Raw genomic sequence first — 49,480 nt, 5'->3', positions numbered from 1 at the left:
CGGTCTACCCAGACCACCCCCGCGCCAGTGCTAGCTTTGCGTACCGTCACTTATTGCACTGAAAACGAGGAGACCCCAACTGCAGGCGGGCGGCCTTGGCGAGGCCGCACAGTCCTGGGTGGGCACGGGCGCCAACCAGCCGGTGTCGGGCGATCAACTCGGCGGCGCGCTGGGCCCCGACCTCATGGGCACGCTCGGCGGCCTGCTGGGGGGCAATGGTCAGCAGGCCTCGTCGGTACTGGCGCAGGTGCTGCCGGGGCTGATCGATCAGCTCACGCCGCAGGGTCGCGTGCCGGCGGGTGGCGAGGCCAACCCCCTGGACGCGCTCGGTGGCCTGCTGGGTGGGGGTTCGGGTGGCGGCGGGCTGGGCGACCTGGGTGGCCTGCTCGGCGGTTTGATGCGCCGCTGAAGCGCTCATGAAAAGCGCTTCGGGTCTCAGACTGGCGCGGGCGCGCGCCGGTCGAGCCATTGCCGCAGCGTGTCGAACACCGCAGCGTTGTCGCGCTCGTTGAAGATCTCGTGATACAGGCCGTCGAAGCGGCGTGACACCACCATGGGCGCCGGAGCCGCGCTCGCAAAGGCCGCGCTGCCGGCCGGGTTCACCAGGCGGTCGTCGCCCGCGAACATCAGCAGCGTGGGCACCGACCAGCGCGCCGCGGCGGCGCGCACCACGGGGCCGTTGTCGTCGATGAAGCGCGCCAGCCGCGCGCTGATGCGGTCGTGCACGCGCCGGTCGCGCTGGTAGGCCTGCACCACGGCGGGGTCGTGCGAGATCTTGGTCGCGTCGAGCCCGTTGCCCAGGGTGCTGTCGGGCGACAGCCGCATCATCAGGCCGATCAACCAGCGCTTGAAACCCGACAGCCCCGCGTCCAGCGCGGGTGAGGACAGCACCAGGCCGTCCACCCGGGCCATGCCGCGCTGCACGAAGGTGGCACTGACCAGGCCGCCCATGCTGTGGCCCAGCAGGATCAGCGGGCAGGACCAGGGCTCGGCGATGTGCCGGCGGGTGTCGTCCACCATCTCGTACAGGTCGTCGAGCAGGGCGTCGTCGTCGGGCAGCACGCCGGGCGCGCCACCGGAGTCGCCGTGGCCGCGCTGGTCATACGCGCGCACGAAGAATCCCCATTCATTCAGGCGGTGCGCCACGTCGTTGTAGCGCCAGGCGTGTTCCCCCAGGCCGTGCACGATCAGCACCACGGCGCGCGGCCGCACGCGCGAAGGCAGGGGCCAGTCGTAGAGCGCGAGGTTGAGGCCGTCGCGAGCAGTGAACGGGGCTTGCGTCGTGTCGCTCATGCGCGTCCTCGGGCTCAAGGCATGCGCGCGATGACCTGGGCCACGCTGGCGGTGAGCCGGCGCGCGTAATCCAGGTGAAGGAACTCGTTGGGCCCGTGCGCGTTGCTCTTGGGGCCGAGCACGCCGCAGACCATCATCTGCGCCGTCGGGAAGCCCTGGCTCAGCAGGTTCATGAGCGGAATGGTGCCGCCCTGGCCGATGGTGCCGCAGGCCGCGCCGAAGTGCGCCTGCGAAGCGTCCTGCAGCGCGCGCTCGAACCACTCGGTGGTGGGCGGCGCGTTCCAGCCGCTGGCCCCGCCCTCGGACGAGAAGGTGACCTTGGCCTGGTAGGGCGCGTTGTCCTCCAGCAAGGCCTTGAGCTCCTGCACGGCCGAGGCCGCGTCCACCAGCGGGGGCAGGCGCAGGCTGAGCTTGAAGGCGGTGTAGGGGCGCAGCACGTTGCCCGCGTCCTTGAGCGCGGGGAAGCCCTCGGCGCCGGTCACGCTCAGCGTGGGCCGCCAGGTGCGGTTGATCAGGGCCTCGACCGGGTCGGTGGTGGTGGGCAACGCGAACAGGGTGCTGCCGCCGCAGTCGTGGTGGGCCCAGGGGAAGCGCTTGTAGATTTCGTCGCCCAGGATGGCGGCCGTGGCGCGCGCCTGCGCCAGCCGTTCGGCCGGCACCTCGCAGTGAAAGCTCGCGGGCAGCAGGCGGCCGGTGGCGCTGTCCTCCAGACGGTCCAGCACCTGGCGCAGGATGCGAAAGCTCGACGGCACCAGGCCGGAGGCGTCGCCGGAGTGGATGCCCTCGGTGAGCACCTCGACCTTGAGCACGCCTGCGGCCATGCCGCGCAGGCTGGTGGTGAGCCAGAGCTGGTCGTAGTTGCCGGCGCCACTGTCCAGGCAGATCACCAGGCCCACGTCGCCCAGGCGGGGGCGCAGCGCGTCCACGTAGGGCAGCAGGTCACCGGAGCCGCTTTCCTCGCAGGTTTCGATCAGGCCCACGATGCGCGGGTGCGCCACGCCCTGCGCCTTGAGCGCCTGGATGGCCGCGACGCTGGCGTACACCGCGTAGCCGTCGTCGGCACCGCCACGGCCATAGAGCTTGCCGTCGTCGATCTTGGGCGTCCAGGGACCCAGGTCGCTGCGCCAGCCGGTGAACTCGGGCTGCTTGTCGAGGTGGCCGTACATCAGCACGGTCTGGCCCGAGGCAGGGGCGGGCGTGCCGTCCTGGCCGGCGCTGGCGGGCAGCTCGAAGAACAGCACCGGTGTGCGCGGGCGGCCGTGCGCGTCATTCAGGCGCACGACCTCCAGCGTGAGCCCCGGCACCCGCTGCGCGGCCACCCAGTCGGCGGCGGACTGCAGCACACGCTCGAGCAGGCCGTGGGCGGCCCAGTCGGCGTCGAAGGCGGGGGATTTGGCCGGGACGGCCACGTAGTCGACCAGCGCGGGCACGATGCGATCGCGCCAGCTGGCATCGACATGGGATTGCAGGGCCGCGGCGTCGAGCAGCGGCTGGGGCAGGCGGGCGTTCATGGCGATCTCCGTCGGGATCGCCCGGTGCGGGCACTGCGCCCCTCTCAGGTGAACCCTGGGGGGAGTATAGGCAGGACCGGGTCCGCGCGACGCGGGCCGCCCGGCCGTTTCCTCAAGCGGTGGTACGGAAGCGGCCCACCACCAGGGCAAGCTGCTCGGCCTGTTCCTTCAGGCTCTGCGCGGCGGCCGCGCTCTGCTCCACCAGCGCCGCGTTCTGCTGCGTCATCTGGTCCAGCTGGCTCACCGCCACGTTCACCTGGCCGATGCCCTCGCTCTGCTCGCCCGAGGCCGCCGTGATCTCCCCGATGATGTCGCTCACCCGCTGCACCGAGCCCACGATCTCGCTCATCGTCTGCCCCGCGTCGGCCACCAGCCGCGAGCCCGCGTCCACCCGCTCCACGCTGGCACCGATCAGACCCTTGATCTCTTTGGCCGCTTCGGCGCTGCGCTGCGCCAGGTTGCGCACCTCGCCGGCCACCACCGCGAAGCCGCGGCCCTGTTCACCCGCGCGCGCCGCTTCCACCGCCGCATTCAAGGCCAGGATGTTGGTCTGGAAAGCGATGCCGTCGATGACACCGATGATGTCGTTGATCTTCCTGGAGCTATGGTTGATCTCGTCCATGGTGGTGACCACTTGCGAGACCACCGAGCCGCCGCGCGCGGCCACCTCGGCGGCGGTCGCCGCGAGCTGGTTGGCTTGCCTCGCGGAGTCCGCGCTCTGGCGCACCGTGCCGGTGAGCTGTTCCATGCTGGCCGCCGTCTGCTGCAGGTTGCTCGCGGTCTGTTCCGTGCGCGCGCTCAGGTCCTGGTTGCCCTTGGCGATCTCGGTGCTCGCCACCTCGATGCCCTGACTGGACTGGTGCACCTGGCCCACCAGCGTGCGCATGGCGTTCTGCATCGCCGTCAGCGCGCCCACGAGGCTCTGTGCGTAAGCGCTGTCGGGCATGGTGCCCGTCAGGTCGCCCTCGGCGATGCGACGCACCGCCTGGCGCGCCACCGCCGGGTCGCCGCCCAGTTCCTGGCGCAGGGTGCGCACGACCATGAATCCCAGGCCAAGGGCCGCGCCCATGGCCAACAGCGCCAGCCCCAGGGCAACCCAGCGCGCGCGAGGCCTTGCCCAGTTCCAGCAACGCCCCACGCAGCTTGCGCCACGCGGGCGTTTCCTGGGCGTTGAGCGCCTGCACGGCCTCGACGCCGCTGCCGCTCTTCACCAGTTCCAGCACCTTGTCCTGCGCCTTGGCCTGGTCGGCGCGCAGGCCGGCCAGCGGCGCCAGGGCGGCTTCGCTCGCCGTACCGCGCGCCACCTCCAGCGTGCCCGTATGCGCTGCGTCGAAGGCTTCGCGCGCCCCGTCCAGGTTCTTGTAGGCCTGCGGGTTGTTGGGGTCGAGCACGATATTGCGCAGCGCCTGGCCCATTTGCAGGCCTTGCGCGTACATCTCCTGCACGCCGCTGGCGATGGCCTGCTCGGTGTTGATGTACTGGTCGAAACGCGACTGCGTTTGCATGAGCGACCAGATGCTGCCGGCCAGGCCGGCCACGAACAGCACGGCGGGCGCCACGAAGGCCAGGATGAGGCGTTGGTTGAAATTCATTCTTCTTCCCTCCACTGGATTCACGGCACGGGATCAGCCCACCCGAAATACCTGCACTGCGGTGGCCAGGCGGCCGGCCTGCTCACGCAGGCTCTCGGCGGCGGCCGCGCTCTGCTCCACCAGCGCGGCGTTCTGCTGCGTCATCTGGTCGAGCTGGCCCACGGCGGTGTTCACCTGGCCGATGCCATCGCTCTGCTCCTGCGCGGCGGTGGTGATGTCGGTGACGAAGGCCGAGATCTTCTGCGCGTTGTCGACGATCTCGCCGATGGTGCTGCCGGCCTGGGCCACGAGCTGCGTGCCGGTCTGCACCTTGTCCACGCTGTCGCCGATCAGGCCCTTGATTTCCTTGGCTGCCTCGGCGCTGCGCTGCGCGAGGCTGCGCACCTCGGCCGCCACCACGGCGAAGCCACGGCCCTGTTCACCGGCGCGCGCGGCTTCCACCGCCGCGTTCAGGGCCAGGATGTTGGTCTGGAAGGCGATGCCGTCGATGACGCCGATGATGTCGCCGATCTTCTGGCTGCTGTGTTGGATTTCCTGCATGGTGGTGACCACCTGGCCCACCACCTCGCCACCACGCGCGGCCACTTCGGCGTTGGCCGCGGCCATGGCGCTGGCCTGGCGCGCGGCGTCGGCGCTCTGGCGCACCGTGCTGCTGAGCTGTTCCATGCTGGCCGCCGTCTGCTGCAGGTTGCTCGCGGTCTGCTCCGTGCGCGAGCTCAGGTCCTGGTTGCCCGTCGCGATTTCCTGCGACGCGGTCCCGATGCTGTCGGAGCTGTTGCGCACATCGCCCACGATGCGCGAGAGCGAGGCCTGCATGCGGCCCAGCGCGCGCAGGAGGTCGGCGATCTCGTCGCGGCCCGTGGCCTGCACCGTGCGCGTGAGATCGCCTTCGGCGATGGCGTCGGCCAGCTGGCGCGCGCGGTCCACCGGCGCGCAGATGCTGTGCATGTTGGCCAGCGTGGTGGGCACCACGATGAGCGCGGCCAGGGCCAGCGCGATACCGAAGACCCACAGGGTCTGCTGGCTGGCGCTGTCGCTGCGCGCGCTCAGCGCGCTCACGTCCTCGCCCAGCGAAGCTTCCACCTGATCGAGCAACTCCGTCAGGCCTTTGTGCTGCTCGTGCGCGCGCCCGAGCATGCGGTTGGCGATGGTGGCCGTTTCGTAGCCACCGCTCTCGAGCTGGTGCGATACCGGCTCGAGCGCGGCCATGTAGGCCTTCAGGCGCTCCTGCATCTGGGTCACCAGCGCGTCGCGCGATTCGTCTCGGCCGGCCAGCAGCGTGCCCATGGTGGCGGCGGTCTTGTCGGCTTCGGTCTTCCAGCGTGCCTTGGCCGCGACCACCAGGTCCGGCTTCTCGTAGGCGATGATCATGTCCTTCTCATGGCGAGTCATGGCACCCATGGAGGCCTTGAGCTGGGAAAGCGTCACCGTTTCCTGGTAGGCGCGCTCGGTGAACTCGTTGGCCACGTTCGACAGGCGCCACATGCCCCACAAGCCGGCGCCCCCCACGAGGCCCAACAGGGCCAGTACCACGGCGATGGCGCCGACCATGCGCTGGCGCACGGTGAATTGCCTCATGAATGCTTGCATCTTGTTCTCTCCTGATTGAATGTCTTGGCCGTTGACCCGGCCTCAGTGCGCGAGACGGAACACCTGCACCACGTCCGTCAGTCGGCTGGCCTGGTCGCGCAGGCTCTGCGCGGCGGCCGCGCTCTGCTCCACCAGCGCCGCGTTCTGCTGCGTCATCTGGTCCAGCTGGCTCACCGCCACGTTCACCTGGCCGATGCCCTCGCTCTGCTCGCCCGAGGCCGCCGTGATCTCGCCAATGATGTCGCTCACCCGCTGCACCGAGCCCACGATCTCGCTCATCGTCTGCCCCGCGTCGGCCACCAGACGCGAGCCCGCGTCCACCCGCTCCACGCTGGCACCGATCAGGCCCTTGATCTCTTTGGCCGCTTCGGCGCTGCGCTGCGCAAGGTTGCGCACCTCGCCCGCCACCACCGCGAAGCCGCGGCCCTGTTCACCCGCGCGCGCCGCTTCCACCGCCGCATTCAAGGCCAGGATGTTGGTCTGGAAAGCGATGCCGTCGATGACGCCGATGATGTCGTTGATCTTCCTGGAGCTCTGGTTGATCTCGTCCATGGTGGTGACCACCTGCGAGACCACCGAGCCGCCGCGCGCGGCCACCTCGGCGGCGGTCGCCGCGAGCTGGTTGGCTTGCCTCGCGGAGTCCGCGCTCTGGCGCACCGTGCCGGTGAGTTGCTCCATGCTGGCCGCCGTCTGCTGCAGGTTGCTCGCGGTCTGTTCCGTGCGCGCGCTCAGGTCCTGGTTGCCGGTTGCGATCTCCTGCGAGGCGGTGTTGATGCTGTCGGTGGCGCTGCGCACCTGGCTCACGGTGCGCGTGAGCGAGGCCTTCATGTCGCCGAGAGCGCGCAGCAGATCGCCCAGCTCGTCGGTGAGCGGCGTGCTCACGTCGCGCGTCAGATCGCCCTGCGCCACGTCGCGGGTCACGCCCACGGCCTGGGTCAGTGGGACGGTCACCGAGCGCGTGATGCGCCAGGCCAGCACCAGGGCCAGGCCCATGGCGGCCAGCGCCATGATCAACAGCACGCCCACCTGGCGGTTGCTCGTGGCCTCGGACGCCGCCACCGCATCGGCCACCAGCTGGCGTTGCAGGTCGAGCAGCTCCTGCTGCTTGTCACCATAGGCCTGCGCGGCCGGCATCAGGGCATTGCCCAGCAGCTGCTGGGCGCCGGCGGCGTCGCCGTTCTTGAGCGCGTCGAAATAGGTCTTGCGCACGCCCATGTAGGCGCTGCGACGCTCGCCGATCTCCTCGAGCAGCGCCTTGCCTCGCTCGCTCTGGATGCCGGAGACCAGCTCCTTCTGCACCTCGCTGATGCGGGCCGACACCTGCGCGATCAAGGGTTTGAAGTGGCTGTCGACCGCAGGGTCGTTGCGCGAGGTGGCCAGGGCCATCACGCGGTTGATGTTGATCTGCGTGCTCATCAGCCATTCCTGGGTGAGGCCCGCGAGCCGGTCCATCTCGACCACGCGTGCCGTGGCGGCCTGCGAGGCCCTCAGGCTGTACCAGGCGGTGCCCGTGAGGCCCGCCAGCAGCATAAGCACCAGCGCGAAGCCCAGGTACAGGCGGGGCCCGATCCTGAATCGGTTGATCACGTTCATTTCTTTGCTCTCCAACGACCGGCAAGGCAAGGGGCGGTGCGTGCCGCCCCGGTATTCAGAAGCTCTCCCACTCACCTTCCGCCGTGCTCGGCGCAGGGGTCGTGGAAGCGGGCGCCGCGCGCGGCGCGGGTGTTGCCTGGGCCACGGGTGCGGCCTTGGTGCGGGTCGGCGCGGGCGTTGCCGCCTGCTTGGCCGGGGCGGCTGCCGAGGCCTTGGTGCTCACGACCGCGGAGGAGGAGGCGGCCTTCGGCAGGGCCACCGGCACCGGCGTGGCGCGCAGCACCGGTTCCGTGGCCGTTTCCTGGCCGATGCGGAACACCTGCACGACCTGGGCCAGGCGGTCCGCCTGTTCCTTCAGGCTCTGCGCGGCGGCCGCGCTCTGCTCCACCAGCGCTGCGTTCTGCTGCGTCATCTGGTCCAGCTGGCTCACCGCCACGTTCACCTGGCCGATGCCCTCGCTCTGCTCGCCCGAGGCCGCCGTGATCTCGCCAATGATGTCACTCACCCGTTGCACGGAGCCCACGATCTCGCTCATCGTCTGCCCCGCGTCGGCCACCAGACGCGAGCCCGCGTCCACCCGCTCCACGCTGGCACCGATCAGACCCTTGATCTCTTTGGCCGCCTCGGCGCTGCGCTGCGCCAGATTGCGCACCTCGCCGGCCACCACCGCGAAGCCGCGGCCCTGTTCACCCGCGCGCGCCGCCTCCACCGCCGCGTTGAGCGCCAGGATGTTGGTCTGAAAGGCGATGCCGTCGATGACGCCGATGATGTCGTTGATCTTGCGCGAGCTCGAATTGATCTCGTCCATGGTGGTGACCACTTGCGAGACCACCGAGCCGCCGCGCGCGGCCACCTCGGCGGCGGTCGCCGCGAGCTGATTGGCCTGGCGCGCGGAGTCCGCGCTCTGGCGCACCGTGCCGGTGAGTTGTTCCATGCTGGCCGCCGTCTGCTGCAGGTTGCTCGCGGTCTGTTCCGTGCGGCTGCTCAGGTCCTGGTTGCCGGTGGCGATTTCCTGCGAAGCGGTGTTGATGCTGTCGGCCGCCGAACGCAGCTGGCGCATCATGTCCAGGAAGCGCTGGCGCATGGCCTCCACTTCCACCACCAGCGTGCCGAGTTCGTCGCGCCGGGTGGTGTGGAAGGCCTGCGTGAGGTCGCCCTGCGACACCGTGGTCACCGCATTGGTGAGCTCGCGCAGCGGTGCGCTCACGTTGCGGCGGATCAGCACGAACAGGCCGACGCCAAGCAAGGCGGTCGTGAAGATCAACAGGCCCCAGAACATGTACATCATGCGCCAGTGCGAGGCCATGGCCTCGTCGTCCGAGACCTCGGCGATCACCCACCAGCCGCTGGCGTTGGTGTAGCGCTTGACCGCCCAGGGCTTGCTGATCTGCGGGTTGAGCAGGGCCACGGACTCGCGCACGAAGACGTCGTCACCGGCGCGCATCTCGTCCAGCATGGGGCCGGCCGCGGGGTTGACTTCGAGCACCTTCTTGCCGGCCAGTGCCGGCGGCGAAATGAACAGCGCATCGGCGTTGGCCGTGCGCGGATCGATGATCACCGTGCCGCCCGATTGGAAGTAGGTCGCATCGCTCACCAGCTTGTCCAGAGAGGCCTGGAAGTCGCGGATGTCGAAGCCGATGAACAGGATGCCGACCACCTGGCCGGCCGCGTCCTTCACGGGCTCGTAATGCGTCATGTAAGCCTGGCCGAACAGCACGGCACGTCCGGTGTAGGCCTTGCCCTGCAGCATCAGGGGATAGGCCGCGTGGTTGCGCGCCAGCGTGGTGCCGACGGCACGCTCGCCGTTTTCCTTCTTCAGGGACGTGCTGACGCGCTCGAAATCGTCGCCCTTACGCATGAAGATGGTGGCCACGCCGCCGTTGGCGAGGTGGAAGGAGTCGGCCTCGCTGTTGTCGCCGTTGAGCAGCATGCCCCAGCTCTTGAGCATGCCGTTGGCCACGTCGAGCTCGAAGTGCTCGGCGAACTTCTTGCGGAAGGGCTGGTAGGCGCGCTCGGTCATCATGCGCGCGGTGGCGTCGAAGGCGTCGACCGAGTCGGCCAGGGCCGCGGCCTTGTCGCCCGCGGCATTGGCCAGTCGCGTGCGCGAATTGCCTTCGACCACGAGGGCCATGCTGATGCTGATGATGGCCAGCGTGCCGGCCAGCAGCGCCACGGCTTGCAGGGAGAGGCGGCGTGCCACGGAGGCGCCGCTCTTCTTGTCCGTAAGGGGATTCGATCGGAACATGTCAGGTGTCTCCTTCCACGAGCGGCGGCGGCAGTGGCAGCCTTATTGCAGCGCCTGGGCGCTTTCGATGAGGCCCATGTCGGCGCTCGACATGAGCGCCTCGATGTCCATGAGGATCAGCATGCGTTCGCCCACGCTGGCGATGCCGGTGATGAAGCTGGTGTCGATCGAGGCGCTCATCTCGGGCGCGGGCTTGATCAGGTCGCCGGCGAGTTCCAGCACGTCGGACACCGAATCCACCACGGCACCGACCACGCGGCCGCGCACGTTGAGCACGATCACCACGGTGAAGCCGTTGTATTCGACCTTTTCGCAGCCGAGCTTGATGCGCAGGTCCACGACGGGCACGATCACGCCGCGCAGGTTGACCACACCCTTGATGAAGCTGGGCGCGTTGGCAATGCGCGTGGGCTCTTCGTAAGAACGGATCTCTTGCACGCGCAGGATGTCGATGCCGTATTCCTCGGCGCCCAGGCGGAAGGTCAGGAATTCCGCGCTGGCGGCGGCTTGCGCGGCGGCGCGCGCGCCGTCCTGGCGGGCGATGTGGGTGGCTTCGTTGCGCATGTCCATGGCTGTCTGTCCTCTTGCAGGAAAGGAAATGGGAATGGGGGTGAGGGGACTATCGGCCAGGCCCGCGCGGTCTGAAGTCGGAAAAAGGACGACAAACCCGGGGCTATAAGGCACCGGGGCGGTGCCTGGGGCGCCCCTTGAATACCAAAGCATTCGCCACTTCACCCCTGACGCGCCCGGGGTGCCTGGCCTCTGCTAACTTCAGGTGATGTCTCCCCACCTCTCCCCCACCGCCGCCATCGACAGCGACCACCCCACGATCCGTGCGTTTGCGCACGAACACGCGCGGGGTGACTCGGTGCGCGAGCGCGCGGTCTCGCTCTACCTGGCCGTGCGCGACCAGGTCCGCTACGACCCCTACCGCATCGACCTATCGCCCACGGGCATGCGTGCAAGCACCACGCTGCGGCAGGGCCATGGCTGGTGCGTGCCCAAAGCGGTGCTGATGGCCGCCGTGGCGCGTGCCGTCGGCATCCCGGCGCGGCTGGGCTTCGCCGACGTGAAGAACCACATGAGCACGGAGAAGCTGCGCCAGACCATGGGCAGCGACCTGTTCGTCTGGCACGGCTACACCGAGCTCTGGATCGACGGCGCCTGGCGCAAGGCCACGCCGGCCTTCAACCTGTCCCTGTGCGAGAAGTTCGGTCTGCTGCCGCTGGAGTTCGATGGCGTGCACGACTCGCTGTACCACCCCTACGACCGTGCCGGCCGGCGCCACATGGAGTACGTGAACGAGCGCGGCAGCTTTGACGACCTGCCGCTGGAGCGCATCACCGCCGACTTCGCGGTGATCTACCCGGGCTTCGGCCAGGCCACCGCCGAGGGGGACTTCGCCGAGGACGCGGCGCGCGAGAACGCCACGCCCTGAACGGGCGCGTTCAACTCACTTGGAGAAGCGGAACACCGCCGTGCTGGCCATGAGATTGGGCAGCATGCGCACCTCACGGCCTTCGTGCAGGCCGAATCCGTCCTCCACTGTGAGGCCGTTGCGCCGCGCCAGCACCTCGAAGTCGGCGTAGGTGCCGACGCGGATGTTGGGTGTGTCGTACCACTGGTAGGGCAACCGCTTGGTCACCGGCATGCGCCCCTGCAGCACGGCCAGTCGGTTGGGCCAGTGCGCGAAGTTGGGGAAAGCCACCACGCCGATGCGGCCCACGCGCGCGGTCTCGCGCAACATGGTCTCGGCGTTGCGCAAGTGCTGAAGGGTGTCGATCTGCAGGACCACGTCGAAGGCGTTGTCGCCGAACATGGTCAGACCTTCCTCGAGGTTGAGTTGCAGCACGTTCACGCCGCGCTGCAGACAGGCCTGCACCTCGGCGTCGTCGATCTCGACGCCGTAGCCGGTGCAGCCGCGCGTGGCCTGCAGGTGGGCGAGCATGGCGCCGTCGCCACAGCCCAGGTCGAGCACGCGCGAGCCCGGAGGCACCAGGCGGGCGATGGAGTCGAGCAGGTGGCGTTCGCTCATTGCGGCGCCCCCACGGTGTGTTGGAAGAAACTGCGCACGGCCGCGTGGTAGCGCGCGTCGTCGAGCAGGAAGGCGTCGTGCCCGTGCGGCGCGTCGATCTCGCAGTAGCTCACCTCACGGCGGTTGTCGAGCAGGGCCTTGACGATCTCGCGGCTGCGCGCGGGGGAGAAGCGCCAGTCGGTGCTGAAGCTCACGAGCAGGAACTTGGCCTGTGCGCGCGCCAGCGCAGCGCCCAGGCTGCCGCCGTGCTCACGCGCGGGGTCGAAGTAATCGAGCGCGCGCGTGATCAGCAGGTAGGTGTTGGCATCGAAGTACTCGCTGAACTTGTCGCCCTGGTAACGCAGGTAGCTCTCGATCTGGAACTCGACATCCTGGGTCGTGTAGCGGTAGGCCAGCTCGGCCACGGCCGCCGGGTCTTCGCCATCGACCGTGCGCAGCGCACGCCCGAACTTCTCGTTCATCACGTCGTCGCTGAGGTAGGTGATGTGCCCGATCATTCGCGCGATGCGCAGGCCGCGGCGCGGCAGGGTGCCGTGTTGCAGGTAGTGGCCGCCGTGGAAGTCGGGGTCGGTCACGATGGCGCGGCGCGCCACCTCATTGAAGGCAATGTTCTCGGCCGTGAGGTTGGGCGCGCTGGCCACCACCACCGCATGGCGCACGCGCTCGGGGTACTGCAGCGTCCAGGCCAGGGCCTGCATGCCGCCCAGGCTGCCGCCCATCACGGCGGCCAGGGTCTGGATGCCCATGGCGTCCAGCAGGCGGGCCTGGGCCTCGACCCAGTCCTCCACCGTCACCACGGGGAAGTCCGCGCCCCAGGCTTGGCCGGTGGCCGGGTTGTTGTGTGTGGGGCCGGTTGAGCCGAAACAGGAGCCGAGGTTGTTGACACCGATGACGAAGAAACGGTCGGTGTCTACGGGTTTACCCGGGCCGATCATGTTGTTCCACCAGCCCTCGGAGCGGGCCAGGGGCTGGTCGCTGGCGTCCGCGTGCCATCCGGCCACGTGGTGCGAGGCGTTGAGCGCGTGGCACACCAGAACGGCGTTGGACTTGTCGGCGTTGAGGGTGCCGTAGGTCTCGACCACCAGCTCGTAGGCCGGCAGCACCGCGCCGCCCCGCAGGGAGAGCGGCTGGTCGAATCGGTAGGTGACGGGGGTGACGATCACGCTCGTTCCCTGCTGGCGCAGGGCCTGAAAACAGAAAACCCGGTGAGCCAAAAGGCAGACCGGGCATCTCCGAGCTCCCCTTTAGCGGCATTTGTTGAGCGCCCGCAATCCGGACAAATCGGCGCTGGGCGGCAGTATAAGCGTCCGGCATGTTGTAACCACGCATCGGCCGGGGGTTTGACTTGCATCGTCCGGAAATTTGTCACCGACTTTCCGACGATCGGCGCATAATGCCCCGGCGTGCCGCCAGGGCGGCCGCGTGTCAAGTGATCGGTTGGTTTCGCGCGCTGCACCTGTGCCGGACGACGGGGCTCCTCCATCGCTTCTTATCTTGTGTTTTAGGAGTCCCTCGAATGGGCAACAAACTTTATGTCGGCAACCTGCCGTACACGGTGCGCGACGAAGACCTGCAACAGGCCTTCTCGGCTTTCGGTGCAGTCAACAGCGCCAAGGTCATGATGGAGCGCGAAACCGGCCGCTCCAAGGGCTTCGGCTTTGTGGAGATGGGCAGCGACTCTGAAGCGCAGTCCGCCATTCAGGGCATGAACGGCCAGTCGCTCGGCGGCCGCAGCCTGGTGGTCAACGAAGCGCGTCCGATGGAGCCGCGTCCCCCGCGCAGCGGTGGCGGTGGCTTCGGCGGTGGTCGTCGCGAAGGTGGCTTCGGTGGTGGCGGCCAAGACGGCGGCTTCCGCAGCCCCTACGGCGGTGGCGGTCGTCGCGATGGTGGCGGCGGCGGCGGCCGCGGCGGCTACTGATCCCCGGCGGACGCACTGTCCCCCAGCAAACCCCGCGATGACCTCGCGGGGTTTTTGTTTTTCAGCGCCCTTCGCCCGCGCGGTGCTTGCGGGGGCGTCCCTGCAGCAGCCGGTCGAACAGGGCGTTGGGCAGCAGGCGCAGCAACTTGGCGACCACGCCCATCTGCCAGGGAATGACTCGGTAGCTGGCGCGCCCTGCGATGGCGTCGAAGGCGCGGTCCGCAAAGGCCTCGGGCGTCATCAGGAAAGGCATGGGGTAGCGGTTTTCGCGCGTGAGGGGGGTGTCGACGTAGCCGGGCACCAGAGTCACCACCGACACACCGCTGCCGCGCAGCTCACCGCGCAGGCTTTCGCAGTAGCTCACCACGGCGGCCTTGCTGCCACAGTAGGCGCCGTGACCGGGAAGGCCGCGAATGGCCGCCACGCTGGCGATGCCCACCAGCGCGCCCGCGCCGCGCGCCTGCATGGCCCGCACGAAGGGGTGAAAGGTGGCCGCCATGCCGACGTTGTTGGTGGCGAAGGTGCGACTCAGGACCTCCAGGTCGTCGCGCTCGCCGGTGTCCATGCCGACGCTGATGCCAGCGTTGGCGATCACGACCTCGGGCAGACCCTGCTCGGCCAGGCAAGCCTGGCCGGCGGCCACGATGCTCTCCACCTGCGCCACATCGGCGCCATATACGCGGCAGTGCTCGGAGCCCAGTCCCTGGGCTTCGGCCCAGGCCTGCAGCTCGGCGGTACGGCGCGCCACCAGCGCGAGCCGGTAGCCAGCCCGCGCGAAGCGCGCTGCCAGTGCTTGGCCGATGCCACTGGAGGCACCGGTGATGAAGACCAGGGGAGCAGCAGACGGGTTCATGGGGCGGCCCGGGGGTTGAGCTGCACGCGCACGCGCCCGCGGAAATCGGCGACCTGCTCGTCTCCGCGGTAGTCCAGCGTCTGCGCGTTGATGCGATCGCCGTTGCGCAGCAATTCGACCGGCTGGTCGGAGGTCACGCGCTCGACGGGTTCAAGTTCCACGCGCAGGAACTCGCCGCGAAACTCCAGGCGCGGCAGGGGTTCGCCCGCGTCGGTGCGACCGCCTTCCCGCACCACTACGGCGTCGCCTTCGAGCACGAAGATGGTGTTGTCGGCGTTGGTGGTGACGCGCTGCGCGGTGGCGCGCATCACGGCGCCGGACTCGGCCAGGTTGCGGATGCGCGCGTTGTCGATCTCGACCCGGTCGTCGTCGGGGTGGTGGCGCGCCTCATCGCCAATGACCTCGGCCTTGAGCTGGCCGGCGGCGTCGAAGGACTTCACCGAGAAGCGGCGCATGAAGTAGTCGGGTTCGCTGGTCACCGGCCGCTCGGGCTGAGGCTCCGGTGCGGGCGGCGTGGCGCGCAGCAGCCAATACGAAGCCAGCGCCAGCAGGCCCATGAGCATGATAGGCAGGTAGATGGACAGGCGATCCCACCATGGGGCCGGGCGCCGGCGCGGCTCGGGCGGCGCGCTGCGGTCCAGACCCGGGATGAGGTCGAAGTCGTCCTCGGCGTTCACCGCGCGGCGGCCTCGAGCTCGGCTGCGTAGGCGCCGCGCGCCATCAGCAGCAGGTCGCAAAACTCGCGCGCCGCACCTTCGCCGGCGGCTCGCCGCGTCACGTGATGGGCGATGGCGCGCACCTCGTCGTGCGCGGCCGGCGGCGCAACGGCCAGGGCGGCACGGTGCAGCAAAGGCAGGTCGGGCCAGTCGTCGCCCATGGCGGCGGCGGCCTCCCAGCCGAGGCCGAGCTCGTCGAGGATGGACTGGGCCGCGGGCGCCTTGTCTTCGGTGCCCAGGCGCAGATGGGTGACGCCCAGCGCGGACAGGCGCTGGCGCAGAGGTTTGCCGTCGCGCCCGCTGACCACGGCGGGCGTGATGCCGTGGCGCTGCAACAGCTTCAGGCCGTGGCCGTCGAGCGAGCTGAAGCGCTTGAGCGTTTCGCCCGCTTCGCTGAAGTACAGACCACCGTCCGTGAGCACGCCGTCGACGTCGAAGAAGGCCACGCGCACGGGCTGGGCGCGCAGCAGCAGTTCGGCAGGAAAGCTCAGCACGGGGGCCATCAGATCACCTTCGCGCGCATGAGGTCGTTGCTGTTGAGCGCCCCCACCAGCCGGCCCGCCTCATCCACCACCAGCAGACTGGTGATGCTGTGGGCCTCCATCAGTTCGGCGGCTTCCACCGCGAGCGCGTTCTCGCGCACGGTGCGGGGTGCGTGGTGCATCACCTCGCGCGCGCTCAGCGCGCGCAGGTCAGTGCCGTTGCCGGTGCGCTCGATCAGGCGGCGCAGGTCGCCATCGGTGAAGACGCCAACCGCGCGCCCATCGGCCACGACGGCGCTCATGCCCAGGCCCTTGGCGCTGATCTCACGCATCAGGTCCATCAGCCCGGTGTCAGGCGCCACACAGGGCACGGCCTCGTCGCGGCGCATCACGTCGCTCACGTGCGTGAGCAGCTTGCGGCCCAGCGAACCACCGGGGTGCGATCGCGCGAAATCGTCGGCCAGGAAGCCGCGCGCGTCCAGCAGGACCACCGCCAGGGCGTCGCCCATGGCGAGTTGGGCCGTGGTGCTGGCCGTGGGCGCGAGGTTGTGCGGACAGGCCTCCTTGGCCACGGACGTGTCGAGCACCACGTCGGCGTGGCGCCCCAGCGTCGAGTCGGCCCGCCCGGTGAGCGCGATCAGCGGCACACCCATGCGCTTGATGAAGGGCAGGATGGCGCTGAGCTCCTCGCTCTCGCCGGAGTTGCTGAGCGCCAGCACGGCGTCCTGACGGGTGATCATGCCCAGGTCGCCATGGCTGGCTTCGGCCGGATGCACGAACATGGCGGGCGTACCGGTCGAGGCCAGGGTGGCGGCGAGCTTGCGACCGATGTGTCCGCTCTTGCCCATGCCCATGACCACCACGCGGCCACGGCAGTCCAGAAGGCGCTGGGCAGCCTGCGCAAAGGCTTCATCGACGCGCCGGGCGAGCGCACTCACGGCGTCGGCTTCGATCTGCAGGGTCTCGATGGCCAACTGGCGGGCCCGCGACGGGTCGATCGGGGAGAGGACGGACATGCGCCGGATTATCGCTGCGGCCCCGCGAATCCCCGGCCCGCGGGGGGCCAAGCCGCCCTTACGATGCGGGCCATGACCTCGCTCGACCTCGCGCTGCTGTACCTGCTGGCCGCCGTGCTGGCCGTGGTGGCCTGCCGCAGCTACAAACTGCCGCCCATGGTGGGGTACCTCGCGGTGGGCGTGCTGATCGGGCCGCACGCGCTGGCGCTGTCGCAGAACTCCGGCGGGCTGCGCTACCTCGCCGAGTTCGGCGTGGTCTTCCTGATGTTCGTGATTGGCCTGGAGTTCAGCCTGACCAAGCTGCGCGCCATGCGCCGCCACGTCTTCGGCCTGGGCCTGTCACAAGTGGTCTGCACGATGGTGCTGGCCGCGCTGGCCTCCTTCGCTCTGGGGCTGGCACTGCCGCGCTCCTGGGGCCTGTCGTGGCAGGCGGCGCTGACCATGGGCGGCATCATGGCCATGAGCAGCACGGCCATCGTCGTCAAGCTCATGGCCGAGCGCCTGGAGCTCGAATCGGAGCACGGCAAACGCGTGATGGGCGTGCTGCTGTTCCAGGACCTGGCCGTGGTGCCGCTGTTGGTGCTCATCCCGGCGCTGTCGGCGCCACCGGAAGCACTGGCCACGGCGCTGGGCCTGGCCGTACTGAAGGCGGGGGTGCTGCTCGCGGTGCTGCTCACCGGTGGCCAACGCGCCGTGCGCTGGTGGCTCACGCTGGTGGCGCGGCGCAAGAGCGACGAGCTGTTCATGCTCAACCTGTTGCTGGTTACCCTGGGGCTGGCCTGGATCACCGAACACGCTGGCCTCTCGCTGGCCCTGGGCGCCTTCGTGGCCGGCATGCTCATCGCAGAAACGGAATACAAGCACCAGGTCGAGACCGACATCCGTCCGTTCCACGACGTGCTGCTGGGCCTGTTCTTCATCACCATCGGCATGACGCTGGACTGGCGTCTGGTGCTGCAGCACTGGCCGCTGGTGCTGTTCATGCTCGTGGCATCGATGGCCTTCAAGCTGGTGTTGATCACCGCGCTGGCCCGGGCCTTCGGGGCACCCATGGGTACCGCGCTGCGCACCGGGCTCTACCTGGCGCAAGGTGGCGAGTTCGGCCTGGTGCTGCTCACGCTGGCGGGCCAGCACAACCTCGTGCCACCCGAGCTGTTCAACCCCGTGCTGGCCAGCATGGTGGTGTCCATGATGCTCACGCCCTTCGCCATCCTGTACAGCAACCGGATCGTCACCCGCCTGGTGGGCAGCGACTGGCTGATGCAATCGGTGCAGATGACCGCCATCGCGCGCAAGGCGATCAACGCCGACAAGCACGTGATCATCTGCGGCTACGGCCGCTGTGGGCAGAACCTCGCGCGGCTGCTGGAGGCCGAGGGCATCCCCTACATGGCCCTGGACCTCGACCCCGACCGCGTGCGCCAGGCCGCCGCGGCCGGCGACTCGGTGGTGTTCGGCGACGCTGCGCGCCTGCAGGCCCTCATGGCCGCCGGCCTGCACCGTGCCAGCGCGGCGGTGGTGACCTTCAACGACACGCCCGTGGCGCTCAAGGTGCTGCGCCACGCCTCGGAACACGCGCCCCACGTGCCGGTGGTGGTGCGCACCATGGACGACGCCGACCTGGAGCGGCTGCGCGCGGCCGGCGCGGCCGAGGTGGTGCCCGAGGCCATAGAGGCCAGCCTGATGCTGGCCAGCCACGCGCTGGCGCTGGTGGGCGTGCCGATGCGCCGGGTGCTGCGCGCGGTGCAGGCGCAGCGCGATGCGCGCTACGAGCTGTTGCGCGGCTACTTCCGCGGTGCCGACGACGACACCGCCGACGAGTTGCAGCAGGAACGCCTGACCACCGTGACGCTGCCACGGGCCGGGCGCATGGTCGGCCATTCGCTGGGCAGCCTGGCCCTACCGGCCATTGGCGTGCGTGTGGTCAGTCTGCGCCACGCCAACGGTCGCCCAGGGGTGCCCGGCGACGACGCGGTGCTTGCCGGTGGCGACACGCTGGTGCTCAGCGGACAGTCGGCCGCGCTGGCGCTGGCCGAGGAGAAGCTGCTGGTGGGTTGACGCGTGCGCTGCGGGGCCGTCTTCCATAATCGCCGCCATGGACACCGCCGACTACCTGCGCTCCCACATCCGCACCGTGCCCGACTGGCCCGCCCCGGGTGTGATGTTCCGCGATATCACCCCGCTGCTGCAGGACCCGAAGGTCTTTCGCGTGCTCATCGACACCTTCGTGCACCGCTACATGGACCCGACCCTTCGCCCCACCGTCGTGGCGGGTCTGGACGCACGCGGATTCATCATCGGCTCGGTGCTGGCCTACGAACTCGGCGTGGGTTTCGTGCCCATCCGCAAGAAGGGCAAGCTGCCCTTCAACACGGTGGAGGAAACCTACGAGCTGGAGTACGGCAGCGCCACGGTGGAACTGCACACCGACGCGGTGAAGGCAGGTGACCGGGTGCTGCTGATCGACGACCTGATCGCCACCGGCGGCACCATGATGGCGGGGCGTCGCCTGCTGGAGAAGCTGGGCGCCGAGGTGACCGAAGGCGCCGCGATCGTCGATCTGCCCGAGCTGGGCGGCTCAGCCAAGCTGCGCGACAGCGGCTTGGCGCTGTTCACGCTGATCGATTTCGAGGGGCACTGAGCGGGCCTGGGCCCGCGCGGCTCAGATCTTGCCGTGCTGCGTGTCGCTGAGGGCAGCGAAATCGCTCACTGCCTCAGGCGTGGGCATTGGCAACTGAGGCTCTTTGGGGTGGCGCATGGTCGCCGCCGGCAGCGAATTGATCGCGTCGCGGAAGGCGCGCACCTCATCCTCGCCCACGGCCTGCGCAGGCGCGCGGCTGGCGGACACCGCCGGCCGGGGAATGGACGTGTCCGGCGCCTCGCGCCGCGTTTGCGCGGGCACCGCCGCGCGCAGCGCCTGGCCCACCTGCTCCGGCGTGGCCTTGCGGCGCCAGTAGACGCCGCGCACGTCCATCACATGCCGGCTTTTGGCGCTTTGCTGGATCCAGCGCTCGATCTCGAGCAGGAATTCGTCGGGCATGGACTGGGCGGGCAGCGCCAGGTCCACCAATGCGATGAAGGTGTCGCCATTGGCGTCCAGGTTGAGCACCTTGAACGAGTAGCTGGTGGACAGCACGCCGCCGCGGATGAGCGACTCACGCACCACCGCGAAGAGTTGCTCGCGCCGCAACAGCCGGCGGCCACGCCGCGGCGAGATCAGCGGCATGGTGGTGGTGCGGAAGGCGTTGCGGGCGCGCGCAAGGGCGCCCTTGCCAGCGAACGGTTTGCGGGCCGACAACCAGTTCAGGAACGACATGTTGAGTGTGGTGATCACGTGGCGGCGGGTTCGTGAGCGTAAGGGGCGGGCATGCCGCCGTGTGGTAACGAGCCGTTGAACGGCATCAAGTCACCGCCACGCGCTTGGGCTTGTTGTACATGCGCCGCGCCAGCACGGCCGACATGGCCACAGTCAACTCGAGGGCGATCTGCGGGTGCCGGACACCCAGCTCGCGAAAGCGCAGCGGCATGAGGCACCACAGCCGGCAATCGCTGCCCGCATTGACGGTGGCGCTGCGGGGCAGGTGACTGAAGAAGGCACCTTCGCCCAGCAGCGAGCCGGCGCCCACCACGGCGATGCGCACGCGCTCTTTGGAGTCTTCGTAGTGCACGGTGAGCGTGCCGCTCTCGACGAAGTAGACGGTGCGGTCTTTCACGCCCTGTTCGATCAGCACCTGGCCTTGCTGCAAGGCGACGGGCTGCATGTAATTGGCCAGCGTGACCCAATGCGCGTCGCTCAGGTTCAGGGGCACCGCGTCCAGGGCGCTGCTGTGGCGCATGGCTTGCGCCAGATGCTGGATGTCGAAGCGCGCAGGGGCGGCGGTGGGGGCACTCATGCGCCAAGTGAACCCCAGCGCGTCGCACGGCGCAACACCGGCGTAACCCATCCTTACAGGTCGGTTCCCAGCGGTGCGGCACAACCCGTGAACGGCGGCACGGAAAACTATTTGCCGATGCAAAAACGCGAAAAAATGACGCCCAGCAGATCGTCGGCCGTGAACTCGCCGGTGATTTCGCCCAGCGCCTGTTGCGCGAGGCGCAACTCTTCGGCCAAAAGATCGAGTTGTGCGGCGGCCTCGCGCAGGCGCGCGGCGGCGAGTTCGAGGTGCTCATCGACACGCGCAAGCACCTGCAGGTGCCGCTCGCGCGCCATGAAGAGCCCATCGCCGCCAGGTTGCCAGCCCGCCAGTTGCAACAAGCGCTGGCGCAGCGCGTCCAGCCCGGTCCCGTGCTTGGCCGACAAGGCGATGTCGTCGGCCCCCTGCGGCGCGGCGTCCGCCTGATCCAGCTTGTTCCACACGTGCAGCACCGGCACGCCTGCGGGCAGGCCGCGCGCGATGTTGGCGTCGGCGTAGCGGTAGCGCGGCTCGCCCCAGCGCGTGAGGTCGTGCAGGAACAGCACCGCGTCGGCGCCACGGATGCGCTGCCACGCGCGCTCGATGCCGATGCGCTCGACCTCGTCGATTTCAGGGCTGTCGCGCAGGCCGGCGGTGTCGGTCACGTGCAGCGGCACACCCTCGATCTGGATGGTCTGCTGCACCACGTCGCGCGTGGTGCCGGCGATGGGCGTGACGATGGCGAGTTCCGCGCCCGCCAGCGCATTGAGCAGCGAGCTCTTGCCGGCGTTGGGCTGGCCCGCGATCACCACCTGCAGCCCGTCGCGCAACAAGGCGCCCTGACGCGCCTCGGCGCGCAGCACCGACAAGGCCTCGCGCAGACGATCGAGTTGGCCCTGCGCGTCGGCCTTTTGCAGAAAATCGATCTCTTCCTCGGGAAAGTCCAGCGTGGCCTCGACCAGCATGCGCAGGTTCGTCAGCGCTTCCTGCAGCGTGTGCACGCGCCGCGAGAACGCGCCGTCGAGCGAGCGCGCTGCACTGCGCGCGGCGGCTTCGGTGCTGGCGTCGATCAGATCGGCCACGGCCTCGGCCTGCGCGAGGTCGAGCTTGTCGTTGAGAAAGGCACGCTCGGTGAACTCGCCCGCGCGCGCCAGACGCAGGCCCGGCAGTGTGGCGCGCGCCACCTCCAGGCAACGCGCCAGCAGCAACTGCAGCACCACAGGGCCCCCGTGGCCTTGCAGCTCCAGCACGTCTTCCCCGGTGTAGGAGTGCGGCGCCGGAAACCACAGCGACAGCCCGTGGTCGATCGGCTGCCCATCGGCCCCGCGCCAGGGCCCGTACGTGGCCTCGCGCGGTTTCAACTCACGCCCGAGCAGCGCACGCACGAAGGGCGCCAGCCCCTTGCCCGACACCCGCACGATGCCCACGCCGCCACGGCCGGGGGCCGTGGCAATCGCAGCAATGGGGTCAGCGTGATGCGGGAGCATAAAAGCGGTGGTGCGCCAGCCCCCAACCCGGTGGCACCACGGAACCGGCTTCGCCGGGCCGTGGGTGCCGTCCCCCTGCAAGGGGGAAGCCGCGAAGCGGCGCAGGGGGTTACTTGAATTTCGGAATATTGAACTTGAGGGGCACACCCATGCGGCGGTTGATGTGCGCCTGCTGGAGGATCGTCAGCACGTTGTTCGTGATCCAGTAGAGCACCAGGCCCGACGGGAAGAAGAAGAACATCACCGAGAACACCAGCGGCATCATCCACATCAGCTTGGCCTGCAGCGGATCGGGCGGCAGCGGGTTCAGCGCGGTCTGGATCATGGTGGTGACGGCCATCACCAGCGGCAGGATGTAAAACGGGTCGGGCGAGGACAGGTCGTGGATCCAGGCCATCCAGGGCGCGTTGCGCATCTCCACGCTGGACAGCAGCACCCAGTAGAGCGCGATGAACACGGGGATCTGGATCAGGATGGGGAAGCAGCCGCCGAGGGGATTGACCTTTTCCTCGCGGTAGATCTTCATCATCTCCTGCTGCATCTGCTGCGGGTTGCTCTTTAGGCGCTCACGCATTTCCATGATGCGCGGGTTGATGGCCTTCATCTTGGCCATGCTGCGGTAGGCGCTGGCGTTGAGCCAGTAGAACGCGGCCTTGATGAGCACCACCAGCAGCACGATGGCCCAGCCCCAGTTGCCCACGAAGCCATGGATCTTCTCGAGCAGCCAGTACAGCGGCTTGGCCAGGATGGTGAGCCAGCCGTAGTCCTTCACGAGCTCTAGGCCGGGGGCCAGGACTTCGAGCTGCTTCTCGTCTTGCGGGCCCACGAACAGGCGGGCCTGCACGGTCTGCGACTGACCCGGTTCGATGGCCGGCAGCGAGGTGAGGCTGCCCACGGAGTAGAGGTTGTCGGCCACCTTGCGCACGAAGTTCTCGCGCGCCACGCCGGCGTCGATCAGCCAGGCGGTGGCGAAGTAGTGCTGCACCATGGCCACGTAGCCATCGCTCGCGTTCTTCACGTAGCTGGCCTTGTCGCCCTCGATGTTCTTGAACTCGACCTTCTGGAACTTCTGTTCCGTGGTGTAGACGGCCGGGCCGGTGAAGGTCGAATAGAAGGGCGTCTGGCTTTCGACGGTACTGCCGTCGCGCACGAGCTGGCGGTACAGCTGCGGACTCACCGGCGCGCCACCCACGTTGCGGACCTCGTGCTGCACGCCGATGTCGTAGTGGCCGCGCTTGAGCGTGTAGGTGGTGACGAGCTGCACGCCACCGACTTCCGCGGATTCGTAGCGGATCTGCAGCGAGTCCTGGCCCTGGGCCAGCGTGGTGGGCGCATCGCCCGCCAAACGCATCGGCGTCTTGTGCGTGGGGAAACTGCCCCCCACCAGGCCGCTCTGCGCCACGTAGGTGCGCTGGCCGGTCTGCGACAGCAGGGTGAAAGGCGTCTGGATCGCGCGGTCGGCGCCACCCGAAGCCTGGGCGTGCTTGAGCAGTTGCGCGCCCACGAGGGCACCGCCTTCGCTGCTGAAGCTCAGGCGCAGCACGTCGGTGGTGACCTCATGGCGCGTGGCCGCGGCCGGGGCGGACGCCTCGGCCCCCGGCACTGCGCCGGCACCGGCCGAGGCCGGGGTCGACGTCGATGCGCTCGGCAGCGAGGCATCGGCTGCCGGGGGGGGCGCGCCATTGGCGGGCGCGGTCACGGCCGGCGGCGTGCTGCTGGGGAAGAAAGTGGCGGGCTTGCCGTTGTGAATCTGCCATTTGTCCCAGATGAGGACCATGGCGAAACCGAAGACCACCCACAGGATGGAGCGACGAATGTCATTCATGACGCGTTCTTGTTTTCGGGGTTTCGGATGAGCAGGCGCGTGAACAGGCCCTCGGGGCGCGCGGTGGGCACCGGGTCGTGGCCGCCCTCGCACCAGGGGTGGCAGCGCGCCAGCCGAGTCAGGGTAAGGCGGCTGCCGGTGAGCGCGCCGTGGCGCTGCAAGGCCTCCAGCGCGTAGGCCGAGCAGGTGGGCTCGAAGCGGCAACCGCTGCCCAGCCAGGGGCTCAGCAGCAAGCGATAGCCCTTCACGAGGGCGATCAGCGTGCGGCGCGGGAGATCAAGCCACATGGTGGGGTGCGGCAGGCGCGGGCACGCGCAACCACAAGGCCAGCAACTCGGCCCGCACCGCGCGCTTGAGCGCATCGGAGCGGGCACTGACGAACTGCTTGGGATCAAATGCGCCACGCAGGCGCACCACATGCGCCGCCGCCGGCAACACCTCGCCCGAAGGCGCGGTGGCGTAGATCTGGCGGCGGACGGCGTTGCGGGTGACGGCCCGGCGGGCCCAGCGTTTGGGAATCAGCACGCCGAGCCAGGGGCCGGCGATGGGGAACAGCGCGTCAGGGCCCTCGGCCGGGTCAAGGACGAGGCGGTGGAGGGCAAAGTGGGGCGTCTTGGCCACGGGGGCACTGGCCAGCACAGCCTGGAACTGGGGCCGGGTCCGCAGCCGCTGGATCACCGGCGGGCGAGGCTCGACCGGACTCAGACCGCCAGACGCTTGCGGCCCTTGGCGCGGCGGGCGTTGATGACCGCGCGGCCACCGCGCGTCTTCATGCGCACGAGAAAACCGTGGGTGCGGGCGCGGCGGATCTTGGAGGGCTGATAGGTGCGTTTCATGGTATGGGCTCTGAAATCGGGGAAACCCGCAATTATCGCCAGAAACCCCCTGGTGCGGCAAGCCATGGCCCTTTGGGCCTGAACTCACCGGGCCGCGCCAGCACAGGAGTCCGACATGCCGGGCGGCGCTTGTGGATAACTGCCGCGCGTGCCTACAATGCGCGCCCTGGGGTGCCACCCCTTGTCCACAACTACAAACAGCTCCCCCCTTTCCCGAATGTCCGAGGGCACCACCCCGTCTGCCGCGCTGCGCGACAACCGCTCCATCTGGGCGGCGTGCATCGAGCGCCTGGCCCAGGAAATCCCCGAGCAGCAGTTCAACACCTGGATCCGGCCCCTGACCGCCACGGTCGCGCCGGACGCCTCCAAGGTGGTGCTGGCCGTGGGCAACCGCTTCAAACTCGACTGGATCCGCGCCCAGTACGCCAGCCGCATCAGCGCCTTGCTGGAAAGCGTGCATGGCTCGCCCGTCACGTTGGAGTTAGCGCTTGCTCCTCGCGAAGCCGTTGCGCGGACGATGCCCGCCAACCGGCCAACGTTCGATGCCACCTCCGACTCGGTTCTGAGCGAACTGGTCGATGTGGCGCCGGCGGAGTCGGCCAACACCCCCAAGACCCGGCTGAACCCCTCGCTCACCTTCGGCTCGCTGGTGGAGGGCTCGGCCAACCGCATGGCCCGGGCCGCGGCCATGCACGTGGCCGGCAGCCTGGGGCAGTTGTACAACCCCCTGTTCATCTACGGCGGGGTGGGGTTGGGCAAGACCCACCTGGTGCACGCCATTGGCAACCACCTGCTGTCCGAGCGGCCCCAGGCCAAAGTTCTCTACATCCACGCCGAGCAGTTCGTATCGGATGTGGTTAAGGCCTATCAGCGCAAGACCTTCGATGAGTTCAAGGCGCGCTACCACTCGCTGGACCTGCTGCTGATCGACGACGTGCAGTTCTTCGCCAACAAGGACCGCACCCAGGAAGAGTTCTTCAACGCCTTCGAGGCGCTGCTGGCCAAGAAGAGCCACATCGTGCTCACCAGCGACACCTACCCCAAGGGCCTGGCCGACATCCACGAGCGCCTGGTGTCGCGCTTCGATTCCGGTCTGACGGTGGCCATCGAGCCGCCCGAGCTGGAAATGCGCGTGGCCATCCTGATCAACAAGGCCGCCGTCGAGGGCGCGGTGATGCCCGAGGAAGTGGCCTTCTTCGTCGCCAAGAACGTGCGCTCCAACGTGCGCGAGCTCGAAGGCGCCTTGCGCAAGATCCTGGCCTATTCGCGCTTCAACCAGAAGGACATCTCCATCCAGCTCGCGCGCGACGCGCTGAAGGACCTGCTGTCGATCCAGAACCGGCAGATCAGCGTGGAGAACATCCAGAAAACGGTGGCCGACTTCTACAAGATCAAGGTCGCCGACATGTACAGCAAGAAGCGCCCGGCCAGCATCGCCCGGCCGCGCCAGATCGCCATGTTCCTGGCCAAGGAGCTCACCCAGAAGAGCCTGCCCGAGATCGGCGAGCTCTTTGGCGGGCGCGACCACACCACCGTGCTGCACGCCGTGCGCAAGATCGCCGGCGAGCGCCAGACGAACACCGAACTCAACCAGCAACTGCACGTGTTGGAGCAAACCCTGAAGGGGTGAGCCCGGCGTGAGCCTTTCCAAGCCAGTCAAGCTGGTAAACAGCGTTCAAAAAGGGCGAGAATAGGGGGGTTTTGGCCCGCCGATCCCGGCCCGGGAGCATCTTCATCAAGAAAGAGCCGCAGATGATCGTTTTCAAATCCTCACAGGACAAAGTCCTGGCCGCGCTGCAGTCGGTCGCGGGCATCGTGGAACGGCGCCACACCCTGCCCATCCTGGCCAACGTGCTGCTGCGCAAGACGGGCTCGCAACTGCAGCTCACCACCAGCGACCTGGAAATCCAGATCCGCACCACGGCCGAACTGGATGGCGACAGCGGCAGCTTCGCCACCACGCTGGGCGCGCGCAAGCTCATCGACATCCTGCGCACCATGCCCGGTGACCAGACCGTGAGCCTGGAGCACACCGGCGGCAAGCTCATCCTCAAGGGCGGCAAGAGCCGCTTCACGCTGCAAAGCCTGCCGGCCGAAGACTTCCCGCTGGTGCAGGAATCGGCCAGCTTCGGCCCCGTGTTCAGCGTGCCGCAGAAAACGCTCAAGGGCCTGCTGAGCCAGGTGTCCTTCGCCATGGCGGTGCACGACATCCGCTACTACCTGAACGGCATCCTGTTCGTGGCCGAGGGCAAGCAACTGAGCCTGGTGGCCACCGACGGCCACCGCCTGGCCTTCGCCTCCGCCACGCTCGACGTGGAAGTGCCCAAGCAAGAGGTCATCCTGCCGCGCAAGACCGTGCTGGAGCTGCAGCGCCTGCTGTCCGACAAGGACGGTGCCATCGAAATGCAGTTCGCGGCCAACCAGGCCAAGTTCAGCTTCGACGGCATGGAGTTCGTCACCAAGCTGGTCGAGGGCAAGTTCCCCGACTACAACCGCGTCATCCCCAAGAACCACAAGAACATCGTCACCCTGGGCCGCGCGCCGCTGCTCTCCAGCCTGCAGCGCACCGCCATCATGACGAGCGAGAAGTTCAAGGGCGTGCGCCTGAACGTGGAGCCCGGCACCCTGCGCGTGGCCTCCAGCAACGCCGAGCAGGAAGAGGCCGTGGACGAGCTCGACATCGACTACGGCGGCGACGCCATCGAGATCGGCTTCAACGTCACCTACCTCATCGACGCCCTGCAGAACATGGGCCAGGAAATGGTGCGCGTGGAGCTGGCCGACGGCAACAGCTCCGCGCTCGTCACCAACCCCGACGACAACGCCTTCAAGTACGTCGTCATGCCCATGCGCATCTGAGCGCACAGCCTCCCGACCCGACATCGAGCCAACCCGCTGACCAGCGGGTTTGGCGCTTTTAGCGATAGAGAAAGTTCCTATGTCCGACGCTTCTTCGAGCCCTGAAAGCTCCAATTTCCAGCCCAAGATCGACGCCAACCAGGCCGGGGCAAGCGAAGGCTACGGCGAGGGCTCGATCCAGATCCTCGAAGGCCTGGAGGCCGTGCGCAAGCGCCCCGGCATGTACATCGGCGACACGTCCGACGGCACCGGCCTGCACCACCTGGTGTTCGAGGTGGTCGACAACTCCATCGACGAAGCGCTCGCCGGCCACTGCGACGACATCGTCGTCACCATCCACACCGACAACTCCATCAGCGTGGTGGACAACGGCCGCGGCATCCCCACGGGCGTGAAGATGGACGACAAGCACGAGCCCAAGCGCAGCGCGGCCGAGATCGCGCTGACCGAGCTGCACGCGGGCGGCAAGTTCAACCAGAACAGCTACAAGGTCTCGGGCGGCCTGCACGGCGTGGGCGTGAGCTGCGTGAACGCGCTCAGCCGCTGGCTGCGCCTGATCGTGCGCCGCGAAGGCAAGGTGCACCAGCTCGAATTCGCGCGTGGCTTCGTGCAGAACCGCATCCTGGAAGACCAGAGCGGCGTCGAGATCTCGCCCATGAAGGTGACGGGCGCCACCGAAAAGCGCGGCACCGAGGTGCACTTCCTGCCCGACACCGAGATCTTCAAAGAGAACAACGACTTCCACTACGAGATCCTGAGCAAGCGCCTGCGCGAGCTCAGCTTCCTCAACAACGGCGTGCGCATCCGCCTGCACGACGAGCGCACGGGCAAGGAAGACGACTTCTCCGGCGCCGGCGGCGTCAAGGGCTTCGTCGAGTTCATCATCAAGGGCAAGACCGTCCTGCACCCCAACATCTTCCACGCACTGGGCGACCGCCAGAGCGACCAGAACACCAACATCGGTGTCGAGGTGGCCATGCAGTGGAACAGCGGCTACAACGAGCAGGTGCTCTGCTTCACCAACAACATCCCGCAGCGGGATGGCGGCACCCACCTCACCGGCCTGCGCGCGGCCATGACGCGCGTGATCAACAAGTACATCGAAGAAAACGAGCTGGCCAAGAAGGCCAAGGTGGAAGTCACCGGCGACGACATGCGCGAAGGCCTGTGCTGCGTGCTCAGCGTGAAGGTGCCCGAGCCCAAGTTCAGCAGCCAGACCAAGGACAAGCTCGTCTCCAGCGAGGTGCGCGGCCCGGTGGAAGACGTGGTGGCCCGCCTGCTGACCGACTACCTGCAGGAACGCCCCAACGACGCCAAGATCATCTGCGGCAAGATCGTGGAGGCCGCGCGCGCCCGCGAGGCCGCGCGCAAGGCGCGCGAGATGACGCGCCGCAAAGGCGTGCTTGACGGCATGGGCCTGCCCGGCAAGCTGGCCGACTGCCAGGAGAAAGACCCGGCGCTGTGCGAGATCTACATCGTGGAGGGCGACTCCGCCGGTGGCTCCGCCAAGCAGGGCCGCGACCGCAAGTTCCAGGCGATCCTGCCGCTGCGCGGCAAGATCCTGAACGTGGAGAAGGCGCGCTACGAAAAGCTGCTCACCTCCAACGAAATCCTCACGCTCATCACCGCGCTGGGCACCGGCATCGGCAAGGCCGGCACAGGTGACGGCAAGGACGACTTCGACGTCGCCAAGCTGCGCTACCACCGCATCATCATCATGACCGACGCCGACGTGGACGGCGCGCACATCCGCACCCTGCTGCTCACCTTCTTCTACCGCCAGATGCCCGAGCTGGTGGAGCGCGGCCACATCTACATCGCGCAGCCGCCGCTGTACAAGGTGAAGAGCGGCAAGGAAGAGCTGTACCTGAAAGACGCCGCCGCGCTCGACGGTTTCCTGCTACGCATCGCGCTGAAGGACGCCAAGGTGATGACCGGCGGCGCGTCCAACGCCACCCTGGAAGGCAACACGCTGGAAGAGCTGGCGCGCAAGCACCAGGTGGCCGAACACGTCATCGCGCGTCTGTCGGCCTTCATGGACGCCGAGGCGCTGCGCGCCGTGGCCGACGGCGTGACCCTGGGCCTGGACGACATGGAAGCCGCGTCCGCCAGCGCGCAAGAGCTGCAGACCAAGCTGCGCGAGCTGAGCACCACCGGCGTGCCCGCCACCGTGACGGCCGAATTCGACCAACGCACCGACAAGCCCGTGCTGCGCATCAGCCGCCGCCACCACGGCAACATCAAGAGCAGCGTCATCACGCAGGACTTTGTGCACGGCGCCGACTACGCGGCCCTGGCCGAAGCCGCCAACACCTTCCGCGGCCTGCTGGGCGAGGGTGCTAAGGTGATGCGCGGCGAAGGCGAGCGGCAGAAGGAAGAGCGCGTGAGCGACTTCCGCACCGCCATGCAATGGCTCATCAGCGAAGCCGAACGCACCACCGCGCGCCAACGCTACAAGGGCCTGGGCGAGATGAACCCCGAGCAACTCTGGGAAACCACCATGGACCCGGAGGTGCGCCGACTGCTGCGCGTGCAGATCGATGACGCGATCGAGGCGGATCGGGTGTTCACGATGCTGATGGGGGATGAGGTGGAGCCTCGGCGGGATTTCATCGAGACGAATGCGTTGAGGGCGGGGAATATTGACGTTTGACCACGTGTAGCGTAGGGCGCCAAAGTAACTGCGACTGCCGCCACAGTTCTGCAACTGGCAGTCGCTAGTTGCTGCAACTGACCTTCTTGCTCCACCTTCGGGTATCGGATTGCTCGCGGCGGAACTCAGTCTTCAGCTTTGCAGCGGGAGCGGTCGGCCAAGTTCGTACGCCGAGTGTCCATTCTGCGCCACGTTGCGGACACTTACACTGTCGCGATAGGGGTCAACCGCCTGCAGGCCCAGCACGGCAGCCAACTCAGCCAGCAACCTCCATTCTCAAGTTGTCATTTCGCAGCTCAGTTCGTTGCTGAGCCAAACGTGCAGTTGGCGCTCCCTTAAATGGGGTGCACCCAGCAAACCGGGATGAACCTCCTCCTCGACGCTCGCTCAATGATTGACATGCGCCGTCCAGACCTCAATGAGAGTCGATAACAAAGACATTCGCTGCGTCCGGCCGGAATGCTTTGGCCAGTACACGCTCCAAAGGCTTCTCCGAAGCGGTCTTGGGAATCTGTTCGACGAGCTGCAGGTAGCTGGGCACGCTATTGCGCTCCAGCCGTTGCTGGCAGAATGCGAAGAGCTCCGCGGCATTCCACGCATGCGGCTGGCGGGCCACAATGGCGGCCACGAGATCCTTCTCGCCTGGCACCCCCGTGCTGGCAGACACGCCATAGACGAATACGTCAGCAACATCCGGGTGTTCGGCGATCTCCTTCTCGACAAATCCCGGTGAGATGAAGTCGCCGTTGCGGCGGATCTCGTTGCCCAGGCGATGCATGAAGAAGAGCCAGCCGTTCCGGTCCCTGTATCCGACGTCGCCCATGCGCAGCCAGCCACCGCGCGTTTTTTCGGCAGAGGCCTGCGGGTTATTCCAATAGCGCACCTCGGGCGCGGTACCGTCGGCGTGGCGGAAGACGATTTCCCCGGGTTCGTCGGGCGCGCACTCACGGTCGGTTTTGTCCATGACACGCGCGACCAGGCCCGGCAAAGGGCGCCCAATGCTGCCAGGCGGCCCTTCGCCGGGTTTGTTCACCGTCGCGCCGCCTTCGGCCGCGCCATATACCTCGGCGATCTGGACGCCGAAGCGCTGCGAGAACGGCGCCCACAGGTTCAGCGGCATCCCGGAGCCGATCACCATGCGCAAGGGGTTGTCGGCATCGCGTGGGTCAGGTGCCTCGCTGTAAATGGCACTGAACATGCCGCCCAGCAGGTTGAGGGTGGTGCAGCCGAAATGACGGATCACGTGCCACAGCCCGCTCTTAGTGAACTTGCGGCTGAACACCGCTGGCACACCCAGGTACAGCGATCCGCCGAGCGTGATCGCCAACGCGTTGGAGTGGGTAAGCGAAAGGCCGGTGTACATGCGGTCGTCGGGGGTCACGCCGCACGCGGCCACCATGGCGCAGGCGCCAGCGTATTTGGCGTAGCTGCCGATGATCGCCTTGGGGTCACCGGTGGTGCCCGATGTGAAGACGAGTTGCATCGGCGTGTCGGGCCGCACGGGGTGGCAGGGCACGGGTTCGCCGTGTGGGTCGATGACGCGCTCAAGCCACGCGGCAGGCGCGGGCAAGGGCCGTTGCCCGGACGCTCCGTCGCCCACCACCCATATCCAGCCGATACGGGGGACCTCCGGCAGCGCCTCGGTCAGCGCATCCAGGCAGTAGTCACCCACCACCACGCCTTTGCATGCCACTGCGTCGAGCATGTACTGCAGCTTCTTGCCGCGCGTGCGCGGGTCGATGGGAACAAACACGGTGCCCGCGATGGACGACGCCACCACTGCGTCGACGAATTCGGCGTGGTTTTGCATCAGGATGGCGAAGCGGTCGCCCGGCTGCAGGCCCGCGCGCAACAGCGCTCGCGCCAGGGCCTGGCCTCGCTCCCACAGTTGCGCATAGTCGCGGTGCTGGGTGGAGAAGCCGCCATCGGGCAAGTGCCGAACGAAGGTGAGCAGGGGGTCCCGGGTCGCGTGCAGGCGGCGTTCGCTGATGAGCTGTGCCAGTGGCACGGTTGACAGGTGATTCATGGATGCGGTGCAGGCAGGTGCTCGGCGTTTCGCCGGCGACGGTCGATGGGATGGGCGGGCGGTGGCGCGGCTCAGCCCACCCGCCGGTGCAGGCCGCCATCCACCAGCAGTTCGGTGCCGTTGATGTAGGCGGCGGCGTCGCTGGCCAGAAAGGCGGCCGCGGCGGCCGCCTCCCACACGGTGCCCATCGCGCCCGAGGGCGATTGCGCGTGGCGGCGCGCCATCAGCGCATCGACACCGTCGATCGCCGTGCCCGCGAGTTGCTCTCGCACATGGGGCGTGTCGATCATGCCCAGCATCAGAACGTTCGAGCGGATGCCCTGCCCCGCGTACTGCAGCGCCACCGACTGGGACAAGCCGTTCATGGCCGCCTTGCTCGCCGCGTAGGCGCAATAGGGCGAGGCCGGCGAGCGGATCGAGGCCAGCGATGACACGTGAACGATCGCCCCGCGTCGCTGACGAAGCATGGCCGGCAGGACGTGCTTGCAGGCGAGGAAGGCCGACTTCACGTTCACCGCGAAGGCGCGGTCCCAGTCAGATTCGGCGAGTTCGACCGGCCCGCCCAGCGGCACGATGCCAACGTTGTTGACCAGCACGTCAAGGCGGCCGTGGCGCTCCAGCGTTTGCTGCACGGCAGCCTGCAAGTCGGCCGACACCGCGGCATCGGCCCGCAGCGCCAGGCACTGGCCACCCTCGGCCAGCACCATCTCGCGCGTGCGTTCCACGCTGGCAAGGTCGCGGTCCACCGCCACCACCAGCGCCCCGCGGCGCGCGAAGGTCAGCGCCATGGCGCGCCCGTTGCCGATGCCGTCGCCCGTGGCGCCAGCGCCGATCACCAAGCTCACCCGGCCATTCAGGGATTCTTCCTGCATGTGTGACCCCCTCAACGCGCGAGCACGGTGACACACGCCACCGCCTCTTCGATCCCCACCAGGCCGCCCCCGTTTTCGGCGATGCCAATGCGCGCGCTCTGCACCTGGCGCTGACCCGCTTCGCCTCGCAACTGGGTGACCAGCTCGTGCACCTGCGCAAGGCCGGTGGCCCCGATCGGGTGGCCGCGCGACTCCAGGCCACCCGAGGGGTTGACGGGAATCCGGCCACCCAGCGCGGTGTCGCCTCGCTCCGAGCACTCGCCGCCTTCGCCGAAACCGCACAAGCCCAAGTTCTCGATCTGGATCACCTCTCCCATCGCGGTGGCGTCGTGCACCTCGGCCAGCGAGACGTCCTTCGGTCCTATGCCCGCCACTTCGTAGGCGCGGCGTGCCGCTTGTGCCGTGCAGTGCGCGGCGTCGTCTTCGGGGTCGCGCTCGCTGCCCGTCTGCACCACCGAGGCCAGCACCTGCACAGCACGGCGGCGATCCAGTCCCAGGCGCTTGAGCGCGCCTTCACCGCAGACAATGGCCGCGGCCGCGCCGTCCGATACGGGCGAACACATCAGCAGCGTGAGCGGGTAGGTGATCGGCGGAGAAGTCAATACCTCGTCCACGCTGTACGCGGTCTGGTACTGCGCGAGCGGGTTGGCAGCCGAGTGCCGATGGTTCTTGGAGGCCACCGCCGCCAGTTGGCGTTGAGTGGTGCCGTGCCGTTTCATGTGCTGGCGGGCAAAAGACGCGTAGATGTCCATGAACACGCTGTACGGTCGGCTCGATGTGCTTCCCTCAGGTACCGGCAGGCCTTCGCCGAGCTGAAGAAGTCGTTGGGTGGTGGCCGCCGTGGCGGTGACGTCCCAGCCGCTGTCGAACACCGAAAACATGCGCGCCTTGTCCTCGGAGAACATCTTCTCCGCGCCCACGGCCAACGCCACATCGCCTTGCCCCGATCGCACGAAGGCAATCGCGAGGTTCAAGGCCGTGCTGCTACTTGCACAGGCGTTCTCCACATTCACGACGGGGATGCCGGACACGCCCATGGCCCGCAGCGCCACTTGGCCGCGGACCATGTGCTGCCCTTCCATATGCCCCTGGCTAGCGTTGGCGAAGAACGCTGCCTGCAGGTGCTCGCGCCGCAGGTCGGCATCGTCCAGCGCCTGCTCCACCGCCAGGCGCGTGAGGTCCTTGATGCTGAGTTGCAGCAGCTTGCCGAAGGGCGTCATGCCGACGCCCACCACGTAGGTCTTTTCCATCGCGCGACCTCAGGAGCGCATCGCCTGGCTCACCACCTGCTCGACTTTGTCCGCCAGGCCGGGGTTGATGATGTCCTTCCAGCGCGCACGGATGCGCTGCGCTGCTTGCTGCCAGTGCGCGAGCTGCTCTGGCGTGGGCTCGACCACGTCTACCCCCACGGCCTTTAGCGCGTCGTTCTCCTGCGCCTGAAAGCGGCGCAGCTTGGCGTTCATGTCGGCGGCCGCATCCTGAGCGGCCTGGCGCGCGATCTTTTGGTCCGCCTCACTCCAGGTTTTCCACACGACGCCACTGACCGCGATGTGCAGCAGTTCGTTGTGCGCGTTCCATTTGGTCACGTGCTTCTGGCCCAGCGTGTAAAGCTTGATGGCAAGAAACTGCTCGCCGGTCAGGGTAAGCCCATCGACCGCGCCGGTGGCCAGCGCGGGCTGCGCTTCGGCAAAGCTCATCGTGGTGGGGTTGGCGCCAAACTCAGTCATCAACTCCTGCTGCATCGGCGTGGAGACCGTGCGGATCTTGAGGCCCCGCAGATCTTCTGGCTGAACCACGCGGCGCTTGGAATTGATGAGGTGGAATGCGCCGTACTCGGCGGAGGCCAGCGGCTCGATGCCGGAACGGCGCATGATGGCGTAGAAGTCCTGGCGCAGCGCATCGGAAGCCAGCACGGCATCTACGGCCTTGTTGCTGGGCATGAGGAATGGCATGTGAAACAGCGCGAAGTCCTTGACCGTACCGGACCAGGTGAGCGTGGTGCCCACCAGTACATCGATCACACCTTGGCGCAGCGCGGCCAGTTCGCGATCCTGCTGGCCTTGCAGCAGGCTGGAGCCCGGGTATACCTTCATGCGGATGCGGCCTTGCGTGCGCTCCTGCACGAGGCTGGCGAACTGTTCGGTGCCCTGGTGCCACACGGTGCCCGGCGGGCTTGCGAGCGACACGCGGTACTCGCTCTTGTAGGCGGGGCTAGCGCGAACCACCCATGGTGCGGCCAAGGCCAAGGCGGCGGTGGATTGAAGCAAAGCGCGACGGCGAGTCATGGCATGTCTCCTAATGGTTACGACGATGAAATGAGGAGCCTGGGCAGCCACAGTGCGAGATCGGGCCAGGCCACCACGCAGGCGATGGCGATGGCGAAGCCCAGCACGAACCACCCCACCCAGGGGAAAGTGCCTTCAACCGGGATGCGCGCCATGCGCGCTGCCACCATGAGGTTGATAGCGAAAGGCGGCGTGAATTGGCCCAGCGCCACGACCATGGTTACGAGCACCCCAAACCACACAGGGTCCCAGCCAAAACTGCGCATGAGTGGCGCGAACAGCGGCACGAACACCATGAAGATGGTCACGCCGTCGATGAACATGCCGACGACCTTGACGGCGAGCAACACCAGGATGAGCGTGCCCACCTTGCCCAGGCCCAGGCCGGCGAACCAGTCCACCAGTGGGTCGGCCACACCGATGGTGTTGATGCAATAGCCAAAGATCCCGGCCATGCCGAGGATGACAAGGATCACGGCCGAGGTGTTGGCCGCTTCGGAGAACATGGGCACCAGGTCGCGCACGCCGATGGAACGGTGCACGCACATGCCCACCAGCAACACATAGACGGCGGCAACCACCGCCGCCTCGGTCGGTGTGAACCAGCCCAGGCGCATGCCCCCCAGGATCAGCACCGGGGTGGCCAGTCCCCACGATGCTTCGCGAAAGCTTTTTCCCAGCGATGGCCGCTCGAGCGTGGCTTCCTGCGCGCCAAAGCCATGGCGTCGCGACAGCCACCAGGCGGGCAGCACCAGCGCGAGCCCGGCCAGCAAGCCAGGGATCAGCCCCGCCGCGAACAGCTCGAGCAAGCCCACGCCCGGCATCATCACGCTATAGATCACGAAAGCCAGCGATGGCGGGATAAGGATGTCGGTGGCGGTGGCGGCACCGATCACCGCGGCGGAGAAGGCGCGCGGATAACCCGCCCGGTGCATGGCGGCGATCATTACGCCGCCGATGGCGGCCGCCAGCGCCGCCGCGGAACCGGAGATGCCGCCCAGCAGCATGGCCACGAGAATCGCCACGATGGGCAGCATGCCCGGCCCGCGGCCCAGCGCGGCCGAGGCGAAGTCGACCATGCGCCGCGCAATACCGGAACGATCGAATATGCAGCCCACGAGCACGAACATGGGCAGCGCGAGCAGGGGGTACTTGGCGATGCCGGCGTCGAAGTTCTGCTGCACGGCATAGAGGCCGAACCAGGGCAAGTCTGCACTTGTCGCGGCGATGACCAACGCACCCGATAGCCCCAGCGCCACGGCCACCGGCACGCCGAGCAGCATCAGACCCAGAAAAGCGGTGAACAGCAGCAGGCCCATCATCGGGTGGGGCCCTCATCATCGGCAGTGGGCGGCGCGCCGGACACCACGCGCCACAACGCAACAGCCGCGACAGCCAGCGCCAACACCGGCAGTCCAGCCGTATACCACCAGCGCGGCACACCCAGGCCGGTGGTGGTTTCTTCGAAGGCGTACTCGCTGAGTCCGGTGCGCACCAGCAGTAAGGCCAGCAGCGCGAACAGCCATGCCGTGCACAGGCCCGATAAAAGTGCCAGCGCGCGTTGGCGCCGTGGCGAGCCGCGCCGATAGAAGAACTCCACTCGGATGTGCGAATCCTGGCGCGCGGCCCAAGCCGAGCCGACGAGGGTCAGCACCACCATCAGGAACACCGACAGCTCTTCGGTCCACGCGAAGGAATGGTTGGTGAAGTAGCGCGCCAATACGTTGGCCAGCGTGATCAACACCAGACACGCCATCAACAGGGCGCCCAGCCATGCCCCGAGGGAGTACGTGCGTGCGGCCGAGGGGGCATGGGGATCGGCTGGCATGTTGTCTGTCTCCTGGTACCAGATATCGTTGATTGGTACCATTAAAGACGGATTTCGGTACCATGTCAATCGTTTTGGTACCCTTGCAGTCTTGTCGTTTTTTCGAACCGCACCATGGCCCCGAAGCGATCAGAAGAAGAGTTCATCGAGGAGTTGTCGCAACTGCTGCTGGCAGAAGGCATTTCGGCTTTGAACGTGGGCGACATGGCCGCGCGCCTGAGTTGTTCGCGGCGCCGGCTCTACGCACTGGCGCCCACCAAGGTGGGGCTGCTGCACCTGGTTGCCCAGCGGTACTTCGACGCAGGCCGTGTGGCGGGTGAGCAGGCCGTGGAGAACGAGACCGACCCTGCGCGTCGCGTGGTGGTGTTTCTGCATGCAGGCATCGTGGTGGCCACCAAGCTGAGCAATGCCTTCCTGTCGGACCTTGAGGCCACGCCAGAGGGCCAACAGATCTTTACCGACTACCAGATGCGGCGCGCGCAGTGGGGCCAGCGCATCTTCGAAGAGGGCATCCGCTCGGGGCACTACAACGCGCACAACGCTGCGGTGGCCATCGAGGTGGTACTCGGCGCGGCGATGCGCTTGCGAAAAGTCGAGTTCCTGCGGCGCAGCGGGCTTACGCTGCAGCAAGCCATGGAGGAGGCCTATTCGCTCATCCTTAACGGCTTACTGGTACGCGCGTCTTAGCGCCCCCTGTCCTGAGGCACAACCTGCCGATGCGTTGCGCTTCGTCACATCACGGGGCGGTTCTGTTCCAGGCTCTGTTGGGCCATGGGCGAGCATGCCAATGCGCGGTTAGAAGCGGACTTCCTCGACTACGGGCGCGACAACTCAGACGCTCGTGCGTTTAGTAGAAACTTTTCGCTTTCAACTGCGCCAGCTACGGCAGCCAATGTGAGTTCTGGCGACAGGCCCAGGCACAGCGAATTGACTTCGACGTGCGACACGAAGGAGAGTCATCGACCTGGGCCGCCCGCTTGGAGACGAGCTTGACCGACTCTGTTGAATTCCACTGATCTCTGACCCTTGATTTCCATCGAATACTGACCCACCCCTTGTGTGAGCAGACAAGCTCACGGTGTCGATAAGTGCTTCGTTTTCTCCTTTTCGGACTTGGGGTGTGTGGAGCTGCAGCAAAGTGCGCCGCTGTTTGCGCGACTTTGTTGCCTCGATCGACAGCCAGGTGGAGAGTTTTTCAGCCTAAGGATCGAGCTTGCTGGAGCTCGCACGCTTGGCGTGGCGGGGCTCTTCATCGCCCGCCCGCAGGTACTTCTTAACGGTGTTGCGAGCCAGGCCTGTGCGCCTGAAGATCTCGCGAATGGACATCTGCTCGCGCAGTGCCCAGCGTCTTATGACACTCAGTGTCGCCACGTCTATCACTCCTGAAATCTCCTGCTGCTAAAAGCAGCAGGATAGGGTTCTTACGTGGGTCAGCTTTAAATGGAAATTGCTGCTCTAACTGGGTCAGTCTTCAGTGAAAGACAACACCGGGATCCTTCGACAGCCACGGGACCGGCATCTCTTCTCGATTGTTGTCGTCTCGTCAACACCATGTATCCCGCGCGCGGCCTTCTGCGCGGGGCGGGCCATTTCTAGCATCGGATCCATCGCCGCATGACGGATGGCACGCCGCGCGCGCGGGTGTGTGCCGGACCGTTTTCAAGAGTCGGCGCAACACATACTCGAAACTCCCTCATGATTCACGCCCTCTCAGCCGCGCCCGCGTGGCGCTTCGTTACGCGCTGGCTTGGCGTGTTGGTGGGTGAGCAGCCCGCGAGCTCCGGGCTCGGGCCTGACAGGCTGTGGTGCGCGGCAATTGCATTGGCCCTCGCCGGCTGCACGGTGGTCCCGCAACGTCCGGCTCCCGAACTTGCGACGCCGCAAGCAGCCCTGCTCGCGCGGGCGGCGACCATGGACGGGGCCACAGGCCTCAGCCACGCACCTGTCCCGGCTGCCTGGTGGATGCTGTTCAATGACGGCACCCTGAGCGAGCTGCAGGCCGAAGCCGCAGCGTCGAACCTGGACTTGCAGGCCGCCGTGGCGCGCATCGAGGAAAGCCGCGCGCAACTGGGATTGGCGCGCGCCGCGCAGGCGCCGCAGCTGGCGGCCGAGGCCGGCTACGCCCGTTCGGCCCAGAGCGAATACGCGCCGCTGGCGCGCCTGGGCGCGCCCACCACCGCGTCCAGCGCCTGGCAACTCGGGCTGCAGGCCGGCTGGGAACTGGACCTCTGGGGCCACCTGCGCCAACTGGGTGTGGCAGCCGACGCCCGTTTGCAGGCCAGCGGGTATGGTGCGCAGGCGGTGCGGATTTCCGTGGCCGGTGACATTGCGCGAACCTACCTGCTGCTGCGCGGCGCGCAAGCGCAACTGGCCTTGGCCGGGCAGCAGCGCGCCATTGCCGCCGACCTGGTGCGCCTGGCCGAAAGTCGCAGACGCCATGGCGTGGCCACGCGCTTCGAGGCCGCCGCCGCCCGGGCCGAGGTGGCAGTGACCGACGCGCGGCGCGCGCAGCTCAAACAGCAGCGCGACGCGCTGATGAACGCACTGGCCCTCTTGCTGGGCCAGGCGCCACGCGAACTGGACGCGCGCCTGTTCGATGGCGCCGGGCCGCCCCCCATGCCTCGCGAATTGCCGATCGGCGTCGCCTCTGAACTCGCGAGCCAGCGCCCCGACATCCTGCGGGCCGACGCCCAACTGCGCGCGGCCCTGGCCGACATCGGCGCGGCAGAGGCCGACTTCTATCCCCGCATCCGGCTCACGGGCAGCCTGGGTCTGCAAGCCTCCGCCTTGTCCGATCTGGGCGATTGGGGCGCGCGCCGCTACTCCCTTGGCCCCTCGCTGTACCTGCCGCTGTTCGATGGCGGACGCCTGCAAAGCCAACTGGCGCTGACGCAGGCGCGCCATCGCACGGCCGCCATCACCTACCAGCAGACCGTGCTGAACGCCTGGCATGAGGTGGACGACGCGCTGGGTGCGCATGTGGCCGAGCGCGAACGCCACACGCAGCTGACGCTGGCCGTGGCGCAACAGCAAGCCGCGCTCGATGTGGCGCGCCGCGCCTGGCAGGAGGGCACGGCCGACTTCACGGCGGTGCTGGTGGCGCAGCGAACGCTGATCGCCGGGCAAGCCATGCTGAGCGAGTGCGCCACCGCCGCCGCGCTGTCGGTGGTGGCGCTGTACCGCGCGCTCGGCGCCGGCTGGTCCGACGCCTTGGCTGAGGCGCCGGTAAGGGGCAAGCCATGACGTCCGCGGCGGCCGCCATATCGACGTCTGCACCAGCGCCTGCACCGGCCGCCGCTGCGCCACCCTTCGGCCTGCGCATCGGCACAGGCCTGCTCGGCGTGCTGGTGGCCGCCATCGTGGCCGGCTTGAGTAACCGCGTGCCCGGGCTTGCCCTGGCCGACGTGCAGGGTGCTTTGGGCCTGGCGCGCGACGACGCGTCCTGGCTCACCACGGCGTATGCGGCCGGGGAACTGGCGGCCATGCCTTTCGCCACCTGGTTCGCCATCACCTTCTCGATGCGGCGTTTTCACCTGGTCATGCTGGCCACGGCGCTGGTGCTGGCCGCCGCCATGCCTTTCGTGCGCGACCTGCACCTGCTGCTGGCGCTGCGGGCCCTGCAGGGCGTGGCCGCCGGCGCACTGATTCCGGTGTTGATGATGGCCGCGCTGCTGTTCCTGCCACCCCCCATCCGCCTCCACGGCCTGGCGCTCTATGCCCTGACCGCCACGTTCTCGCCCAACGTGGCGCCGTGGCTGGCCGCGCTGTGCGTGGATGGGCTGGACGATTGGCGTTGGGTCTACTGGCATGTCATTCCGCCCGGGCTTTTGGCCATGGCGCTGGTGGCCTGGGGGATTCCCGCCTCGCCCGCCGCGCCCGGACGGCTGCGCACAGCCGACTGGCCAGGGCTGGCGCTGGGCGTGCCAGGCCTGGCCCTGCTGGTGGTGGCGCTGGACCAGGGTGTGCGCCTGGACTGGTTGCACTCGCCCACCGTCGCCGCCGCGCTGTTGGTGGGCGGGGTGTTCACCGCCCTGTTCCTGGCCTGCGAGTGGCGCCACCCCGCGCCCTTCATCCGCCTGCAGATGCTGCGGCGGCGCAACCTGGGTCTGGGCTTCACCGTGTTCCTGGCGCTGCTGGTGATCTCGGCCACGGCGGTGGCGCTGCCCATCAACGTGCTCAGCCAGTTGCAGGGCTTTCGCATGGCGCAGAACGCCGATCTGGGCCTGCTGGTCGCGCTACCCCAACTCCTGCTGGGCTCTGGCATCGCGATGCTGTTGTACCGGCGCGGTGTCGACGCGCGCCACGTCTTCGCCGCCGGCTTGCTCTGCATTGCCACTGCCTGCTGGCTGGGCAGCCAGCTCACCAGTTCCTGGATGGTGGCGCAGTTCGTGCCGGCGCAACTGTTCTACGCGCTCGGCCTGCCCCTGGCCATCGTGCCGCTGCTGTTCCTGGCCACCAGCGTGGTGCAACCGGCCGAGGGGCCCTCAGTGGCCGGCATCGTCAACACCTTTCGGGCATTCGGTGCCGTGCTGGGCGGCGCCATCGTCGGCCAGCTCGGCTGGGTGCGCGGCCGCTTTCACGACGAGGCCTTGCTCGGCAACGCCGGAGCGCTGCTGTCGCGGCTGCCGCAGTCCACGCCGGGCCTGGATGCACTGGCGCAGGTCGTGGCGCAGCAGGCCGGCGTGCTGGCTGCGGCCGACGTGTACCGCGCGCTGGGCGTGCTGGCGCTGCTGCTGGTGCCACTGGTGCTGCGCTTGCAGCATGTGCCGGCGCCGCAAGCATCCACCGCTGCGTGAGCCGAACCATTTCGCGCTTTCTGAGCCCCGCTTCATCGACCCCGTTCACCGAGCACCACCATGCCCACGAACCCGACTTCCTCCGCCGCGCGCGGCTTTCGCCTCTTCACCGCCACTCTGGCCGCTGCCGCCCTGGGTGGCGCTTTCCTGGTCCTCAACCGCCCGGAATCGGCCGCTAGCGAACAGACCACCGACGATGCCTACGTGCGGGCCGACTTCACGGTGATCGCGCCGCAGGTCTCGGGCGTGATCGGGCGTGTGGCGGTCCACGATCACCAATACGTACCGGCCGGTGCCGCGCTGGTGGAAATCGACGCCCGCGGCCTGCGCATCGCGCTCGCGTCGGCGCAGGCCCTGGTCGACAGCCTGCGTGCGCAAACCGTGCGCCAGGACAGCGCCATCGCACAGGCGCGCGCGGCCTTGGCGGCGTCCCTGGCTCGGCGCGAGCTGGCTGAAGCCAACCTCGAGCGCTTCACCAACCTGGCGCGCGACGGCTCGGGCACCGTGCAGGCGCGCCAGCAGGCGCAGGCCGAGTGGGACATCCAGCGGGCCGCCAGCGAACGCGACCAGGCCGGCCTTCGCGCGGCCGATCAGCAGCGTGCGGTGCTGCGCGCCGACATCGCCAAGGCAGAGGCGGCACGCGCCGACGCCGAGCTCCATCTCTCGTATGCCCGCATCACCGCACCGGTGGCGGGCACCGTGGCCCAGCGCCGTGCCCGCGCGGGCAGCTACGTGCGCGCAGGCGAGCCGCTGCTGACGCTGGTGCCGCTGGACGCGCTGTACATCGAGGCCAACTTCCGAGAGACCCAACTGGCCCGCGTGCGCGTGGGTCAGGCGGTGCAGATCGCGGTGGATGCCTTGCCCGGCGTGCAACTGCACGGCCGCGTCCAGAGCCTGGGGCCGGCCAGCGGCGCCAGCTTCTCTCCCGTGCCGCCGCAGAACGCCACCGGCAACTTCACCAAGATCGTGCAGCGTTTGCCGGTGCGCATCGAACTCGAGCCAGGCCAGGACGACGCGAGCCGGCTGCGTGTGGGCATGTCGGTGCGGCCACGCATCTCACTGAACAGCGATCAGAGCAACCATGACTTGTGACGCCGCGCGCATTGTTGCCTGCCAGGCACCACCGTGCGGCCCGCTTCGGGTCTACCGGCGCCAGGCACCCGTTCCTACGATGACCCCACACGGCCTAGCGCTGTGAACCGACGCCGCCAACCCCTGTCCAGCGGCGTCTCGCTGCCAGTCGCCCGACTGGTCGGGCCCGGGCAATCGGGCCGATCCTTACCTGGAGATTCCACGATGTTTTCCGTAGACACCCCCTCACGTGCCGCCGGCCAATCAGCCAGCGAACTGGTGCCCTCGCGCTATGCGCTGCAGGTCGGCGAGATCGACGTGCTGGTGGTCAGCGATGGCGTGCTGCCGCTGCCCGCCGCCACCATGGCCACCAACGTGGACCCGGCCGAACTGGCCGACTGGTTGCAACGCAACTTCCTGCCGCCCGACATGTTCGACTGGCCGCTCAACGTGCTCGTGGCGCGCAGCGGCGAGCAGACCATCCTGGTCGACGCCGGGCTGGGCTCGCAGTTTTCGGGCTTCCCGCGCGCGGGCCAGTTCCCGCGCCGCCTGGAGGACGCCGGCATTCCTCTGGAGTCCGTCACCGACGTGATCATCACCCACATGCACATGGACCACGTGGGCGGGCTGCTGGCCGCCGGCGTGCAGGAGCGGCTGCGCCCGGACGTGCGGATCCACGTGGCCAAGGCAGAGGTCGATTTCTGGACGCAACCCGACTTCACCCGCACCGACATGCCCAAGCCGGTGCCCAATGTGCTGCGCTCCACCGCCAACAGCTTCGTCGAGGCCTATCGCCAGAACCTGTGCATCTTCACGGATCGCCATGAGGTTGCACCTGGCGTGGTGGTCCGTCTCACCGGTGGTCACACCGAGGGCCACAGCGTGGTCGACCTGGAGTCCGGCGGCGAGCGGCTGATGTTCGCCGGCGACGCGATGTTCCCGGTCGGCTTCGAGAATCCGGACTGGCACAACGGCTTCGAGCACGACCCGGTGGTCTCGGCCCGCGTGCGGCGCGGCCTGTTCCAGGAGCTGGCGGACAACGGCGGCCTGCTGGTGGCAGCGCACCTGCCGTTCCCCTCCATTGGCCGCGTGGCGGCCGATGGCGAAGCGTTCCGCTACGTGCCCATCATGTGGGACTTCTGAAGCCGGGGCAGGCAGCGGGTTGACCGCTGCCTGCCTGGTTCGCCCCCAAGCTTCTCACTGCGCCGGCAAGACCGGCTGCACGCCTTGCTGCTTGATCAGCATCACGACAAAGCTGGCGGGCCGCGTCTGGCTGGCGTTGCGCCCCACGGTGTGCACGTCGTGAGGCCCTTCGTAGAAGGTCTCGCCGGGCTTCAGGTGCACCTCCTGACCACCGCGAACACCCATCACGATCTCGCCGTCCAGGACGTAGATGAATCCATGCGCGTCGTGGCGGTGCACCGGGTCGGCGCCGCCGGGCGGGTAGGTCACCTTGAGCATCAGCACTTCCTTGCCTGGCGCATCAGCCAGCGCCTGGGTGAACAGCGCGGCAACGATCGGGTCTGGCGGCGCGGTCTGCGCGCGGCTGGCCGGCGCAAGCATCAGCGCGGGCAGGGCGATGGCCAGCGCGAAGCGGCTGGCGGTGCGGGAGCGAAGTGGGTGGCGCATGGGAATCCTCGAGTGGTGGATGGACGCGGCCATCGTAGGAAGGGGGAGAGGAAGGCGGAAGGCGGGTGAGGGGCGCTTCGGTGGTGATCGCCAGGAACCAATGCGATGCGAGTGGGGTCGCCAGGTCGCCCGCGCCGATTGATTCCCCTGCATCAACACCACCGTCCCGTGCCGCCCGCTAGTCTCGAGCGCCTTCTCTCCCTAGCATCCTCCTGTGCACCACCAGCACCGCGACCCGCCCCTGGACGCGCGCGGTGCGCAGCACAACAAGGAGATCACGATGCAGAAGCTGCGGCCCCCGCCGGTCAGCCTCCTGGACAGGTATTCGGGCACCGGCTTCGCGCCGGTCTATGCCACGCGCGTCACCGTGCGTGGGGGGGAGACAGGACACGGCCGCGCGTCGGGCGTGGCACGCTCCGACGATGGCGTGCTGCAGGTGGACCTGCGACTGCCGCCGGCCTTGGGTGGCCCGGGCGGCGGCACCAACCCCGAGCAGCTGTTCGCGGCCGCCTATGGGGCCTGCTTTCATGGCGCGCTGCAGCTGCTGGCGACCAGGAACGGCATTGCCCTGCCGAGTTGCTCGGTGGAGGTGGCTGTGCGTCTGGGTCGCGACCCGGTGGACGGGCACCATGCGCTGCAGGCGGACGTGACCGTGCGCTTGCCGGGCCTGCAGCAGCGCGTGGCCGAGGAGCTGGTGCGCGCCACCGAGCGCGTGTGCCCCTACGCGAAGATGGTGCGCCAGGGCATAGAAGGCACGGTGCGTGTGGTGGTCACTGAAGAAGCCGGCGACGCCGCGAACTGAACGCACCGCGGCACGCCAAGGCGTGTCTTTCGGTCGCTGGCCCCGGCTCAACCTGCCAGCCAGAACGCCAGGTTGCGCATGTACTGCCGAGTGGCGCGCATCGCCTCGGGAAAGCGCGCCAGCCCGTCGCCGGGCAGGTCGCGCACGAAGCTGGGGCAGCCGGTGGTCGGGTCCCAGTTGTAATCGCTGAAATGGTGAAAGCTGGACTGCGCGATGGCGCGTCCACCCGTGGCGCTGCGCTCGAAGGCCACGGCCAGGTTGAAGCGTTGACCGGTCAGCGAGCTCATGCCCTGCATCACCACGCGGCTGCTGCCGTCGCCTGGTGGCGCGCTCACGGCGCCTTCGTGCGGGTGGGCCGGCAGGTACTGGATGACGCCGGTGGGCGAGTGACGGTCCAGCATCACGGGGTGAATGCTGCCCACCGCGCTGACGCGCTGGTAGTCGCCATTGGCGCCCGAGTGGTAGTTGGGCCAGAGCACGCCGGGGTCGCCGGCGTAGCCCACGCAGTGGTGCGCGGGCTTGAGTTCGTACAGGTCGGCATGTACCTGATGCGCCGCGCCCACGCCGCCCATGGCGCACGGCGAGAAGCCCAGGTCCATGTGGTCGCGCGTGAGCATCAGCGCACCGCCACGGCGGCGGAAAGCCTCGATGCCGGCGCAGTCCTCGGGCGTGAGGCCGTCGCCCGTGTCCGCGGCGAACAGCCACAGCTGGTCGACGTCGGATTCGCCCAGGTGGGACAGCACCGGGTCGGGCCGCCCGCGTGGCGTGCGGTCCCGCGCCACCACGTCAAAGGCCGGCCGGCCGTCGCCCTGCCGCAGGCCGCACAGAAGCGCCCTCAGTCGGCTGAAGCGACGGATGCTCCAGTCGTCCGGCTCGGCTTCGATGGTGGTCTGCAGCAGCAGCTTGGGCATGGCGGCGCGGCTCGTGGGGTTGGACCTCAACTACGAAGGAAGCCCAGCAGATCGGCGTTCACCTGGTCCTGCAGGGTGGCGGTGAGGCCGTGCGGCGCGCCGGGGTAGTACAGCGTGCGTGCGCCGCGCACCAGGCGCGCTGCCTTGTGGGCGGCATTGGCGATCGGCACGATCTGGTCGTCCTCGCCGTGCATCAGCAGCGTGGGCACGTCCACCTTCTTCAGGTCTTCGGTGAAATCGGTCTCCGAAAAAGCCTTGACGCAGTCGTAGGCGTTCGTCTGGCCGCATTGCATGCTCCACAGCCAGAACTGGTCCAGCAAATGTTGATTTCCACGTAAATCTGACCCCTCTGAGCTGAGTTTTTTCATCCAACTTTGACCCCTTGAGTAAGGTCTTCTGCTTGTTTTTTGAGCAGGAGGGTTCAAGGAGTGATCAACGTGGGAACACTGGCAAAGATCCGCAGGATGCACCTGCGCGACGGCCTTCCAATCAAAGAAATCGAGCGGCGCACGGGCCTGGCCAGAAACACCATCAAGGTGTGGCTGCGCAAGGGCGAGATGGTCCAGCCCAAGTACCCTCAGCGGGTGGTGGTGAGCAAGCTCGACGGTTTCACCGAGATGCTGGCAACCTGGCTCAAGGCCGATCAGCATCGCGGCAAACGCGATCGCCGCACCATCAAGGCCCTGTACGAAGCCCTGACCGAGCAGGGGTACACCGGCGGCTACGGCCGGGTGGCCGCCTTTGCCCGGCGCTGGCGAGAGGATCAGTCGGGCAAGGTCGACAAGGCCGCCTTCGTTCCTTTGAAGTTTGCGCTGGGCGACGCGTTCCAGTTCGACTGGAGCACCGAATATGCCTGGGTGGGCGGGCTGCGCCGGCGCCTGGAGGTGGCGCACACCAAGCTGTGTGGCAGCCGCGCCTTCTGGCTGGTGGCCTATCCGACCCAGAGTCACGAGATGCTGTTTGACGCCCATGCCCGGGCGTTTGCCGCCTTCGGCGGCGTGCCCCAGCGCGGTATTTACGACAACATGAAGACCGCCGTGGACAAGGTCGGCGCGGGCAAGAAGCGTGTGATCAACGCGCGCTTTGAAGCCATGACGGGCCACTACCTGTTCGAGCCCGAGTTCTGCAACGTCGCCAGCGGCTGGGAGAAGGGCATCGTGGAGAAGAACGTGCGCGACCGGCGCAGCAGCATCTGGCACAAGGCGCTCAAACAGCGCTGGCCCAGCATGGAAGCGCTCAACGACTGGCTGGCCCAGGAGTGCCGCGCCGCGTGGGCCGAACTCAACCACCCCGAATGGCCCACGCTGAAGGTGGCCGACGTGCTGCAAGACGAACAACTGCGCCTCATGCCCAACCCCAAGCCGTTTGATGGTTACGTGGAGGTGCTCGCCCGGGTCTCCAGCACGGCGCTGGTGCACCTGCAGCGCAACCGCTACAGCGTACCGACCGAGCACGTCCACGAGGTGGTCAGCCTGCGCCTGTACCCGGACCGCCTGGACGTGGTGGCCGAGAACATCCGCATCGCCAGCCACGCGCGCAGCTTCGAGCGCAGCCTGACCTTCTACGACTGGCGCCACTACGTGAGCCTGATCGAACGCAAGCCCGGCGCATTGCGCAACGGCGCGCCCTTCGAGACCCTGCCCGAACCATTGAAGAAGCTGCAGTCCATCCTGCTGCGCCACGAGGGCGGTGACCGGGTGATGGCGCAGGTGCTGGCGGCCGTGCCGGTGCATGGTCTGGAGCCGGTGCTGGTGGCGGCCGAGCTGGCACTGGAGAGCGGCAAGCCCAGTGGCGAGCATGTGCTCAACGTGCTGGCACGTTTGAAGGCTGGTGGCCAGACGGGCGATGCCCAGGAGGTCAAGACGCCCTTGACGCTGACGGTGCAGCCGCTGGCCAATGTGCAGCGTTACGACCGGCTGCGCTCGGTGGATGGCGACGATGCTCCAGGAGCGCAGCCATGAGCCAGGCCATCGTCACAGCGCTCAAGGCCTTGAAGCTGCACGGCATGGCCGCCAACTACCCCGAGGTGGCCGCGCAGGCGCGGCACACCGAGTTCAGTCCCGAGGCGTTCCTGGGTCAGTTGCTGCGCGCCGAACAGGCCGAGCGCACGGTGCGCTCCATGGCGTACCAGATGGGCGCGGCACGCTTCCCCGCGCACCGCGATCTGGCGGGCTTTGAATTCGGCCAGGCCGGTGTGGACGAAGCACTGGTGCGCACGCTGCACGGTGGTCAGTTCATTGACGCGGCCCACAACGTGGTTCTCATCGGTGGACCGGGCACGGGCAAGACCCACTTGGCCACGGCCATCGGCATCGAGGCCATTCAAAAGCACGGCAAACGGGTGCGGTTCTTCTCGACCGTGGAGCTGGTCAACGCGTTGGAGCTGGAGAAGAGCCAAGGCAAGGCCGGACAGCTTGCCCACCGGCTGGTTTACATGGACCTGGTGATCCTGGATGAACTGGGCTACCTGCCGTTCAGCCAGGCCGGTGGTGCCTTGCTGTTCCACCTGATCTCCAAGCTCTACGAGCGCACCAGCATGCTGATCACGACCAACCTGAGCTTCGGTGAATGGAGCCAGGTGTTCGGCGACGCGAAGATGACGACGGCACTGCTGGACCGGCTGACCCACCACTGCCACATCGTGGAGACAGGCAATGAAAGCTGGCGGTTCAAACACTCCAGCGCTGCAGCAAAGACAGGCCCGAGAAAGAAGTCCCGGGCGGCCCAGAACGAGACGACTGAAAAAGGAGGAACCGATGCACCAACGGTAGACTTATCCACAGACGCGTAGCCCGGCTACACCCCAACAGGTGGGGTCAATATTGGATGGAAAACCGGGGTCAGGATTGCGTTGAAATCAACA

44 protein-coding genes and 2 pseudogenes are annotated in these 49,480 nt (G+C 67.9%); 16 read left to right on the top strand and 30 right to left on the bottom strand.

What is annotated here, in order from left to right:
* The first annotated feature begins 52 nt into the window (after window positions 1-52).
* Complete coding sequence (locus tag BN948_RS18250) at window positions 53-409, top strand: YidB family protein (protein WP_081921998.1); 357 nt, start codon at window positions 53-55, stop codon at window positions 407-409.
* 26 nt (window positions 410-435) lie between these two features.
* On the opposite strand, the gene BN948_RS18245 is transcribed toward BN948_RS18250, so the two are convergent.
* The 7 genes and pseudogenes from BN948_RS18245 to BN948_RS18215 all read right to left on the bottom strand — a co-directional run bounded on the left by BN948_RS18245 (window position 436) and on the right by BN948_RS18215 (window position 10,394).
* Window positions 436-1,293 (bottom strand): alpha/beta hydrolase, encoded by an 858-nt coding sequence (locus tag BN948_RS18245; RefSeq protein ID WP_009516363.1) that lies wholly within the window; start codon window positions 1,291-1,293, stop codon window positions 436-438.
* A gap of 14 nt (window positions 1,294-1,307) precedes the next feature.
* Entirely contained in the window at window positions 1,308-2,804 is a 1,497-nt protein-coding gene (locus tag BN948_RS18240) for a M20 family metallopeptidase (RefSeq protein ID WP_009516364.1), read from the bottom strand.
* 112 nt (window positions 2,805-2,916) lie between these two features.
* Window positions 2,917-3,798 (bottom strand): annotated as a pseudogene (locus BN948_RS27350) (methyl-accepting chemotaxis protein); the annotation flags it as partial.
* 631 nt (window positions 3,799-4,429) lie between these two features.
* The gene (locus tag BN948_RS18230) at window positions 4,430-5,986 is read right to left on the bottom strand and encodes a methyl-accepting chemotaxis protein (RefSeq protein ID WP_009520504.1); all 1,557 of its coding nucleotides are present in this window, start codon (window positions 5,984-5,986) and stop codon (window positions 4,430-4,432) included.
* Window positions 5,987-6,028: 42 nt separating this feature from the next.
* The gene (locus BN948_RS27510; protein WP_035623078.1) at window positions 6,029-7,579 is read right to left on the bottom strand and encodes a methyl-accepting chemotaxis protein; all 1,551 of its coding nucleotides are present in this window, start codon (window positions 7,577-7,579) and stop codon (window positions 6,029-6,031) included.
* Between the two features lie 55 nt (window positions 7,580-7,634).
* A complete protein-coding gene (locus BN948_RS18220; RefSeq protein ID WP_069903082.1) occupies window positions 7,635-9,824 on the bottom strand; it encodes a methyl-accepting chemotaxis protein in 2,190 nt (729 codons plus the stop codon).
* A 42-nt stretch (window positions 9,825-9,866) separates the two neighbouring features.
* On the bottom strand, window positions 9,867-10,394 hold the full coding sequence (locus tag BN948_RS18215; RefSeq protein WP_009516934.1) for a chemotaxis protein CheW: 528 nt from the start codon (window positions 10,392-10,394) through the stop codon (window positions 9,867-9,869).
* Window positions 10,395-10,602: 208 nt separating this feature from the next.
* Here BN948_RS18215 and BN948_RS18210 point away from each other — a divergent pair, with 208 nt between their 5' ends.
* Entirely contained in the window at window positions 10,603-11,262 is a 660-nt protein-coding gene (locus tag BN948_RS18210; RefSeq protein WP_009516935.1) for a transglutaminase-like domain-containing protein, read from the top strand.
* Window positions 11,263-11,277: 15 nt separating this feature from the next.
* Here BN948_RS18210 and metW read toward each other — a convergent pair whose 3' ends face one another.
* Window positions 11,278-11,859: a methionine biosynthesis protein MetW gene (gene metW, locus BN948_RS18205; RefSeq protein WP_009516936.1), complete on the bottom strand. Its 582-nt coding sequence runs from the start codon at window positions 11,857-11,859 to the stop codon at window positions 11,278-11,280.
* On the bottom strand, window positions 11,856-13,022 hold the full coding sequence (metX, locus tag BN948_RS18200; RefSeq protein ID WP_009516937.1) for a homoserine O-succinyltransferase MetX: 1,167 nt from the start codon (window positions 13,020-13,022) through the stop codon (window positions 11,856-11,858). Before metX ends, metW begins: the two co-directional genes overlap by 4 nt.
* Window positions 13,023-13,375: 353 nt before the next feature.
* On the opposite strand from metX, the gene BN948_RS18195 reads away from it, so the two are divergent.
* Window positions 13,376-13,777 (top strand): RNA recognition motif domain-containing protein, encoded by a 402-nt coding sequence (locus tag BN948_RS18195; RefSeq protein WP_009516938.1) that lies wholly within the window; start codon window positions 13,376-13,378, stop codon window positions 13,775-13,777.
* 61 nt (window positions 13,778-13,838) lie between these two features.
* Here the strand turns inward: BN948_RS18195 and BN948_RS18190 are convergent, their stop codons facing one another.
* From BN948_RS18190 to BN948_RS18175, 4 genes are read right to left on the bottom strand one after another with little or no spacing between them, the layout of a single operon-like run.
* Entirely contained in the window at window positions 13,839-14,630 is a 792-nt protein-coding gene (locus BN948_RS18190; RefSeq protein ID WP_009516939.1) for an SDR family oxidoreductase, read from the bottom strand.
* Window positions 14,627-15,307, bottom strand: coding sequence for an LPS export ABC transporter periplasmic protein LptC (gene lptC / locus BN948_RS18185; RefSeq protein ID WP_009516940.1), 681 nt, complete (start codon window positions 15,305-15,307; stop codon window positions 14,627-14,629). The genes BN948_RS18190 and lptC overlap by 4 nt, the downstream gene beginning before the upstream one ends.
* Window positions 15,304-15,849: a KdsC family phosphatase gene (locus BN948_RS18180; protein ID WP_009516941.1), complete on the bottom strand. Its 546-nt coding sequence runs from the start codon at window positions 15,847-15,849 to the stop codon at window positions 15,304-15,306. The genes lptC and BN948_RS18180 overlap by 4 nt, the downstream gene beginning before the upstream one ends.
* Window positions 15,849-16,844: a KpsF/GutQ family sugar-phosphate isomerase gene (locus tag BN948_RS18175; RefSeq protein ID WP_009516942.1), complete on the bottom strand. Its 996-nt coding sequence runs from the start codon at window positions 16,842-16,844 to the stop codon at window positions 15,849-15,851. Before BN948_RS18175 ends, BN948_RS18180 begins: the two co-directional genes overlap by 1 nt.
* Before the next feature lie 72 nt (window positions 16,845-16,916).
* On the opposite strand from BN948_RS18175, the gene BN948_RS18170 reads away from it, so the two are divergent.
* Both BN948_RS18170 and BN948_RS18165 read left to right on the top strand, forming a co-directional pair.
* Window positions 16,917-18,902 carry a monovalent cation:proton antiporter family protein gene (locus BN948_RS18170; protein ID WP_009516943.1) on the top strand — a complete coding sequence of 662 codons (1,986 nt, stop codon included), beginning with the start codon at window positions 16,917-16,919 and terminating at the stop codon, window positions 18,900-18,902.
* A 37-nt stretch (window positions 18,903-18,939) separates the two neighbouring features.
* Window positions 18,940-19,485 (top strand): adenine phosphoribosyltransferase, encoded by a 546-nt coding sequence (locus BN948_RS18165; RefSeq protein WP_009516944.1) that lies wholly within the window; start codon window positions 18,940-18,942, stop codon window positions 19,483-19,485.
* Between the two features lie 21 nt (window positions 19,486-19,506).
* Here BN948_RS18165 and BN948_RS25795 read toward each other — a convergent pair whose 3' ends face one another.
* From BN948_RS25795 to rpmH, 7 genes are all read right to left on the bottom strand, one after another.
* A complete protein-coding gene (locus tag BN948_RS25795; RefSeq protein WP_050980609.1) occupies window positions 19,507-20,178 on the bottom strand; it encodes a hypothetical protein in 672 nt (223 codons plus the stop codon).
* A gap of 67 nt (window positions 20,179-20,245) precedes the next feature.
* Window positions 20,246-20,737 carry a Crp/Fnr family transcriptional regulator gene (locus BN948_RS18155; RefSeq protein ID WP_035623076.1) on the bottom strand — a complete coding sequence of 164 codons (492 nt, stop codon included), beginning with the start codon at window positions 20,735-20,737 and terminating at the stop codon, window positions 20,246-20,248.
* Between the two features lie 107 nt (window positions 20,738-20,844).
* Window positions 20,845-22,224: a tRNA uridine-5-carboxymethylaminomethyl(34) synthesis GTPase MnmE gene (gene mnmE / locus BN948_RS18150; RefSeq protein WP_009516947.1), complete on the bottom strand. Its 1,380-nt coding sequence runs from the start codon at window positions 22,222-22,224 to the stop codon at window positions 20,845-20,847.
* Between the two features lie 109 nt (window positions 22,225-22,333).
* Window positions 22,334-24,049, bottom strand: a complete 1,716-nt coding sequence (yidC, locus tag BN948_RS18145) for a membrane protein insertase YidC (protein WP_009516948.1) — start codon at window positions 24,047-24,049, stop codon at window positions 22,334-22,336.
* On the bottom strand, window positions 24,046-24,336 hold the full coding sequence (gene yidD, locus BN948_RS18140; RefSeq protein ID WP_009516949.1) for a membrane protein insertion efficiency factor YidD: 291 nt from the start codon (window positions 24,334-24,336) through the stop codon (window positions 24,046-24,048). Before yidD ends, yidC begins: the two co-directional genes overlap by 4 nt.
* Window positions 24,326-24,724: a ribonuclease P protein component gene (locus tag BN948_RS18135; RefSeq protein ID WP_035623088.1), complete on the bottom strand. Its 399-nt coding sequence runs from the start codon at window positions 24,722-24,724 to the stop codon at window positions 24,326-24,328. The genes yidD and BN948_RS18135 overlap by 11 nt, the downstream gene beginning before the upstream one ends.
* Before the next feature lie 26 nt (window positions 24,725-24,750).
* Window positions 24,751-24,885 (bottom strand): 50S ribosomal protein L34, encoded by a 135-nt coding sequence (rpmH, locus tag BN948_RS18130; protein ID WP_006299042.1) that lies wholly within the window; start codon window positions 24,883-24,885, stop codon window positions 24,751-24,753.
* Window positions 24,886-25,102: 217 nt separating this feature from the next.
* Here rpmH and dnaA point away from each other — a divergent pair, with 217 nt between their 5' ends.
* From dnaA to gyrB, 3 genes are all read left to right on the top strand, one after another.
* Window positions 25,103-26,515, top strand: coding sequence for a chromosomal replication initiator protein DnaA (gene dnaA / locus BN948_RS18125; RefSeq protein WP_051756212.1), 1,413 nt, complete (start codon window positions 25,103-25,105; stop codon window positions 26,513-26,515).
* 122 nt (window positions 26,516-26,637) lie between these two features.
* Complete coding sequence (dnaN, locus tag BN948_RS18120) at window positions 26,638-27,744, top strand: DNA polymerase III subunit beta (RefSeq protein ID WP_009516955.1); 1,107 nt, start codon at window positions 26,638-26,640, stop codon at window positions 27,742-27,744.
* A 79-nt stretch (window positions 27,745-27,823) separates the two neighbouring features.
* A complete protein-coding gene (gene gyrB, locus BN948_RS18115; protein ID WP_009516956.1) occupies window positions 27,824-30,397 on the top strand; it encodes a DNA topoisomerase (ATP-hydrolyzing) subunit B in 2,574 nt (857 codons plus the stop codon).
* A 415-nt stretch (window positions 30,398-30,812) separates the two neighbouring features.
* On the opposite strand, the gene BN948_RS18110 is transcribed toward gyrB, so the two are convergent.
* The 6 genes from BN948_RS18110 to BN948_RS18085 form a co-directional block, all read right to left on the bottom strand.
* Entirely contained in the window at window positions 30,813-32,423 is a 1,611-nt protein-coding gene (locus BN948_RS18110; protein ID WP_009516957.1) for an AMP-binding protein, read from the bottom strand.
* Window positions 32,424-32,494: 71 nt separating this feature from the next.
* Window positions 32,495-33,295 (bottom strand): SDR family NAD(P)-dependent oxidoreductase, encoded by an 801-nt coding sequence (locus BN948_RS18105; RefSeq protein ID WP_009516958.1) that lies wholly within the window; start codon window positions 33,293-33,295, stop codon window positions 32,495-32,497.
* Between the two features lie 11 nt (window positions 33,296-33,306).
* Window positions 33,307-34,545, bottom strand: coding sequence for a thiolase family protein (locus BN948_RS18100; RefSeq protein ID WP_009516959.1), 1,239 nt, complete (start codon window positions 34,543-34,545; stop codon window positions 33,307-33,309).
* A gap of 9 nt (window positions 34,546-34,554) precedes the next feature.
* Entirely contained in the window at window positions 34,555-35,580 is a 1,026-nt protein-coding gene (gene dctP, locus BN948_RS18095) for a TRAP transporter substrate-binding protein DctP (protein ID WP_009516960.1), read from the bottom strand.
* A gap of 17 nt (window positions 35,581-35,597) precedes the next feature.
* Entirely contained in the window at window positions 35,598-36,902 is a 1,305-nt protein-coding gene (locus BN948_RS18090) for a TRAP transporter large permease (RefSeq protein ID WP_009516961.1), read from the bottom strand.
* Window positions 36,899-37,408 carry a TRAP transporter small permease gene (locus tag BN948_RS18085; protein WP_009516962.1) on the bottom strand — a complete coding sequence of 170 codons (510 nt, stop codon included), beginning with the start codon at window positions 37,406-37,408 and terminating at the stop codon, window positions 36,899-36,901. Before BN948_RS18085 ends, BN948_RS18090 begins: the two co-directional genes overlap by 4 nt.
* A 114-nt stretch (window positions 37,409-37,522) precedes the next feature.
* Between BN948_RS18085 and BN948_RS18080 the strand changes: the two genes are divergently transcribed.
* A complete protein-coding gene (locus tag BN948_RS18080) occupies window positions 37,523-38,095 on the top strand; it encodes a TetR/AcrR family transcriptional regulator (RefSeq protein ID WP_009516963.1) in 573 nt (190 codons plus the stop codon).
* A 435-nt stretch (window positions 38,096-38,530) separates the two neighbouring features.
* Here BN948_RS18080 and BN948_RS18075 read toward each other — a convergent pair.
* Window positions 38,531-38,788: pseudogene (locus BN948_RS18075) on the bottom strand (IS21 family transposase); the annotation flags it as partial.
* Between the two features lie 372 nt (window positions 38,789-39,160).
* On the opposite strand from BN948_RS18075, the gene BN948_RS18070 reads away from it, so the two are divergent.
* From BN948_RS18070 to BN948_RS18055, 4 genes are all read left to right on the top strand, one after another.
* Entirely contained in the window at window positions 39,161-40,651 is a 1,491-nt protein-coding gene (locus BN948_RS18070) for an efflux transporter outer membrane subunit (protein ID WP_335589157.1), read from the top strand.
* Window positions 40,648-42,204 (top strand): MFS transporter, encoded by a 1,557-nt coding sequence (locus tag BN948_RS18065; RefSeq protein ID WP_009516965.1) that lies wholly within the window; start codon window positions 40,648-40,650, stop codon window positions 42,202-42,204. Before BN948_RS18070 ends, BN948_RS18065 begins: the two co-directional genes overlap by 4 nt.
* Window positions 42,205-42,264: 60 nt before the next feature.
* Window positions 42,265-43,296, top strand: a complete 1,032-nt coding sequence (locus tag BN948_RS18060; protein WP_009516966.1) for an HlyD family secretion protein — start codon at window positions 42,265-42,267, stop codon at window positions 43,294-43,296.
* 204 nt (window positions 43,297-43,500) lie between these two features.
* Window positions 43,501-44,418, top strand: coding sequence for an MBL fold metallo-hydrolase (locus BN948_RS18055; RefSeq protein ID WP_009516967.1), 918 nt, complete (start codon window positions 43,501-43,503; stop codon window positions 44,416-44,418).
* 54 nt (window positions 44,419-44,472) lie between these two features.
* Here BN948_RS18055 and BN948_RS18050 read toward each other — a convergent pair whose 3' ends face one another.
* Window positions 44,473-44,904 (bottom strand): cupin domain-containing protein, encoded by a 432-nt coding sequence (locus BN948_RS18050; protein ID WP_009516968.1) that lies wholly within the window; start codon window positions 44,902-44,904, stop codon window positions 44,473-44,475.
* 280 nt (window positions 44,905-45,184) lie between these two features.
* On the opposite strand from BN948_RS18050, the gene BN948_RS18045 reads away from it, so the two are divergent.
* A complete protein-coding gene (locus BN948_RS18045; protein WP_009516969.1) occupies window positions 45,185-45,706 on the top strand; it encodes an Ohr family peroxiredoxin in 522 nt (173 codons plus the stop codon).
* 47 nt (window positions 45,707-45,753) lie between these two features.
* On the opposite strand, the gene BN948_RS18040 is transcribed toward BN948_RS18045, so the two are convergent.
* Together BN948_RS18040 and BN948_RS18035 are read right to left on the bottom strand one after the other, a co-directional pair.
* Entirely contained in the window at window positions 45,754-46,617 is an 864-nt protein-coding gene (locus BN948_RS18040) for a hypothetical protein (RefSeq protein ID WP_009516970.1), read from the bottom strand.
* 26 nt (window positions 46,618-46,643) lie between these two features.
* Window positions 46,644-46,937 carry an alpha/beta fold hydrolase gene (locus BN948_RS18035; RefSeq protein ID WP_238327245.1) on the bottom strand — a complete coding sequence of 98 codons (294 nt, stop codon included), beginning with the start codon at window positions 46,935-46,937 and terminating at the stop codon, window positions 46,644-46,646.
* Between the two features lie 117 nt (window positions 46,938-47,054).
* Here BN948_RS18035 and istA point away from each other — a divergent pair, with 117 nt between their 5' ends.
* Window positions 47,055-48,578, top strand: a complete 1,524-nt coding sequence (gene istA / locus BN948_RS18030) for an IS21 family transposase (protein ID WP_030093096.1) — start codon at window positions 47,055-47,057, stop codon at window positions 48,576-48,578.
* Complete coding sequence (gene istB, locus BN948_RS18025; RefSeq protein ID WP_009520741.1) at window positions 48,575-49,408, top strand: IS21-like element helper ATPase IstB; 834 nt, start codon at window positions 48,575-48,577, stop codon at window positions 49,406-49,408. Before istA ends, istB begins: the two co-directional genes overlap by 4 nt.
* Window positions 49,409-49,480 lie beyond the last annotated feature (72 nt).

Source organism: Hydrogenophaga intermedia, from assembly GCF_000723405.1.
In the GTDB taxonomy this organism is placed as follows: Bacteria; Pseudomonadota; Gammaproteobacteria; order Burkholderiales; family Burkholderiaceae_C; genus Hydrogenophaga; species Hydrogenophaga intermedia.
This window is presented reverse-complemented; position numbering and strand designations above follow the sequence as displayed.

Excerpts from the sequence above, each read along its gene's own strand:
- BN948_RS18245 (WP_009516363.1), bottom strand. The coding sequence starts at position 1,293 with ATGAGCGACACGACGCAAGCCCCGTTCACTGCTCGCGACGGCCTCAAC.
- BN948_RS18240 (WP_009516364.1), bottom strand. The coding sequence starts at position 2,804 with ATGAACGCCCGCCTGCCCCAGCCGCTGCTCGACGCCGCGGCCCTGCAA.
- BN948_RS18230 (WP_009520504.1), bottom strand. The coding sequence starts at position 5,986 with ATGCAAGCATTCATGAGGCAATTCACCGTGCGCCAGCGCATGGTCGGC.
- BN948_RS27510 (WP_035623078.1), bottom strand. The coding sequence starts at position 7,579 with ATGAACGTGATCAACCGATTCAGGATCGGGCCCCGCCTGTACCTGGGC.
- BN948_RS18220 (WP_069903082.1), bottom strand. The coding sequence starts at position 9,824 with ATGTTCCGATCGAATCCCCTTACGGACAAGAAGAGCGGCGCCTCCGTG.
- BN948_RS18215 (WP_009516934.1), bottom strand. The coding sequence starts at position 10,394 with ATGGACATGCGCAACGAAGCCACCCACATCGCCCGCCAGGACGGCGCG.
- BN948_RS18210 (WP_009516935.1), top strand. The coding sequence starts at position 10,603 with ATGTCTCCCCACCTCTCCCCCACCGCCGCCATCGACAGCGACCACCCC.
- metW (WP_009516936.1), bottom strand. The coding sequence starts at position 11,859 with ATGAGCGAACGCCACCTGCTCGACTCCATCGCCCGCCTGGTGCCTCCG.
- BN948_RS18195 (WP_009516938.1), top strand. The coding sequence starts at position 13,376 with ATGGGCAACAAACTTTATGTCGGCAACCTGCCGTACACGGTGCGCGAC.
- BN948_RS18190 (WP_009516939.1), bottom strand. The coding sequence starts at position 14,630 with ATGAACCCGTCTGCTGCTCCCCTGGTCTTCATCACCGGTGCCTCCAGT.
- BN948_RS18180 (WP_009516941.1), bottom strand. The coding sequence starts at position 15,849 with ATGGCCCCCGTGCTGAGCTTTCCTGCCGAACTGCTGCTGCGCGCCCAG.
- BN948_RS18175 (WP_009516942.1), bottom strand. The coding sequence starts at position 16,844 with ATGTCCGTCCTCTCCCCGATCGACCCGTCGCGGGCCCGCCAGTTGGCC.
- BN948_RS18170 (WP_009516943.1), top strand. The coding sequence starts at position 16,917 with ATGACCTCGCTCGACCTCGCGCTGCTGTACCTGCTGGCCGCCGTGCTG.
- BN948_RS18165 (WP_009516944.1), top strand. The coding sequence starts at position 18,940 with ATGGACACCGCCGACTACCTGCGCTCCCACATCCGCACCGTGCCCGAC.
- BN948_RS18155 (WP_035623076.1), bottom strand. The coding sequence starts at position 20,737 with ATGAGTGCCCCCACCGCCGCCCCTGCGCGCTTCGACATCCAGCATCTG.
- mnmE (WP_009516947.1), bottom strand. The coding sequence starts at position 22,224 with ATGCTCCCGCATCACGCTGACCCCATTGCTGCGATTGCCACGGCCCCC.
- yidC (WP_009516948.1), bottom strand. The coding sequence starts at position 24,049 with ATGAATGACATTCGTCGCTCCATCCTGTGGGTGGTCTTCGGTTTCGCC.
- yidD (WP_009516949.1), bottom strand. The coding sequence starts at position 24,336 with ATGTGGCTTGATCTCCCGCGCCGCACGCTGATCGCCCTCGTGAAGGGC.
- rpmH (WP_006299042.1), bottom strand. The coding sequence starts at position 24,885 with ATGAAACGCACCTATCAGCCCTCCAAGATCCGCCGCGCCCGCACCCAC.
- dnaA (WP_051756212.1), top strand. The coding sequence starts at position 25,103 with ATGTCCGAGGGCACCACCCCGTCTGCCGCGCTGCGCGACAACCGCTCC.
- dnaN (WP_009516955.1), top strand. The coding sequence starts at position 26,638 with ATGATCGTTTTCAAATCCTCACAGGACAAAGTCCTGGCCGCGCTGCAG.
- gyrB (WP_009516956.1), top strand. The coding sequence starts at position 27,824 with ATGTCCGACGCTTCTTCGAGCCCTGAAAGCTCCAATTTCCAGCCCAAG.
- BN948_RS18110 (WP_009516957.1), bottom strand. The coding sequence starts at position 32,423 with ATGAATCACCTGTCAACCGTGCCACTGGCACAGCTCATCAGCGAACGC.
- BN948_RS18105 (WP_009516958.1), bottom strand. The coding sequence starts at position 33,295 with ATGCAGGAAGAATCCCTGAATGGCCGGGTGAGCTTGGTGATCGGCGCT.
- BN948_RS18100 (WP_009516959.1), bottom strand. The coding sequence starts at position 34,545 with ATGGAAAAGACCTACGTGGTGGGCGTCGGCATGACGCCCTTCGGCAAG.
- dctP (WP_009516960.1), bottom strand. The coding sequence starts at position 35,580 with ATGACTCGCCGTCGCGCTTTGCTTCAATCCACCGCCGCCTTGGCCTTG.
- BN948_RS18090 (WP_009516961.1), bottom strand. The coding sequence starts at position 36,902 with ATGATGGGCCTGCTGCTGTTCACCGCTTTTCTGGGTCTGATGCTGCTC.
- BN948_RS18085 (WP_009516962.1), bottom strand. The coding sequence starts at position 37,408 with ATGCCAGCCGATCCCCATGCCCCCTCGGCCGCACGCACGTACTCCCTC.
- BN948_RS18080 (WP_009516963.1), top strand. The coding sequence starts at position 37,523 with ATGGCCCCGAAGCGATCAGAAGAAGAGTTCATCGAGGAGTTGTCGCAA.
- BN948_RS18065 (WP_009516965.1), top strand. The coding sequence starts at position 40,648 with ATGACGTCCGCGGCGGCCGCCATATCGACGTCTGCACCAGCGCCTGCA.
- BN948_RS18060 (WP_009516966.1), top strand. The coding sequence starts at position 42,265 with ATGCCCACGAACCCGACTTCCTCCGCCGCGCGCGGCTTTCGCCTCTTC.
- BN948_RS18055 (WP_009516967.1), top strand. The coding sequence starts at position 43,501 with ATGTTTTCCGTAGACACCCCCTCACGTGCCGCCGGCCAATCAGCCAGC.
- BN948_RS18050 (WP_009516968.1), bottom strand. The coding sequence starts at position 44,904 with ATGCGCCACCCACTTCGCTCCCGCACCGCCAGCCGCTTCGCGCTGGCC.
- BN948_RS18045 (WP_009516969.1), top strand. The coding sequence starts at position 45,185 with ATGCAGAAGCTGCGGCCCCCGCCGGTCAGCCTCCTGGACAGGTATTCG.
- BN948_RS18040 (WP_009516970.1), bottom strand. The coding sequence starts at position 46,617 with ATGCCCAAGCTGCTGCTGCAGACCACCATCGAAGCCGAGCCGGACGAC.
- istB (WP_009520741.1), top strand. The coding sequence starts at position 48,575 with ATGAGCCAGGCCATCGTCACAGCGCTCAAGGCCTTGAAGCTGCACGGC.